The organism is Actinoplanes sp. NPDC051494, from assembly GCF_044454705.1.
Classification (GTDB): domain Bacteria; phylum Actinomycetota; class Actinomycetes; order Mycobacteriales; family Micromonosporaceae; genus Actinoplanes.
Genome location: NZ_JBITDZ010000001.1, coordinates 461374 through 518671, shown reverse-complemented (window position 1 = coordinate 518671; position 57298 = coordinate 461374). Strand labels below are relative to the sequence as shown.

General features: G+C 71.6%; 44 protein-coding genes, 3 tRNA genes, 2 pseudogenes and 1 riboswitch (2 of these 50 running past the window's edge). Of the genes and pseudogenes, 23 read left to right on the top strand and 26 right to left on the bottom strand.

Features of this window, described 5'->3' with window-relative positions:
- Positions 1-247, bottom strand: the beginning of a protein-coding gene (locus ACIA6A_RS02305) for a MerR family transcriptional regulator (RefSeq protein WP_396095569.1). 626 nt of this gene lie to the left of the window's left edge; only the first 247 of its 873 coding nucleotides appear in the window; it begins with the start codon at positions 245-247; the stop codon falls past the left edge of the window.
- Between the two features lie 77 nt (positions 248-324).
- On the opposite strand from ACIA6A_RS02305, the gene ACIA6A_RS02300 reads away from it, so the two are divergent.
- The 5 genes from ACIA6A_RS02300 to ACIA6A_RS02280 all read left to right on the top strand — a co-directional run bounded on the left by ACIA6A_RS02300 (position 325) and on the right by ACIA6A_RS02280 (position 8550).
- Positions 325-894 (top strand): ArsR/SmtB family transcription factor, encoded by a 570-nt coding sequence (locus ACIA6A_RS02300; RefSeq protein WP_396095568.1) that lies wholly within the window; start codon positions 325-327, stop codon positions 892-894.
- Complete coding sequence (locus tag ACIA6A_RS02295; protein WP_396095567.1) at positions 894-2129, top strand: MFS transporter; 1236 nt, start codon at positions 894-896, stop codon at positions 2127-2129. Before ACIA6A_RS02300 ends, ACIA6A_RS02295 begins: the two co-directional genes overlap by 1 nt.
- A gap of 9 nt (positions 2130-2138) precedes the next feature.
- Complete coding sequence (locus ACIA6A_RS02290) at positions 2139-3965, top strand: diguanylate cyclase domain-containing protein (RefSeq protein ID WP_396095566.1); 1827 nt, start codon at positions 2139-2141, stop codon at positions 3963-3965.
- Positions 3966-3982: 17 nt separating this feature from the next.
- Positions 3983-4942 carry a non-homologous end-joining DNA ligase gene (ligD, locus tag ACIA6A_RS02285; protein ID WP_396095565.1) on the top strand — a complete coding sequence of 320 codons (960 nt, stop codon included), beginning with the start codon at positions 3983-3985 and terminating at the stop codon, positions 4940-4942.
- A 110-nt stretch (positions 4943-5052) separates the two neighbouring features.
- On the top strand, positions 5053-8550 hold the full coding sequence (locus ACIA6A_RS02280; protein WP_396095564.1) for a S8 family peptidase: 3498 nt from the start codon (positions 5053-5055) through the stop codon (positions 8548-8550).
- Here the strand turns inward: ACIA6A_RS02280 and ACIA6A_RS02275 are convergent.
- Positions 8535-9533: a helix-turn-helix domain-containing protein gene (locus ACIA6A_RS02275; RefSeq protein ID WP_396095563.1), complete on the bottom strand. Its 999-nt coding sequence runs from the start codon at positions 9531-9533 to the stop codon at positions 8535-8537. The two genes, ACIA6A_RS02280 and ACIA6A_RS02275, sit on opposite strands and share 16 nt — an antisense overlap.
- A gap of 323 nt (positions 9534-9856) precedes the next feature.
- Here ACIA6A_RS02275 and ACIA6A_RS02270 point away from each other — a divergent pair, with 323 nt between their 5' ends.
- Entirely contained in the window at positions 9857-10681 is an 825-nt protein-coding gene (locus tag ACIA6A_RS02270) for a hypothetical protein (RefSeq protein WP_396095562.1), read from the top strand.
- A 15-nt stretch (positions 10682-10696) separates the two neighbouring features.
- Here ACIA6A_RS02270 and ACIA6A_RS02265 read toward each other — a convergent pair whose 3' ends face one another.
- Positions 10697-11254 carry a hypothetical protein gene (locus ACIA6A_RS02265; protein WP_396095560.1) on the bottom strand — a complete coding sequence of 186 codons (558 nt, stop codon included), beginning with the start codon at positions 11252-11254 and terminating at the stop codon, positions 10697-10699.
- Positions 11255-11368: 114 nt separating this feature from the next.
- On the opposite strand from ACIA6A_RS02265, the gene ACIA6A_RS02260 reads away from it, so the two are divergent.
- On the top strand, positions 11369-11854 hold the full coding sequence (locus ACIA6A_RS02260) for a hypothetical protein (protein ID WP_396095559.1): 486 nt from the start codon (positions 11369-11371) through the stop codon (positions 11852-11854).
- Positions 11855-11939: 85 nt separating this feature from the next.
- Here the strand turns inward: ACIA6A_RS02260 and ACIA6A_RS02255 are convergent, their stop codons facing one another.
- The 3 genes from ACIA6A_RS02255 to ACIA6A_RS02245 form a co-directional block, all read right to left on the bottom strand.
- Positions 11940-12632 (bottom strand): hypothetical protein, encoded by a 693-nt coding sequence (locus ACIA6A_RS02255; RefSeq protein ID WP_396095558.1) that lies wholly within the window; start codon positions 12630-12632, stop codon positions 11940-11942.
- 82 nt (positions 12633-12714) lie between these two features.
- The gene (locus ACIA6A_RS02250) at positions 12715-14352 is read right to left on the bottom strand and encodes a diguanylate cyclase (RefSeq protein WP_396095557.1); all 1638 of its coding nucleotides are present in this window, start codon (positions 14350-14352) and stop codon (positions 12715-12717) included.
- A 55-nt stretch (positions 14353-14407) separates the two neighbouring features.
- A complete protein-coding gene (locus tag ACIA6A_RS02245; protein WP_396095556.1) occupies positions 14408-15610 on the bottom strand; it encodes a glycoside hydrolase family 3 N-terminal domain-containing protein in 1203 nt (400 codons plus the stop codon).
- Between the two features lie 118 nt (positions 15611-15728).
- Here ACIA6A_RS02245 and ACIA6A_RS02240 point away from each other — a divergent pair, with 118 nt between their 5' ends.
- The 3 genes from ACIA6A_RS02240 (at position 15729) to ACIA6A_RS02230 (ending at position 21699) form a co-directional block, all read left to right on the top strand.
- On the top strand, positions 15729-17894 hold the full coding sequence (locus tag ACIA6A_RS02240; RefSeq protein WP_396095555.1) for an IPT/TIG domain-containing protein: 2166 nt from the start codon (positions 15729-15731) through the stop codon (positions 17892-17894).
- Between the two features lie 76 nt (positions 17895-17970).
- Positions 17971-20349: a hypothetical protein gene (locus tag ACIA6A_RS02235; RefSeq protein ID WP_396095554.1), complete on the top strand. Its 2379-nt coding sequence runs from the start codon at positions 17971-17973 to the stop codon at positions 20347-20349.
- Between the two features lie 294 nt (positions 20350-20643).
- Entirely contained in the window at positions 20644-21699 is a 1056-nt protein-coding gene (locus tag ACIA6A_RS02230; protein WP_396095553.1) for an ATP-binding protein, read from the top strand.
- A 48-nt stretch (positions 21700-21747) separates the two neighbouring features.
- Here ACIA6A_RS02230 and ACIA6A_RS02225 read toward each other — a convergent pair whose 3' ends face one another.
- The 3 genes from ACIA6A_RS02225 to ACIA6A_RS02215 form a co-directional block, all read right to left on the bottom strand.
- Positions 21748-23871: an MMPL family transporter gene (locus ACIA6A_RS02225; RefSeq protein WP_396095552.1), complete on the bottom strand. Its 2124-nt coding sequence runs from the start codon at positions 23869-23871 to the stop codon at positions 21748-21750.
- Positions 23872-23967: 96 nt separating this feature from the next.
- Positions 23968-24837 (bottom strand): hypothetical protein, encoded by an 870-nt coding sequence (locus tag ACIA6A_RS02220; protein WP_396095551.1) that lies wholly within the window; start codon positions 24835-24837, stop codon positions 23968-23970.
- An 11-nt stretch (positions 24838-24848) separates the two neighbouring features.
- Positions 24849-25343: a SigE family RNA polymerase sigma factor gene (locus tag ACIA6A_RS02215; RefSeq protein WP_396095550.1), complete on the bottom strand. Its 495-nt coding sequence runs from the start codon at positions 25341-25343 to the stop codon at positions 24849-24851.
- 147 nt (positions 25344-25490) lie between these two features.
- Here ACIA6A_RS02215 and ACIA6A_RS02210 point away from each other — a divergent pair, with 147 nt between their 5' ends.
- From ACIA6A_RS02210 to ACIA6A_RS02190, 5 genes are all read left to right on the top strand, one after another.
- The gene (locus ACIA6A_RS02210) at positions 25491-26966 is read left to right on the top strand and encodes a protein kinase (protein ID WP_396095549.1); all 1476 of its coding nucleotides are present in this window, start codon (positions 25491-25493) and stop codon (positions 26964-26966) included.
- Positions 26963-27739, top strand: a complete 777-nt coding sequence (locus ACIA6A_RS02205; RefSeq protein WP_396095548.1) for a hypothetical protein — start codon at positions 26963-26965, stop codon at positions 27737-27739. The genes ACIA6A_RS02210 and ACIA6A_RS02205 overlap by 4 nt, the downstream gene beginning before the upstream one ends.
- Positions 27730-28317 (top strand): class F sortase, encoded by a 588-nt coding sequence (locus ACIA6A_RS02200; RefSeq protein ID WP_396095547.1) that lies wholly within the window; start codon positions 27730-27732, stop codon positions 28315-28317. Before ACIA6A_RS02205 ends, ACIA6A_RS02200 begins: the two co-directional genes overlap by 10 nt.
- A gap of 69 nt (positions 28318-28386) precedes the next feature.
- The gene (locus tag ACIA6A_RS02195) at positions 28387-31173 is read left to right on the top strand and encodes an AAA family ATPase (RefSeq protein WP_396095546.1); all 2787 of its coding nucleotides are present in this window, start codon (positions 28387-28389) and stop codon (positions 31171-31173) included.
- A gap of 122 nt (positions 31174-31295) precedes the next feature.
- Complete coding sequence (locus ACIA6A_RS02190) at positions 31296-33032, top strand: heme peroxidase family protein (RefSeq protein WP_396095545.1); 1737 nt, start codon at positions 31296-31298, stop codon at positions 33030-33032.
- 869 nt (positions 33033-33901) lie between these two features.
- On the opposite strand, the gene ACIA6A_RS02185 is transcribed toward ACIA6A_RS02190, so the two are convergent.
- From ACIA6A_RS02185 to ACIA6A_RS02175, 3 genes are all read right to left on the bottom strand, one after another.
- Positions 33902-33976: transfer RNA gene (locus ACIA6A_RS02185), tRNA-Val, on the bottom strand.
- Positions 33977-33991: 15 nt separating this feature from the next.
- A tRNA-Cys gene (locus ACIA6A_RS02180) sits at positions 33992-34062 on the bottom strand.
- Between the two features lie 42 nt (positions 34063-34104).
- Positions 34105-34176, bottom strand: a tRNA-Gly gene (locus tag ACIA6A_RS02175).
- A gap of 228 nt (positions 34177-34404) precedes the next feature.
- Here ACIA6A_RS02175 and eis point away from each other — a divergent pair.
- The gene (eis, locus tag ACIA6A_RS02170) at positions 34405-35592 is read left to right on the top strand and encodes an enhanced intracellular survival protein Eis (protein WP_396095543.1); all 1188 of its coding nucleotides are present in this window, start codon (positions 34405-34407) and stop codon (positions 35590-35592) included.
- Between the two features lie 21 nt (positions 35593-35613).
- Here eis and ACIA6A_RS02165 read toward each other — a convergent pair whose 3' ends face one another.
- From ACIA6A_RS02165 to ACIA6A_RS02150, 4 genes are all read right to left on the bottom strand, one after another.
- Complete coding sequence (locus tag ACIA6A_RS02165; RefSeq protein WP_396095542.1) at positions 35614-36363, bottom strand: FAD:protein FMN transferase; 750 nt, start codon at positions 36361-36363, stop codon at positions 35614-35616.
- Positions 36364-36374: 11 nt separating this feature from the next.
- Complete coding sequence (locus ACIA6A_RS02160; protein ID WP_396095541.1) at positions 36375-36899, bottom strand: FMN-binding protein; 525 nt, start codon at positions 36897-36899, stop codon at positions 36375-36377.
- 18 nt (positions 36900-36917) lie between these two features.
- Positions 36918-38402, bottom strand: a complete 1485-nt coding sequence (locus tag ACIA6A_RS02155) for a ferric reductase-like transmembrane domain-containing protein (RefSeq protein ID WP_396095539.1) — start codon at positions 38400-38402, stop codon at positions 36918-36920.
- 97 nt (positions 38403-38499) lie between these two features.
- The gene (locus ACIA6A_RS02150; protein ID WP_396095538.1) at positions 38500-39492 is read right to left on the bottom strand and encodes a phosphatidylinositol-specific phospholipase C; all 993 of its coding nucleotides are present in this window, start codon (positions 39490-39492) and stop codon (positions 38500-38502) included.
- A gap of 69 nt (positions 39493-39561) precedes the next feature.
- Here ACIA6A_RS02150 and cbiE point away from each other — a divergent pair, with 69 nt between their 5' ends.
- The 3 genes from cbiE to ACIA6A_RS02135 are packed head-to-tail and all read left to right on the top strand — an operon-like array spanning position 39562 to position 42211.
- The gene (gene cbiE / locus ACIA6A_RS02145) at positions 39562-40770 is read left to right on the top strand and encodes a precorrin-6y C5,15-methyltransferase (decarboxylating) subunit CbiE (RefSeq protein WP_396095537.1); all 1209 of its coding nucleotides are present in this window, start codon (positions 39562-39564) and stop codon (positions 40768-40770) included.
- Complete coding sequence (cobM, locus tag ACIA6A_RS02140) at positions 40767-41510, top strand: precorrin-4 C(11)-methyltransferase (protein ID WP_396095535.1); 744 nt, start codon at positions 40767-40769, stop codon at positions 41508-41510. The genes cbiE and cobM overlap by 4 nt, the downstream gene beginning before the upstream one ends.
- Positions 41498-42211 carry a cobalt-precorrin-6A reductase gene (locus ACIA6A_RS02135; protein ID WP_396095533.1) on the top strand — a complete coding sequence of 238 codons (714 nt, stop codon included), beginning with the start codon at positions 41498-41500 and terminating at the stop codon, positions 42209-42211. Before cobM ends, ACIA6A_RS02135 begins: the two co-directional genes overlap by 13 nt.
- Here the strand turns inward: ACIA6A_RS02135 and ACIA6A_RS02130 are convergent.
- Together ACIA6A_RS02130 and ACIA6A_RS02125 are read right to left on the bottom strand one after the other, a co-directional pair.
- Complete coding sequence (locus tag ACIA6A_RS02130; protein ID WP_396095532.1) at positions 42195-42572, bottom strand: DUF6114 domain-containing protein; 378 nt, start codon at positions 42570-42572, stop codon at positions 42195-42197. The two genes, ACIA6A_RS02135 and ACIA6A_RS02130, sit on opposite strands and share 17 nt — an antisense overlap.
- Position 42573: 1 nt before the next feature.
- Positions 42574-43182 (bottom strand): DUF6230 family protein, encoded by a 609-nt coding sequence (locus tag ACIA6A_RS02125; RefSeq protein ID WP_396095531.1) that lies wholly within the window; start codon positions 43180-43182, stop codon positions 42574-42576.
- A gap of 196 nt (positions 43183-43378) precedes the next feature.
- Here ACIA6A_RS02125 and ACIA6A_RS02120 point away from each other — a divergent pair, with 196 nt between their 5' ends.
- Positions 43379-44035 (top strand): Tat pathway signal sequence domain protein, encoded by a 657-nt coding sequence (locus tag ACIA6A_RS02120; protein ID WP_396095530.1) that lies wholly within the window; start codon positions 43379-43381, stop codon positions 44033-44035.
- On the opposite strand, the gene ACIA6A_RS02115 is transcribed toward ACIA6A_RS02120, so the two are convergent.
- Genes ACIA6A_RS02115 through ACIA6A_RS02105 form a run of 3 tightly spaced genes read right to left on the bottom strand, consistent with a single transcriptional unit; the run spans position 44032 to position 47505 of the window.
- The gene (locus ACIA6A_RS02115) at positions 44032-45525 is read right to left on the bottom strand and encodes a precorrin-2 C(20)-methyltransferase (protein ID WP_396095529.1); all 1494 of its coding nucleotides are present in this window, start codon (positions 45523-45525) and stop codon (positions 44032-44034) included. The two genes, ACIA6A_RS02120 and ACIA6A_RS02115, sit on opposite strands and share 4 nt — an antisense overlap.
- A 2-nt stretch (positions 45526-45527) precedes the next feature.
- Positions 45528-46145 carry a precorrin-8X methylmutase gene (locus ACIA6A_RS02110; protein ID WP_396095528.1) on the bottom strand — a complete coding sequence of 206 codons (618 nt, stop codon included), beginning with the start codon at positions 46143-46145 and terminating at the stop codon, positions 45528-45530.
- A 1-nt stretch (position 46146) separates the two neighbouring features.
- Positions 46147-47505, bottom strand: coding sequence for a precorrin-3B synthase (locus tag ACIA6A_RS02105; protein ID WP_396095527.1), 1359 nt, complete (start codon positions 47503-47505; stop codon positions 46147-46149).
- Positions 47506-47598: 93 nt separating this feature from the next.
- A riboswitch (cobalamin riboswitch) is annotated at positions 47599-47729 on the top strand.
- Positions 47730-47757: 28 nt separating this feature from the next.
- Between ACIA6A_RS02105 and cobN the strand changes: the two genes are divergently transcribed.
- Positions 47758-51306 (top strand): cobaltochelatase subunit CobN, encoded by a 3549-nt coding sequence (cobN, locus tag ACIA6A_RS02100; RefSeq protein ID WP_396095526.1) that lies wholly within the window; start codon positions 47758-47760, stop codon positions 51304-51306.
- Between the two features lie 79 nt (positions 51307-51385).
- Here cobN and ACIA6A_RS02095 read toward each other — a convergent pair.
- Positions 51386-52492: pseudogene (locus ACIA6A_RS02095) on the bottom strand (FAD-dependent oxidoreductase); the annotation flags it as partial.
- 61 nt (positions 52493-52553) lie between these two features.
- Between ACIA6A_RS02095 and ACIA6A_RS02090 the strand changes: the two are divergent.
- Both ACIA6A_RS02090 and ACIA6A_RS02085 read left to right on the top strand, forming a co-directional pair.
- Positions 52554-53135 carry a helix-turn-helix domain-containing protein gene (locus ACIA6A_RS02090; protein ID WP_396095525.1) on the top strand — a complete coding sequence of 194 codons (582 nt, stop codon included), beginning with the start codon at positions 52554-52556 and terminating at the stop codon, positions 53133-53135.
- A gap of 428 nt (positions 53136-53563) precedes the next feature.
- Complete coding sequence (locus ACIA6A_RS02085) at positions 53564-54031, top strand: DUF1203 domain-containing protein (protein WP_396095524.1); 468 nt, start codon at positions 53564-53566, stop codon at positions 54029-54031.
- Here ACIA6A_RS02085 and ACIA6A_RS02080 read toward each other — a convergent pair.
- The 4 genes and pseudogenes from ACIA6A_RS02080 to dinB form a co-directional block, all read right to left on the bottom strand.
- A complete protein-coding gene (locus tag ACIA6A_RS02080) occupies positions 54012-54734 on the bottom strand; it encodes a nucleotidyltransferase domain-containing protein (protein ID WP_396095522.1) in 723 nt (240 codons plus the stop codon). The genes ACIA6A_RS02085 and ACIA6A_RS02080 overlap by 20 nt on opposite strands.
- A 19-nt stretch (positions 54735-54753) precedes the next feature.
- Complete coding sequence (locus tag ACIA6A_RS02075; RefSeq protein WP_396095521.1) at positions 54754-55164, bottom strand: NUDIX hydrolase; 411 nt, start codon at positions 55162-55164, stop codon at positions 54754-54756.
- The gene (gene cobF / locus ACIA6A_RS02070; protein ID WP_396095520.1) at positions 55161-55916 is read right to left on the bottom strand and encodes a precorrin-6A synthase (deacetylating); all 756 of its coding nucleotides are present in this window, start codon (positions 55914-55916) and stop codon (positions 55161-55163) included. The genes ACIA6A_RS02075 and cobF overlap by 4 nt, the downstream gene beginning before the upstream one ends.
- A gap of 846 nt (positions 55917-56762) precedes the next feature.
- Positions 56763-57298 (bottom strand): annotated as a pseudogene (gene dinB / locus ACIA6A_RS02065) (DNA polymerase IV); its annotated part runs 535 nt beyond the window's last position; the annotation flags it as partial.

The window sequence follows — 57298 nt, the reverse complement described above, 5'->3', positions numbered from 1 at the left end:
CGTGGGTGGCCGCGACCTCGGGCAGCGTCCTCTCCCGGTCCATGACCGCACGGATCGTGCGCAGATCGAGCCCCAGCTCACGCAGGGTCCGGACCAGTCGCAGGCGGGCGAGGGCCGCGGTGTCGTAGCGGCGGTCGCCCGCCGGGGTGCGGTCGGTCGGCGGCACGATGCCCTGGTCGGAGTAGTAGCGGACGGTCTTGACGGTCAGGCCGGCGCGGCGGGCGAGTTCCCCGATCGGGAAGAGCATGGCTCCACCCTGCACCCTCCCGCCGGGGGAGGGTCAAGCCTTGACCAAGAAGTCTTGGCCAACATATCTTGGCTAACATGGACCAGCGGAGAGAGATCACCGATCCACAGGCGCTGCGAGCGCTGGCGCACCCGATCCGGCTCAAGCTGCTGGAGCTGCTCACCGTCGACGGGCCGGCGACCGGGCGCAAGCTGGCCGACCGGGTCGGGGAGTCCACCGCGTCGGTCAGCTATCACGTCGCCCAGCTGGCCAAATGGGGTCTCGTCGAGCCGGCCGCGGAGCTGGCGCGCGGCCGGGAGCGGCCGTGGCGGGCCACCAGCCGGGGGCTCACCTGGTCGGTCACCGGGGACGGCTCGCCCGAGTTCGCCGCGGCGTCCCGGGCGTTGCGGGAGCAGTTCATCGCGAACCGGCTCGGCGTGCTGGAGGAATTCCAGCGCTACCAGCACGAGTTCGACGCCGCCTGGCAGGAGGCGTCGTGGGTCGGCGAGGACATCGGCTACCTCGATCCGGCCGAGCTCATCGAGGCGACCGAGCGCATCAAAGCGGTCATCAGTAGCTATACCGACCCGGAGCGGCCTCGCACGGCAGGCTCGCGCCGGGTCGCGTTCTTCGGGTACGCCGTCCCGACCCGGGAGGGCGAGGGCTGATGCTGCGGACCCCGGGCCTGGTCGCCCTGTTCACGGCGAAATTCCTGTCCACGTTCGGGTCGTGGCTCACGCTGCTGGCGCTGCCGTGGTTCGTCCTGGTCACCACCGGGTCGCCGGTGCGGATGGGGATGGTGCTGACCGCCGAGTTCCTGGGAGTGGTGGTCCTGGGACTGCCCAGCGGATCGGTGGTGGCCCGTCTGGGCGTGCGCCGCACGATGCTGGTCTGCGATGCCGCCCGCGTCCCGCTGATGGCGGTGATCCCGCTGTTGCACCTGGTCGGCGGCCTGAGCCTGCCGGTGCTGCTCGCGGTCTCGTTCGGGCTGGGTGCGTTCACCACGCCGTACGTCTCGTCCCAGCGGTTGATCCTGCCGGAGCTGCTCGGCCCGGTGCGTGGTGCCGACGAGAAGCTGCTCGCCCGGGCCAACGGGCTGATCGACGGCGCGACCAGGGGGGCCGCACTCGCCGGCCCGGCGCTCGGCGGGGTGCTCATCGCGCTGCTCGGCCCGGCCGAGGTCCTGTGGATCGACGCCGGCACGTATCTGATCTCGTTCGTGATCGTGCTGCTGTTCGTCCGGCCCCCGCACCGGGCGCCGCTGCCGGCCGGGCCGCGGGGCCGGGCCGTCGAGGGCGTCCGCCACCTGCTGCGCCACCGTGTGCTGCGGCTCTTCACCCTGGCGCTGGTGCTGATCGCCGGGTCGATCCCGGCGCTGTTCATCTGCCTGCCGGTCCTGGTCCTGCGGGATCTGGGCGGCGACCCGCGGATGCTGGGGCTGCTCACCGCCGCCAGCGGTGCGGGACTTGCCGCCGGTAGCGTGGTCACCCTGCTCAGCCGGATGCCGAACGGCGTCCTGGTCGCCGCCGCGGCGCTGCAGTGCACCCCGCTGTGGCTGCTGCTCGCCGACCGGCCGGTGCTGCTGGCCGCCGGGCTCTTCCTCAGCGGCGTGGCCACCCCACCGCTGGCCGCCACGTTCATCACCCGGTTCACGCTGCGGACCCCGCCGGACCGCCGGCCGCAGGTCATGGCCGCGGTCACCACGATCGAGAACCTGGCCGCGTTCGTGGGTTACACCGCGGCCGGCCCGGCCTTGCAGCTCGCCGGCCCGCGCCCGGTCTTCGCGGCGATCGCCGCCCTGGCCACCGCGGGCGCCGCCACCTACGTCCTGGCCCTGGCCAAGGACGCCTCAGCGACGGAGAAAGGTCAGGTTCCCGCCCCAGCACCCGATGTGTCGTGGTGAGGAGGCAGGATGCGGTTGCGCAACTGGATCGCCGTGGTCGTCAGCGTGTTGCTGCTGGTGGCGGTCGGCATCGTCGGTGTGCTCGTGAACCGGTCGGCGCTGCGTGCCGCCGACACCGTGCACCGGGCCGACACGCAGGCGCTCGCGGTCAACAACGCGACCCTGGCCGGTCAGCTGCAGCTGCTCTCCGCCAAGGACCTCGCGGCGTTCGCCGCGGCCTACCCCTTCAACCTCGGTGCCGGGCAGGCGGGGGACCGGGCCGCCCTCGACGAGTACGTGCGCAAGTCGTCCCTGTTCTCGTACGGCGCCGCCATCATGACTCCCACCGGCACCCTGCTGAACGCCACCGAGAACCCGCTCCCGGACCCGTCCGACGCCGCGTACACCGCGATGCGCGCGATGCTGGCCGAGGGCGACCCCGGGTTCTCGTCCGTGATGCGGGTCGAGCACGCTGACGGCACCTCGGTCGCGGTCCAGGCCGTGGCGGTGCCGATCGCGGTCGGGGGTGCCACCGCGGCGGTGCTCGTCGGCTTCAGCGAGCTGGCGAAGACGACGCTGCAGGCGTACACGGCGAAGTTGAAGAGCACGGCACACGTCACCCTGATCATGGACAGCGCCGGGGTGATCGGTTATAGCAGCGACGCGAGCCTGATCGGGACCACGGCCGCGCCCGCGATCGTCGCGTCGATCACCGCGCACCCGGACGGCCCCACGTTCGTCGAGTACGACGCCGGCGGGGAGCAGATCGCCAGCGTGGTGACCGGCGACATGATGCCGGGCGGGTGGTCGTACGCGCGTACCCAGTCGATGGCCTCGTTCGACGGCGCCGTGCACAGCCGCAGCCAGACCATCAACGTCGCCCTGCTCGCGATGCTGTTGATCGGTGCGGTCGGCATCTCGATCCTGGGCTACCGCACGCAGGTGCAGCGGCGCCGGGCGGACGAGAAGTTCCAGGCCCTGTTCCAGCACGCCCCGGACATGGTGGCGGTACTCGACGCCGGCGGCCGGGTGGCGTTCTCGAGCCCGAGCGCCGCGTCCGTGCTGCGGCTGCCGGTCGGGTCGATGCAGGGCACCAGCGTGTTCGAGCTGGTGCATCCGGAGGACCGGCCGGCGATGATGGCCGCGTTCGACGAGCTGTTGAGCGAGCGGGCCGGGGTGCTGCGGTTGCAGACCCGGGTGCTCAACGCGACCGGGGTGCCGGCGTGGTTCGAGTTCACCGCGTCCAACCAGATGCACAACCCGGCCCTGACCGGCATCGTCATCAACGCCCGGGACATCTCGGAGAGCCGGGCGTTCCAGGAGCGGCTCGCCCATGAGGCGCAGCACGACCCGCTGACCGGGCTGCCGAACCGGCGCCGGCTGCAGGACGCGCTCGGCACGTCGCTGCGGCGGGACTCGGTGGCGGTGCTCTTCGTCGACCTGGACGGCTTCAAGCCGGTCAACGACGCGTACGGGCACGAGGCCGGCGACGAGCTGCTGCGTCAGGTCGCCGAGCGGCTCAGCGCGTGCATCCGCCAGGAGGACGTGCTCGCCCGGGTCGGTGGCGACGAGTTCGTGGTGCTGATGCCCGGGATCATCGCGGGTTCGGACGCCGAGGCGATGAGCGCCCGGGTGCGCTCGGCGGTGCAGCGCCCGTTCCTGGTGCTGGGCCACGACGTGACGATCGGCGCGAGTGTCGGCGTGCACCTGGCCGACCCGTCGGACGACCCGGACCAGGCCCTGCGTGCGGCGGACCACGCGATGTACGCGGTCAAGCGCCGGGGCGGCGGCCACTACACGGCCACGCCGGAGCCACGGGAGCCCGCTCGCGCCGGACGGCACCGCGCGACGGACTGACCAGCTAGTTTGGAATCATGGCCACGAAGCCGCCCGCTGTCGAACTGCAGGTAGACCAGCACACCGTCCGGATCTCGAACCCGGACCGGGTCTACTTCCCGGAGCTCGGCCTGACCAAGCTGGACCTCGCCACCTACTACCAAAGCGTCGGCGACGGCATCGTGCGCGCGCTGCGGGAGCGGCCGTGCATGCTGCACCGGTTCCCGGACGGCCTGGCCGGCGACAAGGTACACCAGAAGCGGGTGCCGAACGGCGCGCCGCCGTGGCTGCAGACCGTCCGGGTGACGTTCCCCCGGTACAACCGGCATGCCGACGAGCTGTGCGTGACGGGGCTCGGCGAGGTGCTCTGGGCGGTGCAGATGTCGACCGTCGAGTTCCATCCGTGGAATTCCCGGCGGGCCGACGTCGAGAAGCCCGACGAGTGGCGCATCGACCTGGACCCGATGCCGGACTGCGACTTCGCGACCGTGCGGCGGGTCACCCACGTGGCCCACGCGGTGCTCGACGAGCTGGGCATCACCGGTTACCCGAAGACCTCCGGCGGGCACGGCCTGCACATCTACGTGCGGATCAAGCCCGAGCACGGCTTCGCCGACGTCCGCCGGGCGGCGCTGGCGTTCGCCCGTGAGGTCGAGCGGCGGGCCCCCGGGGACGTGACGACGACGTGGTGGCGCAAGGACCGTGATCCCCGCACCGTGTTCGTCGACTACAACCAGAACGCCAGGGACCACACCATCGCCAGTGCCTATTCGGTACGCGGCAACCAGCGTGGCACGGTGTCCACCCCGATCCGCTGGGACGAGGTCGACGACCTCGAACCGGACGACTTCACCCTGCTCACGGTGCCCGCGCGGGTGGCGGCTCTCGGTGAGCTGCACGCCGGGATCGATGACGTGGCGTTCGACCTGCGCCCGCTGCTCGACTGGGCCGACCGCGACGAGCGATCCGGCCTCGAAGGACCCGCCGACGCGGACTGACCTGCGTGTCCACATCACGCCATGTCTTCTGTGCGGCAGGTGAAGAAACATTGCCGTAAATATTGGGCCCTGATGATGCGTGCAGCACCTAAACGCATTAAGGAGCCCCCATGCTCGGTCGTCTGCTCGCCGGCGCCCTGATCGGAGCCGTGGCGATACCGGCCCCGGCCGCCGCGGCGCCATCCCCCGCCGCGGCGCCCACCCCCGTCGTGGACCAGAACCCGGGGAAGGTCCAGACCCTCACGCTGGTCACCGGCGACACCGTCCAGCTCACCCCGGCCGCCGCCGGGAAGTACGCCGCCACGGTCACCCCGGCCGCCGGCCGCACCGGGATCACGTTCCACACGTTCGAGTCGGACGGTGGCCTGCGGGTCGTTCCCTCGGATGCCATCGCGCTGATCGAGGCGGGGCGGGTCGACGCCGACCTGTTCGACGTCGAGCGGTTGGTCGCGGACGGTTACGGCGATGCCGAGTCGGCGACGCTGCCGCTGATCATCCGGGGTGGTGGCGCGACGATGCGTACCGCCGGCACGTCGTTGACCAGCATCGGCGCCACCGCGATCAAGCCCGCGAAGGACACTCTCGCGGCGTTCTGGCAGGGCCAGGCGACGAGCGGGACCGCCCGTACGGCCGACGCCGCCACGATCTACCTCGACGGCAAGGTCAAGCCGGCGCTGGACCGCAGCACCGCCCAGATCGGGGCGCCGGCCGCATGGGCGGCGGGCCTCGACGGGCGCGGCGTCAAGGTCGCGGTGCTCGACACCGGTGTCGACGCCACCCACCCCGACCTGGCCGGCCGGATCGCCGGGACGGGCAACTTCAGCACCAGCCCGGACGTCGTCGACCGGTTCGGGCACGGCACCCACGTCGCGGCCACCGTCGCCGGCACCGGTGCGGCGTCCGGTGGCACCCGCAAGGGCGTCGCGTACGGCGCGCAGCTGCTCATCGGCAAGGTCCTCGGCGACGACGGCACCGGCTGGGAGTCCGACATCATCGCCGGCATGCAGTGGGCCGTGGACGGCGGCGCCAAGGTCGTCAACATGAGCCTCGGCGGTGGCGCGACCGACGGTCTCGACCCGATGAGCCTCGCGGTGAACGAGATCAGCGAGTCCAGCGGCGCGCTGTTCGTGATCGCCGCCGGCAACGAGGGCCAGGACTCGAGCGTCGGCACCCCGGGCGCGGCCACCGACGCGCTCACCGTCGGCGCGGTCGACCGGAACAACAACCTCGCGTCGTTCTCCAGCCGCGGCCCGCGCCTCGGCGACCTCGGCCTCAAGCCGGAGATCACCGCGCCCGGCGTGGACATCGTGGCCGCCCGCGCGGCCGGCACCACCATGGGCGACCCGGTGGACGCGCTGTACACCGCCGCGTCCGGCACCTCGATGGCGACGCCGCACGTCGCCGGGGCAGCCGCGATCCTCGCCCAGCAGCACCCGGACTGGACCGGCCAGAAGATCAAGGAAGCGCTGGTCAGCACCGCGAAGACCACCCCCGGTCTGTCCGTGTACGCGCAGGGCGCCGGCCGCGCCGACCTCGCTCGCGCCACCACCCAGCAGGTCACCGGCACCCCGGTCGCCGACTTCGCCCGGCACAGCCAGGGTGAGACGCCGTCGGTGCAGTCGAAGACCGTCACGTACACCAACGCGGGCCCGGCGCCGGTGACGCTGACCCTGCAGAAGCCCGCCGGCGTGACGTTGAGCGCGACGAGCGTGACCGTCCCGGCCAAGGGCACCGCCACGGTCACCGCCTCCATCGACTTCGCGACGATGACGCCGGGTCAGATCAACGGCTGGATCACCGCGACCGCCACCGGCGTCACGGTCACCACCGCGGTCGGCGCCAACCTGGACGGCCCGGTGCACACGGTCACCGTGAAGGCGGTCGACCCGTCCGGCGCCGAGGCCATCGTGCCGGCGTTCACGCTGATGGGCGACGACAGCCGCTTCGACCAGCTCGGCTGGATCCCGCTGGGCGGCAACACGTTCGAGGTGCAGGAGGGCGTCTACATGCTGGACGCCATCGTGGAGCACGGCGCCCCGGTCGACGAGCAGGTCACGTACTTCACGATCCCCGAGCTGAAGGTGGACAAGGACATCTCGGTGCTGGTCGACGCGCGCAAGGGCACGCCGATCACGATCGAGACGCCGCGCCCGGCCGAGCAGCAGTCGATCCTGAGCTACTACACGCACCGGGTCACCGGTTCGGGTCGTGGCATCGCCCACGGCGTCATGCACTTCAGCGCGGTCCAGCAGGTCAACGTGGTGCCGACGAAGAAGGTCACCGCGGGCAGCTTCGAGTTCTCGTCCCGCTGGCAGCTCGTCGCGCCCGCCGCGCAGACGAAGGTGCCGGGGATCAACGAGCCGATCGACGCCAACCTGTTCGGCACCTCACCGGCACCGGCCGGCACCCGGACCTACCCGCTGGTGAAATGGGGCACCAGGGACGTACGCGGCAAGGCCGTCCTGATCCCGGCGACCGACGAGGACGAGATGGACCAGATCGCGGCGGCGGCGAAGGCCGGCGCGGCGGTGGCCCTGCTGCTGCGTCCCGCCGACCGTTCCGCGTGGACGGTGTACAACCCGGCCGCCGAGGAACGCCTCCCGCTGATCTCGCTCGCGGTCGCCAACGACGACGGCCGCAAGCTGCTGAAGAAGGCACCCTCGCTGCTGACGCTCACGCTCACCCCCACGAGCCCCTACCTGTACGACGTGCAGCAGGTCTCGACGGGCCGGATCCCCGAGCGGGTCGTGCACACGGTGACCACGGCCAACACCCGGCGGATCACCTCGACGTACGCCGGCAACGGTGGCGCCGGGTTCGTCGCCGAGCAGCGTTTCGGCTGGCGGCCCTGGCAGGAGTACGCCTGGAACGATACGTCCCGTACGGTCAAGACGCCGTCGGTCCGCGAGGAATGGGTCTCGGCCGGCGACTCGCTCTGGCAGCACCGGGTCCACCACCTCCTGCCGTGGAACTCGTTCGGTTCGCTGCAGGGCGGGTTCGCGGGCCCGGTGACGAGCTACCGCTCCGGTACCAGCTCGGAGACCTGGGCCGCGCCGGTGGTCCGGCCGGCCGACCTCGGCTCCACCCGCACCGGCGACATCCTGCACTTCCGGATCGCGGAGTTCGTCGACAGCGACGGGCACTGGGAGTGGGCGGAGGGGCCCGACAACCCCACGGCGACGCTGTGGCGTGGCGGTAAGCAGCTCCCCGAGCTGACCGCCGCCTACCAGGACGTGACGACCACTCCCGGCTCGGCGAACTACAAGCTGCGGGTCACCACGGCTCGTACCGGCGTGGAGTGGAAGTACGGCGTCCGTACCGAAACGGAATGGACCTTCACCTCCAAGGCCGACGGCGACCTGCCGCTGCTCGGGGTCGACTACGCCGTACAGCCGCTCGGTGTGAAGCTCGGCTTCTCGGCCAAGCTGAAGTCGCTCGGCGTCGACGTCTCCACCGACGACGGCAAGAAGTGGAAGCGGGCGGTGACCGTCGGCACGACCGCGCTGATCGCTCCCGGCCGCACCCCGGTGTCGCTGCGGGTCACCGCGACCGACACCGCCGGCAACACCGTCACCCAGACCGTGATCCGCGCCTACGGGCGGGGCTGACGGGTCAGATCCGCCGGGGCTGACGCCAGCCAGCCCCGGCGGGCCGCCTGGAACGCCAGACCCGTCCGGGTGTCCACCCCGGCCAGGTCCATCAGCCGGTCGAGCCGGCGCTGGACGGTCCGCTTGCTCACCCCGAGGTGGGTGGCGATCGACTTGTCCGGCATCCCGGAGACGAACAGCGACAACAGCAACACCTCGGACTGCTGCAGCTCAGCGCGCGACGCCTCGTGACCCAGGGGCGTCGCGCGTTCCCAGTAGCTCTCGAACAGCGCGACCAGCGCATCCAGCAGCTCACTGGACCGGATCAGCGCGGCGGTCGGTTCCCCGAAACCCCGCGACTCGTCCGGCACGAGCGGACAGATCGCCAGGGACCGGTCGGCGATCGCCAGCCGTACGGGCAGTGCCGGCAGCGTGCGGGCCTCCTCGCCGGCGGCCGTCGACTCGAGGATGCTGTCCAGCTCACCCGGACGCTCCAGCAGCTCCCGCTCGTAGATGGCGCGATAGCGTACGCCCCGCCCGAGCGCGGAGTTCTCCTCGGCGTTCTCCGGACCGGCCATCGCCAGCGGGTTCGCCCGGCAGAACCAGAGGATCTCCTCCTTGGCGGTGTCCTGCATCTGGCGCAGCCGCTGCCGCAGCACGTTCGCCCCGACCACGATCTCGACCAGGTGCTCCGAGCTGCGCCGCCGGGTGTGGTTGCGGTAGTCCTCGCTCAGCTCGGCCACCGTCTGCCGGGCGTGCTCCAGCGACTGCTGGCGGCTCAGCAGCACGTCACCGAGCGCCACGTCCGGCGGCAGCGGGTGATAGACCGGCCCCGGCCCGGCGAGCCCCTTGGCCCGCAGCACCTCCAGGACCGCGGCGGCCTCGCCCGGCGTCATCGCGTCGTGCGCGGCGGCCAGCTCGCCGGCACCGGCCCCACCCAGCCGGACGAGCAGCCGGTACGCATGCTGCTCCGTCGCCGTCAGCACGCCCAAGTCAGGCTCCATGAGGCCAACTCTACGAACATTCCGCACCGATGATCGCATTCTCATCCATCGATCGAGCTGCGACGTTCACTGTGCGCATTCGGTCCATCACCAGGGGAGGCGTAGATGCCGACATCAGTACGGATAACGGTCTCAGCCATCCCGGCCGTGCTCTTGACCACGTTCGCGACCACCGGCGTGGCGACCGACCCCGGCCGTACCACGAACGAGGTACCCCGATAGCGGCCGGACCCGGGAAACCCACAGCTCACAGCGGGTTTTCCGGGCTCGGTCGACCTCGGCTCCCGGTGGCCGGGGCCCGCATCCGGTGACAGCATGTGTCAATGCCTCAAGGCCCCCGAGAGACACCACCCTGGTTCACCCCGGACGGCTTGCCACCCACCCCGCCGCGCCGCCGCCCGTCCCTCTCCGACCGCGCCTTCCCCCGCGAACGCCGCCGCCGTCCGCACCGGCTCCCGCTCCGGGTCCAGCTGCCCGACCGGCCGCAGCAGCACCGCGTCTCCGCATGGGCGGCGGCCCGCTGCGACGAGATCGCCGGTGACGTGGCCCGCGGCGGCCTGTGGCGCTTCACCGAGGTCGTGGCCGACGTCCTCTATCCGGGCCTGGGCGTCGCCGTCGCGGCCGCCCAGCGGGCCACGAAATGGGGGCCCCAGCTCGTGGGCCTCACCGACGAACGCGGCTCCGACGTGAAGATCGGCCTGGTCGGCTCCGACCACCTCGGACTGTGGACGGTCTTCCGCACCCGCCTGGACCAGTCCGACCCCGGCCCCCGCCCGGCCTGGTGCACCGACGTCCCGGCCGGCCCGCTGGGCGCGGAAGGGGTCCGCCGCGAGGCCACCGTCATCTCCGGCATCGAGGACGTCAAACCGGCCGACGTCGCCGCGCTGCTGCTGATCCCACCACCACCCGGCGCCGACACCCGCATCCTGACCCGCATCGACGTCCCCACCCGCTCCGGCGTCCTGGCCGTCGACGCCGGCGACGGCACCTGGCAACGCCGCCTCTTCTTCACGGTCGTGCACCCCCCGACCCGGGGCGACGGCCACCACGACCGCTACCGCGTGGTCTGCCCCACCTGCACCGGCCGCCGCCTCGCCCAGTTCCGCGGCTTCGACGTCTGCTCCGACTGCGGCCGCCTCGACCTCTGACGGGCCGGCCGCGGCTCAGGCACGAGCGTCGGGGTAGGTCATCTGGAGGGGGCCGGGGTCGATGTGGAGCAGGTGCAGGATGTCGTGGTGCCGGCGATCGGCCATCCGCTGCTCGATGGACAGGGCCTTGGTCAGTGCGGCCTCGTCGACCTCGGCGGTGGCCAGTGGCAGGAAGGCCGCCGGGTCGGCTCCGTAGGCGCCGGTCGGGAGCGTGGCTCCGGCGGGGTATTCGCGGCCGAGGAAGTCGACCAGGATCTCGTTGTCGTCGTCGTCCTGGAGGGTGTCCGCGAAGGACTGGTCGCTCAGGTAATCGTGGGCCCAGCGACCGTCGCGGAAGATGCCGACGGCCAGGACCTCGGAGTCGAACACGTCAAAGGTCGCCGACACCGACCCGCGGCTCAGCAGCAGGGCGAGGTCCCGGGTCTCGGCGTACCCGTCCTCGTCCCGCGGCACCACCGCCCAGCGGTCCGGGCCGGCCGGGAGCACGGCGGCGTCCTGGCCCGACTCGGTGATCGCCGCGCGCACGTCGGTGAGCGTGCCGGCGGCGAGGATTGTCTGATAGCTGCGGCCCATGCCGGGATCGTACGGTTGGGGCCGGCCGGGAAAACGGGGAGTTACATAGTGGCGCCCAGTAGCGACAATGTAACTATGAACGCGCCCTTCGCCGGAGTCCTTGTCCTTCCTCCGATGTCCGTCACCGGTCTCGAGTCCGTGGTCACCGGGCACGACGGCGTTCCGCTCGCGATCCTGCGCCACCGCAAGCGGATCTCCCGGTCCCGTTTCGAGATCCTCGATCCGACGGGCGCCACGCTGCTCGCCACCGGCGCGCAGGCCACGGTGTTCGGCACGAAGTACGAGCTGATGGGCCCGCAGTCGCAGTTCCTGATGCAGGTGAAGTTCGGCTGGAGCGGCGCCTCCGGGCGGGGCACGGTGTCGCTTCCGGACGGTCGCACGCTGGGCACCAAGGGCAGTCTGACCGGCCGGGACTTCGCGATCTTCGACGAGGCCGGCAGTCCGGTCGGGGCGCTGCGCACCACCAGCAAGCTGTTCACCCTGAAGCGGGCCGGTCTGGAGTTCGAGCTGAGTCTGCCGATGGTCACCGTCGTGCAGGCGATCGGCCTGGCGGAATTCCTGCGTACGGCCGCCGAGAACGTCACCGCAGCGGCGGCCTGACCTGCGGTTATTGTCGTCGGTATGCGATTTTCGGCGGACCTTCAGGCGACCGGCGGCTGGGGGAAGAAGGCCGTGACCCAGCTGGCTAGTCGACGCGCTTGAGCGTGGTGGCGACCAGTTTCGGCCAGTCGGCGGAGAACTGCGGGTTGGCCGAGGCGTCCGAGGTGCCGAGGCGGTAGATCGCGTACTGGTCGATGAGCACGACGTTGGAGCGGCTGAGGGCGACCACGGCGACGTCCGCGGTGGCCGGGTGGGCCTTGTCGTACTGCCGGTTGCGCAGGGTGACGAAGCCGGTCCAGTTCTCCTGGTCCAGCGGCTTGGTCGAGGCGGTCTCGGTGTACGCCGGCTCCTCGCGGTCCCCGGTCTTGGCCGGGCGTTCCACGCTGGGCGGGCAGTCGGCGGCGAGGGCGAGCAGCGTCGCGAGCGCGGTGGCGGCCTGATCCGCGTCCGGGTACACGAGGGCGTGCTGGGTCAGGCTCTGCACCCCCTTGGTCCCCTCGTCGGACAGCGGCGCGGAGACCATCTCGGGGCTGCCCGGGGCCTGGGCGGGCTCGGTGTCGGCGCCGCAGAGGCTGACGAGCTGGCCGGCCTCGGCCGACGCGGCCGGCGCCTGCCAGGTGGGCCCGATGTCGGCCGCGGTGAGCAGCGCGGCGCGCATGGAGTTGAGGCTGATCGGCGTCGTGTCCGGATCCGGCGATTCGTCCGAGGAACAACCCGCGAACGCGGCGACGGCGACGACGGCGACAGCACTGCGAAGGACCCGGCCAACCACAAGCATCCGGCCATGATGGCAGACGCGCGGCCGTAACCGTATGTGAGCACCGCAGCGTGCGGTTGCCGTCACGGAAGGTGAGCGGTGCTCAGTCGCCGACGACCCGGTTGCGGCCGGCCCGTTTGGCCTCGTACAACCGGCGGTCGGCGACGATCATCGCGCCCGGCAGGTCGTCCACGGCCGGGACGGCCGCCAGGCCGAAACTGATGGTCACCGCGAGGCCGGGCTGCAGCGCCTCCCACGGGTACGCCGCCACCTGCGCCCGCAGCACCTCGCAGCGGCCGAGGGCGTCGTGCGGGTCCAGCCCGTCGAGCCCGATCAGGAATTCCTCACCGCCGAGGCGGGCCACCAGGTCGTTGTCGCGGACGTTGTCGCGCAGGATCGCCGCGATCTGCCGCAGCACCTCGTCGCCGAGGAAGTGACCGAACCGGTCGTTGACGTTCTTGAACAGGTCGACGTCGGCGATCGCCACGCACATCGGGCCGCCGGTGGCCGCCATCTCCGGCAGCCGCAGCTCGGCGTGGCGGCGGTTGGGCAGCCCGGTCAGCGAGTCCTCGGTCGCCTGGCGCTGCCAGCTCAGCGTCGACGCCTCGAGCTCGGCGCTGCGGACCCGGGCCAGTTCGGCCTCGAGCCGGGCGTTGTCCAGCTCGAACTGGTGCACCGCCATCCGGGCCCGGGTGGCGGCGACGTCGTTGTGCGCGGCCCGCTCCAGCGTGTGGAAGGCCCGGTAGTGCATGAGGGCCGACGCGAAGTTGCCGATCTGTTCGTACGCCTCGGACAGCTCCCGGTGGATCTCCATCACCATCGGCGTCTCGCCGGCCTCCAGCGCCCGTTCCAGGGCCTCCAGCAGGCCCTCGATGGCGGCGAAGCACTCGCCGCGCATCAGCCGCACGTGGGCCTGGTGCTGCAGCGCGGCCGATTCCAGCGACCGGTACCCGTGGATCACCGCGATGGCCCGGGAGTCGTCGATCATCCGGTCGGCGTCCTCGAAGTCGCCGTCCAGGGCCCGCAGCATGCCGTAGTTGTCCAGGCAGATCGACTCGCGGAACGGGTGCTGGGCGGCGCGGGCCAGCCGCAACGCCTCGTCGACGTGGGCCAGCGCGTTGTCCAGGGTCGCCTGGGCGCCCGCGTGGTCGCCCGCGGCCCGCAGCTCCGGCACCTGGTAGACGGCGTTGTCGCCGAGGTTGTTCAGGATGCAGAACCGGGCCTCGGCGTCCATCCCCTCGGCCATGGTCAGCGCCCGCGCCAGGTATTCGGTGCTCTGCCGGCGGTCGCCCATGCTGCCGTGCACCACGCCGGTGCGGTTGTGCACCCAGTAGAGCAGGTCCCGGTCGCCGAGCCGCTGGGCGATCTCCCGGCCCCGGGCCAGCACCCCGAGCGCCTCCTCGTGCAGGCCGAGCTCGTTGAGTGGCATCGCCTGCACGGTCAGGATCCCGCAGAGGCCGGCCTCGTCGTGCAGCTCCTCCAGCACCGCGACGGCTTCCTGGCACACGGTGACCGCGGCCTCCTGCTCGCCGAGGCGGATCAGCTGGTTGGCCATCGAGCGCAGCGCCTCGGCCCGCCCGGCGCCGTCCCCGCTGCTCCGGGCGAGTGCGGCGGCCTGCCGGGCGAGGTCGGACCCGGCCCGGTAGTCACCCCGGAGCCGGGCCTCCTCGGCCTGCGCCAGCAGTGCCGCCACCTGGACACCGGCCGGTGTCGGCGTCGAGGCGAGGCTGATGGCGGTCATGGTGGCACTATCGCCGGGTGGGCGCCCGATCCAAGTGAAAACCGCCACCGCGACCTCAGCGGCCGCAGCTGAGCAGGCCGGCCCGGTCCTTGGCGGTCAGGACGTTGCGGGCCGCGTCGGTGACCCGGGTGTCGAACGCCGGCGACCTGCGGGCCTCGGCGATCAGGCCGGCCGCCATCGGTTCGGCGTCCTGGGGGCGGATCGTCAGGGCCAGGTCGCCGCCGGCGGCCACGAAGCGCACCGCACGTTCGCCGACCGGCACGATGGCGGCCGCGTCGGCCGCGCCGAGGTCGTCCGAGACGACCATGCCCCGGAAGCCGAGCTTCCCGCGGAGCAGCCCGGTCACGATCGGCTCCGAGTACGCGGCGATCGTCTTGCGGTCCAGCTGCGGGTACCGGGCCGACGACATCATCACCGCCGCCGAGCCCGCCTCGATGCCCGCGGCGAACGGTTCCAGGTACGGATCGTCGGCGCTCGCCTGCCCGTCGACCACGTCACGGGACACGTCGGTGTTGGCGCGCACCCGGCCCAGCCCGGGGAAGTGCTTGAGCACGGTCAGCACGCCCGCGTCCTGCGACGCCGGCACGGCCGTGGTGATGGCCGCCGCGACCTTCGCCGGATCCGAGCCGTACTGCCGGCGGAACGCCCCGATCGGCGGGTTGGCGGCGCCCACCTCCACCGGCACGGTGTCCGCGACCGGAGCGAGGTTGAGGGTGATACCGATGGCGTCCAGACGGCGCGCGCTGTCGCGTACGGCATCGTGCAGTTCGGTCTGGGATCGTGCTCCGAGCTTCTGCGCCGACGGCAGAAGAGGGAAGTCCCTGCCCTTGAGCGTCTGCACGCTGCCGCCTTCCTGATCGAGCGAGACCAGTGGCGGGAGATCACCGTTGGCCCTGGTCAGGGTCGCGATGTCGGCGCGCAGGGCGGTGGCCGTGCGGGTGCTGCGCCCGGCGAGGAAGACCCCACCCAGATGCAGACGCTGGACGGTACGGGCGAGAGGTCGCGGCGCGTCGACCGGCGTACCGATCATCAGCAGCTGCCCGGCGCGCTCCTCCAGCGAGAGGCCCCCGAGGATCTGGCTGACGCAGTCCGCAGCCGGTGCGGAAGCCGAGGCCGAGGTGATCACCGGAGAAGGCGCGGCGGAAGAAGAAGGTGCCGACGCCGTCGGAGGGGTTTCGGTGCGGGTCGTGCAGGCGGCGAGCCCGCCGGCCAGGGTCACGGCGAGAGTCGCGGCCAGCGCGCGAGGTCGGTTCCACACCGCCGCCACGCTAGCCGGTCGAAGCTCAAGATCGCGCGGCGGCCGGTTTTTCGCTCAGCACCGCGATCAGGGCGCCGATGGGGGGTGCCTTGCACAGAATGTTAGGAAAGGACTACGGATGCGCCTGACGCCCCGAGCGCTGACCCGGAGCCGGCTGCTGCTGGCCGCGGTGGTCATGACAGTGCTGCCCGTCGCGCTTCCCGCGGCTGCCGTCCAGGCCGCCCCGCCGCGCACGAAGTCCTACCCGCACGCGGTCGGCGGGCTGCTGCCCAGCACCGGCCGGACCGTGGCCCGCAGCACCGGCGTCCGCGCGCTGGAGGTGCTGCCCGCCGGCGTCGACCTGCGCGAATACGCCCCGGCCGTCGGCGACCAGGGCCAGATCGGCGCCTGTGTGGCCTGGAGCATCGGTTACAGCATCATGGGCTACTGGTCGAACCGCACCCAGGGTGCCGGAGCGCCGTACGCCCCGCTCTACCTGTACATGCGCAACGTCGCCAAGGGTGGCGCCCCGACCGCGGGCCTGGTCGCCGACTGGGTGCTGGCGAACGCGCAGTCCGCCGGCATCGACACCCAGGACGACTACTGGCAGGGCACCACGAACTACAAGGACGCCCCGACCGCGGCGCAGATCGAGAACGCCAAGAACTACAAGGTCAGCGCGTTCTCCCGGCTGTTCAACGGCAACAACCAGGGCACCGGCGCGCAGACCGCGATCATGCAGGCGCTCGCCTCGGGCAGCCCGGTCGCCATGGGCATGCCGGTCTACCAGGACTTCATGTACCTGCGCTCGCACAACCTGTACACCACGACATCGGGCAACAACCTGGGCGGCCACATGGTCGCCGTCTACGGCTACGACTCGCAGGGCGTGTTCATCCGCAACTCGTGGGGCCCGAACTGGGGCAACGGCGGCGACGCCAAGATCTCGTGGGGCTTTGTCACCAAGCAGGCCACCAGCGCGTTCGCGGTCAACGGCATCACCACCCCGGCCCAGCCGGTGGCGCTGAAGCCGACCGTGGCGGCACTGTCCACCACCAAGGCGGCGCGCGGCACGTCGGTCACCATCACCGGATCCGGGCTGTCCAGCGTGACGTCGGTGCGGTTCGGCGACACGGAAGCGACGTTCCAGCCCACCATCGTGGGCGGGGTCACCAAGCTCGTCGCGGTCGCCCCGGCCCGGCCGGTCGGCGCGGTCGACATCACCGTCACGAACCCGACCGGCACCAGCGTGACCGGTACGGCCAGCAAGTTCACGTACGTCCCGCCGGCCCCGGGCCTCACCTCGCTGAGCCCGGCCGGCGTCACCACCCTCGGTGGACAGACGATCACGGTGACCGGCACCGACCTGACCGGCGTCTCCAGCGTCAAGATCGGCACCCTGACCGCGCCGGCCACGAAGGTCACCGCGACCTCGCTGACGTTCGTCGCCCCGGCCACCAAGGCCGGCACCTACCCGGTGACGGTCACCAACTCCTGGGGGACCAGCAACCCGGCCGGCACCCTCACGTACGCGCTCCCGCCGGCCCCGGTCGTCACGTCGGTCTCCCCGGCGACCGGCCTCACGTACAAGGCGACGCCGGTCGTGCTCACCGGCACCGACTTCGCCGGCGCCACCAAGGTGACACTCGACGGCAGGTCGCTGGGCTTCACCAAGGTCTCCGCGACGCAGCTGAGCCTGACCCTCCCGGCGCACGCCGCCGGAGCCGCGAACCTCCAGGTCACCACGCCGGGCGGGGTGGGCACGACGACCTCCTTCACGTACGTGGCGCCGCCCGCCCCGGTGGTCACCGCGATCGCCCCGGACAACGGGCTCACCTACGTCCGGACGCCCGTCGTGGTCACCGGCACGGGCTTCACGGACTCGACCAAGGTGCTGGTGGCCGGCGTCGTCACCCCGTACACGAAGGTGTCGGACACCCAGCTGAAGCTGACCCTCCCGGTCCGCGCCGCGGGCCCGGCCGACATCCAGGTCGTCACCCCCGGTGGCACCTCGGCGGCCGGAGCGCCCGCCCGGTTCACCTACGTCGCGCCGCCGGTCCCGGTCATCACGTCGCTGAGCGTGGCGAACGGCTCGGCCAAGGCCTCGACGCCGGTGACGATCACCGGCACCGGCCTCACCGGGGTGACGAAGGTGCTGCTCGGCACCACGACGCTGGGATTCACGAAGATCGGTGACAACCAGCTCAAGGTGACGATCCCGCCCCGGCCGGCCGGCACCAGCGCCGACCTCACCGTGGTCACCCCCGGCGGCACGAGCGCGGGGAGCGCGTTCACCTTCAGTTGACGCGGTGGAGTACGCCACAACCACTGCGGAACGACCGTCGGCCGCCGACTGCACTCGTAACCCTCTCGGAGATCTGATGCGCCTGCCTCTCACCGCCCGTACGCGGATGGCCCTCGTGGTCGCCGCCGTGGCGCTGCCGGCCGCCCTGGCAACACTGGCGGCACCCGCCAGTGCGGCCACCGCCGCCGCGACGGTCGACGTCCCCGCGTACACGTTGGCGTCGACCGTGAGCCCCGCCCCGCTGACCGCGTCCGCCTGTGCGGCCGACGCGACCTGCGTGGTGGCGCCCGCCGCCAAGGGGGGAACGGCGGACGACTCCACCGCACTGCAGCAGGCGATCACCACCGCGGCCACGAAGACCCGCCCGGCGGTCGTGGCGGCCGACGGCACGGTCACCACCGCGGCGATCACCGCGACCGTACGGGTGCCGGCGGGCACGTACCGGCTCACCAAGGGCCTGAACGTCCCGGTGAACGTCAACGTGCGCGGCGCCGGGATCAACGCCACCATGCTGGTCGTCGACCCGACCGTGAACTGGAAGAACTTCAGCTACGGCTTCCTGCTGCGGCGCAGCGACACCAAGGAGGCCGGCAGCTCGAACCTGATCTCCGACCTCGCGCTCAACGGCAACTGCCGCACCGGCGCGGGCGCGTTCGATCAGTCGACGCTCCCCGGCAAGCCTGGCCGGCCGTGTGACTTCCTCGCCACCACCGGGGCCGGCCCGAACACCGGCGGCGGTGTCTCGGTGGGTGACCGGTGGACCGTACGCCAGGTGCGCTTCACCAACTTCGAGTACTTCAAGGTCTGGGTGCACGGTTCGACCGGGGCGCGCATCGTCGACAACCGGTTCGACAACCGGGGCGGCGCCGAGTCCGACGGCGAGGACAACATCGGTGGCGGTGGCCGCAACGCGAACACCGTGATCGAGAACAACCAGTTCGACGCGACCGCCAACGGCAACAGCTTCGACTTCACCAACGCCATCGGTACGGTCGTGCGCACCAACGTGGTCTTCACGACGCCCGAGGTCGCGGCGGCCCGCGGGGTGCTGGAATACAGCAACATGTACTTCGAGGCCGTGATCGGCGCGACGGTGACCGGGAACACGCTGCGCGGCGCGCACATCGTGCTGAAGTCCAACGAGGGCTACGGGCACACCGGCCCCAACAAGGACATCACCAACCCGCGGGACACCCTGGTCGCGAACAACACGATCCTCGACTCCGCGACGGTCGGCATCGGCATCGGGTACTCCGACTACACCGACGCGGACGGCACCGCCGGCACCCCGGGCGGCTGGAACGACAGCAGCACCGACGCCGGCGACCACGTGGTCCGGCTCGGCGGCAACAACATCATCCGCGACAACGTCATCGAGCGGTCCCGGGAAACCGCGATCCTCGTCTACGGCAGCGCGGCCACCAAGAACGCCGGCGACGTCATCACCGGCAACCGGATCCTCAACGCCGGCTTCGGTGGCTCCACCGCGTACAACACGGGCGCGGGCCGCTTCGACACCGCCGGCATCGGCGTGGGCGTCGGCACCGGCGACGCCGTCTACGGCAACTCGATCACCGACAACCAGGACGAACCCACCACGTGGTACGGCGTCCAGGTCGGCGCCCGCAAGTCGCCCGGCCCGTCGCGCATCATCCTGACCGGCCCGAACGGCGAGACCAACACGACCTCCGGCATCATCGGCGCGGCCGTGCGCACCGGCGTCGCCGCCCCCGAGGCGCCGACCGCGCTCGAAGCCACCACCAGCAAGACCCTGACCTGGGAAGAGTCGTACGCCATGGCGGACAACCCGGTCGCCGGTTACCGTGTTTTCGCGGGCGGCGAACAGATCGCGGATCTCCCGGTCGGCAGCACCGCCATCCCCGCCAACCTGCTCGACGCCGACGCCTCGAGCCTGGAATCCGCGGCCGGAGTCTCGGCCTGGACCGCGGGCTCGGGAACCACGCTCGCCCGCTCCACCACGACCGGTGCGGTCGGCGGATCCTCGCTGGCCCTCACCGCCACCGCGGACGGCCAGATCAGTGCGTACGGCAAGAAGTCGCCGGTCACGGCCGGCACGACGTACACCTCGGTCTCGTCGTTCCAGGCCGGCACCGCCGGTCGCCGGGTCCGCGCGGGCCTGGCCTTCACCGACGCCAACGGCAAGGTCACCCGCCTCGCGTCGAGCAACAAGGCCACCGTGGACACCACCGACGGCTGGGTGACCGGCTCGTACTCCGCCGTCGCGCCGTCCGGCGCCGTTTCCGTGCAGGCTTTTCTGATGGTCGAAGGCGCATCCGCGGGAGAAACTCACTACCTCGACCGCATGGGGCTCGTCTCCGGGACCGCGACGGAACAGTTCACGTCGTCCTCGGTCCTCGCGGGCTCGTACCAGGTTGTCGCTTACCGTGTCGGCTCTTTCGATTTCTCTGCCGTCACCAGCGTCGCTGTCTCCTGATATTTTTTTATTTCTTTGTGCCCGCTGGGGCCCGCTCTTCAGTTCTTCCTTACATCACTAATACTGCCGAACGAAGGTCAAGCGAACCTCTGGACCGGCTCCGGTGACCCGCAAGGTCTCCGGAGCCGGTTTTTTGCTGCCTCCCGATCCTGAGCCTGCGTTCGACAGGCTGGGAGTTGTGCGTTTGGACGACTGGGCAGTGTGCGTTTGGACGACTAGAAGGTTGGCGTTTGGTAGAGTAGTGGACTGGCAGCCGACCCTTCCGTTCTGACGCGCCTGCCCGGGCCGGTACTGGTGGATGAATGGCAGCGGCTGCCAGAGGTCTGGGACCACGTCCGGCACGCCGTTGACGCCGGTTCCCCGCCGGGCCACTTCATCATCGCCGGCAGCTCGGCGCCCCGGGGAGCGGTGATCCACTCGGGCGCCGGCCGGATCGTCCCCATGCGGATGCGCCCGCTGAGCATGGCGGAGCGAGGCGTCGAGACGCCGACCGTGAGCCTGGCCGCCCTTCTGGCCGGCAACCGTGACATCGACGGCACCACCGGACTGCGCCTGACCGACTACGTCGAGGAGATCACCGCATCGGGCTTTCCTGCGATCCGGAGCCTGCCGCCTCGCGTCCGCAGGGCCGAGCTGGACGCGTACGTGGACAACGTCGTGCAGCGGGAGTTCCCGGAACAGGGCTACCCGGTCCGCCGCCCGGCCGTGCTGCGTGCCTGGCTCGCCGCCTACGCTGCCGCGACATCGACAACCACGACCTACTCGAAGATCCTCGATGCCGCTACCGCGGGGCTTGCCAACAGGCCGGCCAAGGACACCACTCTCGCTTACCGCGACGCACTGTCATCTCTGTGGCTGCTCGACGAGGTGCCACCGTGGATCCCCGGCCGGAATCACCTGGACCGGCTCGGCCAATCCGCCAAGCACCACCTCGCCGATCCGGCATTGGCGGCGCGACTGCTCGGGCTCGATGACGCGGCGCTGCTCCGTGCCGAGCAGGGCAGTACCAACTTGTCCGAGGGCACGATTCTCGGTGCCCTCTTCGAGCATCTCGTGGCGCTCAGCATCCATACCTATGCCGAGGCGGCCGAGGCCCGGACCAGTCACCTGCGAACCCGCAACAACGTTCATGAAGTGGACCTGATGGTCCAGCACGCGGACGGCAGAGTCGTGGGTGTCGAGGTCAAGCTGGCCGACCGCGTCGAGGACGCCGACGTCAAACACCTGCACTGGTTGCGTGACAGGATTGGTGATGACTTGATCGATGCCATCGTCGTCTATGCGGGGGAGCGCGCCTACCGCAGGCGCGACGATGTCGCCGTCGTCCCATTGGCGTTACTCGGCCCATGACGCGGGAGCCCACGCGACGCGTGGGCTCCCGGGGCGGTGGCCGGGTGGTCAGACCGGGACCGGTTCGCGGTCGGTGGGAGCGGGCTCGGCCGGGGCCGCCGGGCCCTCGATGGAGAGTTTGGGCGTGATCGCGGCCAGCCCTCGGGGGTAATACCAGTTGGCCCGGCCGAGCAGCGTCATCAGCGCGGGGATCAGCGCGAGGCGGACCACGAACGCGTCGACGAAGACCGCGATGGCCAGGCCGATGCCAATCATGGAGACGATGCGTTCGCCGCTGAAGCCGAACGAGGCGAAGACGCAGAGCATGATGGTCGCGGCCGCGGCCACCACCTTGGTGGTCTCGGTGAGGCCGACCCGGATCGCGCGGGCGTTGTCGCGGGTGTGGGCCCATTCCTCGTGCATGCGGCTGACCAGGAAGACCTGGTAGTCCATGGAGAGGCCGAACATGATGCCGACGATCAGGACCGGGATGAGGTACATGACCGGGGCCCCGGAACCGACCCGGAGCAGCTCGGTGGCCCAGCCGAACTGGAACAGGGCGGTGACCGCGCCCATGCCGACCAGGATGGTGGCGATGTTGCTGATCGCTCCGACCAGCGGCACGAGCAGGCTGCGGAACGCGACCGCGAGCAGCAGGAAGCCGAGCAGTGCGATCAGGCCGAGGTACAACGGGAGTTTGCTGAGCAGGGCCTCGGACAGGTCGATGCCCGTCGCGGTGGTGCCGCCGACATAGACCTCCAGGCCGGAGGCGGGGATGACCTTCTCGCGCAGGGTGTGCACCAGCTCGGTGGTCTCCTCGGCCTGGGCGCTGGTGGCGGGGGTGACGGTCACGACGGCGACCGGCTGACCGGCGGTGACCGGGGTGGCGACGACCCTGCTGACGTCCGGCACCGAGGACAGCTCCTCGACCAGGTCGTCGAAGGCGGCTTTGTCCGGGTTGCGGGCGACCAGCAGCAGTGACGCGTCGAAGCCGGCGCCGAAGCCTTCGGCCATCATCTCGTAGTAGGCCCGGGTCGGGGAGCCGTCCGGGTCACTGCTGGCGTCCGCGTCGCCGACCCGCAGGCTCAGTACCGGCAGGGCGAGCAGCACGATGACGAGACCGGCGGCTCCGGCGACACGCAGCGGGGCGCGCTGCACGAGCCGGGCCCAGCGGGCAGCCGGACCATTCGCCGCGGCGTCGTCACCGGCGGACCCAACGACGGCGGACCGGGGCAGCACCCTCCGGCCGAGGATCGCGAGCAGGGCCGGCAGCAGGGTCACCGCGGCCAGCACCGTCACCAGGACGGTGACCGCGGCGGCCTGGGCCATGCCGGTGAGGATGCCGAGGTCGACGACGTACATGCCGAGCAGGGCGACGATCACAGTGGCGCCGGCGAAGACGACCGCCCGGCCGGAGGTGTTCAGCGCCTGGCCGATGCCGTCCGGCACGGTGGAGCCGGCGAGCATGGCCTTGCGGTGCCGGTTGACGATGAACAGCGCGTAGTCGATGCCGACGCCGAGGCCGATCAGCGCACCCATGGTGAGGCTGGTCGCGGACAGGTTCACCACGTGGGCGCCCAGCACCACGATCAGCAGGGAGGTGCCGACGCCGACGACTCCGGTCAGGATCGGGAGCACCGCGCCCCAGGCCGAGCGGAACATCAGTGCCAGGATCACCAGCGCGGCGATCAGGCCGATCGCCTCCGGGCCGTGCGAGCCGCCGGGCTGTTCGGTGAAGGCCGGTCCGCCGGTGGTCACGGTCAGTGTGTCGCCGGCCAGCCGCTCCGCGACTGCCACGACCGGGTCGGTCTCGGCGTTCCTGTCCAGGACCACTGTCGCGTACGCCGTACCCGTCGCGTTGTTGATCTGTTGCGTCCCGGCGGCGCTGTAGGGGCTGACGACCGCCTCGACCCCCGGCATGGTCGCGATCTCGTCGAGGGCCGCCGTGACGGACGACCGCACCGCCGCGCCGCGGAGGTCGCCGGCGTGCCAGGCGATCGTGCCGGTGGTGGTGTCACCGGTCCGGCCCAGCAGGCTGTAGGCCGTCGCGGATTCGCTGTCCGGCAGTGTCGTGTCGTCGGTGAACGCGGTGCCGAGGCCGATCGCGAGGACGACCAGGGCGACGAGGGCGGTGATCCAGCCGCCGAGGACGGCGAACCGCCACCGGGTGCAGATACGGGCGAGAGTGGTCATGCGTCGAGCCTGGTCGAGCGGCCGTTCCCGGTCGTCAGCCCGGCGCGGTGATCGGCATACCGCGACCGCGGCAGTGCGGCCGCGGTATGCCCCCGGTCAGCTCAGGTGGAAGCGGTCCTCGACCGCCAGGCCCGCGAGCTCCTGCTTGGTGAACGGCAGTTCTTCGAGCGGCACGAGGCCGGCGTTCCGGCCGCCGGTGGCCCGCTTGCCCTGGGCGACGAAGACCACGGTGCCGTCCGCGTGGCGATAGGCCGCCCAATGGGTGAAGTCGCCCGTGCTGTCCTGGCTCGTCACCACCCCCACCTCGGCCGGACCGACGGTGACGACCTCGCACGAGCCGCCCATGCCCCAGAACTTCTGGGCGAGGTCGCACGGCTCGGTGGGCATCTTGTTGTTCTTCGTGTGGACCTCGGCCAGGATGCGGCCGGTGCGGTCGTTCTTGCGGACCGCCGCGCCGGCCATGTACCCCCACACCGAACCGGTGTTGTCCTCCTCGACCGCGGCCTGGTGGCTCTGCAACGGGATGTCGTCGCTGGTCGTGCCGGTCGGGGTGCTCCAGCCGTCCGGGACCACCGCGAGAACCCCGGTGAGCAGCTTCCTGCCCTGGTCGTAGCGCTCGCCGGAGCGGGCGGTGGCGTCCTCCTGCGGCTGGCCGTCGCCGTCGAGCGGCCAGGCCGGCTTGGTGTTCTCACCCGCGTCGATCGGGGTGGGGGCGGCGGTGGGGGTGGCGGTGACCGCGGCGGGTGCGGCCGCCGGGCTGCCGCCGTCCGCGCCCAGGTGCAGCACGGACGGCACCGCGACCGTGCCGACGGCCACCAGGGCCACCGCGGCGCCGGCGCCGGTCAGGGTCGCGCGGCGGCGCACGTCGCGGCGCGCGGTCCGCAGCGCCGACGCCGACTCCATCGGGGGCGGCGGCGTGAGCGTCATGGTCGACCGCATCGCTTCGCGCAGTTCGTTCTCGTTCATGGTGCCTCTCCTCATTCGGCGGTGACGGGGTGGGGCACCAGGGCCCGCAGGGCGTCCAGGCCACGGGAGGCCTGACTCTTGACCGTGCCGGCGGTGCAGCCGAGGGCCGCGGCGGTCTCCTCGACCGACATGTCCTCCCAGTAGCGCAGGACGAGCACCGCCCGCTGCCGGGCCGGCACCGCGGCCAGCGCCTCGATCAGCATCAGCCGGTCGTCGGACGAACCCGCCGGGGCGGTCCGTTCCAGCGGCGCCTCCTGGGTCCGTTCGCGGCGCCACCACCCGCGGCGCCCGTCGTCGATGAAGGTCCGGATCAACACCTGCCGGACGTACGGGTCGAGCGCCTCGTGCCGGGCGACCCGGTGCCAGTGGCGGTACAGCTTGGTGAACGCGGTCTGGACCAGGTCCTCGGCACGATGCCAGTCCCCGCAGAGCAGGTACGCCGTTCCCCGCATGGCCCCCGAGCGGGCCGCGAAGTACTCGGCGAACGCCTCGTCGCGATCGCTCATCCTCACCCCTATCCGTTCAGTCCCGCTAAACACGAGGGCGGACCGCATCAAGGTTGCACGGGATCGCCACCAAGCCGGACGTGAGGCGGCTTCGAATCACCCGTCACAGCAGACAACTCGGGTGGGGGCGGTGCGATCGTGGTCGGCGTGGCTTCCGGGACCGGACCGATGACCGTGGCCGGGCGCTACCGGCTGGTCGAGGTGATCGGCACCGGTGGGATGGGACGGGTCTGGCGGGCGTACGACGAGCTGCTCGACCGCGAGGTGGCGGTCAAGGAGCACGCCGGCGACGAGCGGCTCAGCATCGAACGCGAGGCCCGGGCGGCGGCCCGGCTGGACCACCCGGCGGTGGTCCGGGTCTTCGACGTGGTGCGCACCACCGGGCGGTCGTGGATCGTCATGGAGTACGTGCCGTCGCGGTCCCTGCACGACGTCGTGACCGGCGACGACGGGCTGCTGTCGCACCGGGAGGCGGCCCGGGTCGGCCTGGCGCTGCTCGACGCGCTGCAGACCGCGCACCGGGCCGGGGTGCTGCACCTGGACGTGAAACCTCGCAACGTGCTGATCACGCCGGGCGGCCGGGTCGTGCTGACCGATTTCGGTCTCGCGACGGTCGGCCGGTCCGGTCCGGGCGCTCAGCTGGTCGGCTCGCCCAACTACATCGCGCCGGAGCGCCTCGACGGGCACGCCGCCGACGCCCGCACCGACCTGTGGTCGCTGGGGGCGACGCTGTACACCGCCGTCGAGGGCCACCCGCCGTTCGGCCGTCCCAGCGTCACCGCATCCCTGGCCGCGGTGCGCACCGACGCACCCGACGAGCCGCGCCGGCCGGGACCGTTGCACCCGGTCATCGCCGGTCTGCTGGTCAAGGATCCGGCGGCCCGGGCCACCGCCGCGGACACGCGGACGGCCCTGCACCTGCTCGCGCACCGCACGGTCGGTGTCGCGCCGGTGCCGGCCCCGGCCCGGGTCCGGCCCTGGAAGAAGATCATCGGTGGTCTGGCCCTCGCGGCGGTCGCGGTGACCTTCGCCGTACGCGGTGTGCAGCGCACCGAGGCCTCCCCGGGACCGGCCCCCGCCCCGTCCGTCAGCACCGCCGCGGCGCAGGTGGTCACCTCCACGGCGAAGGCTCCGATCTCCCTGCCCGAGGGCTGGCTGTGGCAGGTCGACCCGGCCGGGTTCCGGCTGCCCGTCCCGCGCGGCTGGGTGCGCGTGGTGGACGGCCCGACCGTGCGGTTCAGCAACGGTGACGGGACGTCGTCCTTCGCCGTGCGGCGGGTGCGCGATGCCCCGGATGATCCGCTCGGGTACTGGCAGGCGGCGGAGCGGGCCGCGCTGCAGACGGGGGCCCTGCCCGCGTACCGGAAGGTCAGTATGGGTGTGCTCCTGGTGACGGGCGGCGGAGCCGACTGGGAATTCTCGTGGCAGCCGCCGGACGGCCCCCGCCTGCACTCGCACCGGCTGCTGCTGCCCGGTCACGAACTCGCCTGGACCACCCGCGACCAGGACTGGACCATCAGCCTCGGTGTGCAACGCACCTTCCTGGACGGTTTCCGCGATCCCTCCGCGACCGCCTCGCCGTGGGCCGTCCCCGCCCCGGCCTCCCCAAGGAGAACCCCGTGAGAAGAACCCTGTTCGCCCTGCCCGTCGCCGTGGCGCTGCTCGTCGCGGTCCCCACCGCCGCCTACGCCGACGAGAGCGTCCGGGTGCGTCTCGACCCGCTCAACAACTCCGGCGCGTCGGGCACCGCGACCCTGACCGCGACCGCCACCGGTGACCTGGCCGTCAGCATCCGGTCGAAGGGTCTGGTGCCGAGATCCCCGCACGCGCAGCACCTGCACGGCTCCACCGCGGGGATGGACTTCCACTGCCCGGACGCCTCCGCCGACCTGGACGGCAACGGCTTCGTCAGCACCGAGGAAGGCATGCCGGTGTACGGCGACATCTTCGTCTCGCTGACCACCCGTGGTGACACCGGCAAGGCCAGCGGGCTCGCGGTGGACCGGATGCCGGTCGCCGACGCGCGGGGCAACCTGTCCTACGACCGGACGATTCCGGCCGCCGACCTGCCCGCCGGAACCCTGGACCACCTCAAGGACCTGCACGTGGTCGAGCACGGCATCGACGCCGACGGCAACGGCAAGTACGACATGGCGGGTCTCGGCGAGTCCACCCTCGCGAAGTCGGCCGGGCTGAGCGGCATCCCCGAGGAGGCCACCGACCCGGCGACGTGCGGCATGGTCACCGGGGCCGCGGCCGGGTCCGTCCCGGTCGGCGGCGTCGCGACGGGCGACGGCAGCACCCGTCGGGATCCTTCCACGGTGTACAACCTCGGTGGGCTGGCGCTGCTGGGCGCGGCGGTCGTCTTCGCCACCCGGCGCCGGCTGTGGCTGTGATCCGGCTGCTGCTCCTGGCCGTCCTGCTGGTGGCCGGGTGCAGCCCTGGCCCGGTCGCGTCGCCGTCGCCGGCCGCATCCCCGGCCGCATCCCCGGCCGCACCGTCGCTTGCCGACGAGACCGGCCCGGCGATGAGCACCTCGACGCCGACCCGGGTGTCGATCCCGGCGCTGGGGGTCTCCGTGCCGCTCGTCGGTCTGGGCCTGCGGGGCGACGGCAGCATGGAGGTGCCCGGCGACGCGGAGACCGTGGGCTGGTACACCAAGGCACCGACGCCCGGCGCGCTCGGACCGGCGGTGCTGGCCGGGCACGTCGACTTCAAGAAACGGCCGGGTACGTTCGCCCACCTGGCCGACCTGCGTGCCGGCGACCGGATCGTCGTCGACCGCGCGGACGGCAGCACCGCGACCTTCGGCGTCACCGAGGTCGGGCGGTACCCGAAAGACGAGTTCCCGACGGACGCGGTCTACGGCCCGATCGACGTGGCCGGTCTGCGCCTGATCACCTGCGGCGGCGACTTCGACCGCGCCGCCGGGCACTACGAGGACAACGTCGTCGCGTTCGCCACGCTGCGCTGAGCCCCGCGGTGTCCGAGATCTGCCAGCGAAACCCCTGGTCGGAGCCGCGACGGCGAGCCAACGTAGGGCATGCCCTTTCATCTCAGCCCGGGTGCCCGGCCGGTCGTCGGCCGGGCCGCGCAGCTGCGCCGGCTCGACCGGATGGTGGCCGGGCTCCGGGCCGGCGCGGGTGGGGCGGTGGTGCTCACCGGCGATCCCGGGGCCGGCAAGTCCACGGTGCTGAGCCGGGTCCTGGCCCGGGCGCGGGACTGCACCGTGCTCGCCACCTGCGGGCTCGAGTCGGAGGCCACGCTGCCGTTCGCCGCGCTGGGCGACCTGCTGCGCCCGGTGCTGACCGGGCTGGCGGATCTGCCCGCGCCGCAGGCCGACGCGCTGGGCGCGGCGCTCGCCCTGAGCCGGCCGACCGGGCCGCCCGAGCCGTACGCGATCCGCATCGCCGCCCTGACGCTGTTGACCGCCGCCGCCGAGCGCGAACCCGTGCTGGTGGTCGTGGACGACGCCGGCTGGATCGACCAGCCGTCGATGGCGGCGCTGCTGTTCGCCGCCCGGCGCATCGAGCACGACCGGGTGGCGATGCTGTTCGCGGTCCGGGATCCGTTGCCGGCCGGGTTCGCGGCGGCCGGGATCACGTCGCTACGCCTGGACGGGCTCAGCACCGAGGCCGCGGGCGAGCTCATGGACTCGCTGCGGCCGGGCCGCGTCCCGCCGGAGGTGCGGGCTGTGCTGTGGGCCGCCACCGGCGGAAACCCGCTCGCGCTGACCGAGCTCTGCTCGTCCCTCAGCGACGATCAGCTGGCCGGGACGGTGGCGCTGCCCGACCCGTTGCCGCTCGGCGCCGCGCTGCGGGACGCGTTCGCGGCCCGGCTGGCCCCGCTGCCCACCCCGACCAGGACCGCGCTGCTCACGGTCGCGCTCGCCGCGACCCCCGACACGGGCGCGCTCGCCGGCGCGCTGACGGCGCTCGGCACCGGGATCGACGCACTGACCGCCGCGGAAGGCCTGGTGGTGCGGCACGGCGGCCAGATCAGGCTCACCCATCCGCTGTTGCGCCCGGCGGTCCGGCACGCGGCGTCCGCGGCCGAGCGGCGCCGGGTCTACGCGGCGCTGGCCGCGTCCACGGTGGATGCCGCGGACGCCCGGGCCTGGTATCTGGCGGCCGAGGTGACCGGAACGGACGAGACCGCCGCCGACGCACTGGAGGCGGCCGCCGACGGGATGCGCCGCCGCGGCGGGCACCCGGCCGCCGCGCGGGCGATGCACCGCGCGGCGGAACTGACCGGGGACCCGCGGGCCCGGGTGCGCCGGCTCGTGGCGGCCGCCGCCGACGCCCAGGTGTGCGGCCACCTGCCGGAAGCGTCGAGCTGGCTCGGGGAGGCGCTGGCCGGGGCCGGGGACCCGGTGCTGCGGGCCGACGTCGCGCTCGCGTACGGCTGGGTGCTGAGCCGGTGCGGCGCGCCGGGCACCGCCCAGCGGGTCCTCACCCGGGCCGCGCGGCAGGTCCGGGGGATCGACCCGCGCCGGTCGGCCGCGCTGTGGTGCGCCGCGGTGAATCCGGCCCTGACCGAGGGCCGGGTGCACGACGCCGTCGAGCACGCCACCCGGGCGGTCGACCTGCTGACCGGGGCGGGGGAGACCGCGCCGCTGCCGCCCGCCCGGGTCCTGCTCGCCGAGGCACTCGTGGTGCGGGGCCGGGTCGGCGAGGGGCGCCGGCTGCTCGACGCCGAGCGGGCGTTCCTGGCCGGGCTCGATCCGCTGGACGACGCCGAGGACCTCGCCATGGTCGGCCTGACCCGGTTGTGGCTGGACCAGCCGGGCGAGGCCCGCGTGACGCTGGCCCGGGTCACCGAGGCCACCCGGCGGGCCGGCGCGCTCGGCCCGCTGTCCCGGTCGCTCGTCTTCACCGGCATGCTGCGCTACGTCACCGGCGACTGGCTGCTCGGGTACGCCGAGGCCGACGAGGGCCTGCGGCTGGCCCGGGAGCTGCGCGACGCGTCCACGACCGGGCTGGCCCTGACCGTGGTCGGGCGGTACGAGGCCGTACGGGGCCGGTTCGCCGACGCCGACGCGCACCTGGCGGAAGCGGGCCGCATCGCCGGGCCCACCGGCGTACCAGGGCTCACCGTCTTTCATGGGTCTGCCCTTGGCCTGCGGCATCTCGCGGCCGGCGCGCCCGGTGAAGCGGTGCCGTGCCTGGAAGCCGTGCGCGAGTTCGCGGACCGGGCCGGGCCGCGGAACCCGGCGCTGACGTCCTGGCCGGCCGACCTCGTCGAGGCCTACCAGGCGGCCGGGCGGCCCGGCCGGGCCCGGGAGCAGCTCGACGCCCTGGACCGGCCCGGGCACCCGGACGCGCTGCCCGGGCCCTCGGCGGCGGTGGCGGGCCGCCGGGCCGCGCTCGCCGACGACCCGGCCGAGGCACAGACGTGGTTCGGCCGGGCGATGGCGTTGTACGCCGAGCATCCGCAACCGTTCGAGTGGGCCCGCACCGCGCTCGCCCACGGCGACCGGCTGTCCCGGCTCGGCCGCCGCGACGAGGCGGTCCCGCTGCTGCTGGAGGCCATGACGATGTTCCGGCGGCTCGGCGCGGAACCGTTCCGCGTCCGGACCGCCGCGGTGCTGGCCACCGCGGGCGGGCGCTACGGCCCGGACCCGGCCGCCCAGCTCGCCCTGCTCACCCCCCGCGAGCTGCAGGTGGCCCGGGCGGTGGCGGACGGGCTCAGCAACCCGGAGGCGGCGGCCGCGCTGTTCGTGTCCCGCAAGACGGTCGAGACCCACCTGTCCAGCGCCTACCGCAAGCTCGGCGTGCGATCCCGGACCCAGCTGGTCCGCTATCTGGCCGGGTCTCAGGGAGCTCCCTGACGGCCGATCGGCCGGAGGGTGTGTCACCAATCCAGCAACCGGGGGAGCTCCCGGACGCGCGTGGCCCACCCACCCGGCGACGCTGACTGCCGTTCACCCGCAGAGGAAACAGGGGGCCGCACATGACACGCAGCGGTGAGGTACGCCGGATCATCACCGGCATGAGGCACGGCGGTCACGCGATCGCCGACAGCGCGCCGGCGGCCGCCGCACTCAGCGACCTCGGCTGGACCCGGCAGAGCGAGGTGGTCCAGGACCCGGCACTCGCGAACGCCGACCCGAAGGAATACCACGTCGGCACGACCGACTTCGACTACCTGTTCAAGGACCTCGTCGACAAGCCGGAGCAGCACCTGCCGGCCGGCAGCGACACCGAGATCACCGACACCGTCAAGGCGCTGAACGCGCTCGGCATCGCGATGATCGACCAGGAGCCCCCGCCGGACGACCGGAGCTCACCGATCCCGCCCATCTACACGTACTGGGGTCAGTTCCTCGACCACGACCTGACCGCCGCCACGGACAACGACAAGGTGATCAGCATCCGGGACGAACCGCTCCCGCCGCTGGCCCCGGGTCAGGTCAGGGAACTGCTCAAGAACCTCCGCAACCCGGCGCTCAACCTCGACTCCGTCTACGGCGACGGGCCGTTCGCGCCGCCGGAACCCGAGGGTTCCACCAGGATCGTCGTGCCGTACCAGGTCGGCGACCGTGCCAAGCTGGAGCTGGGCGAGGTCACCGTGGTGGCCGCCGGCGTGCTGATCCCACCGGAGAGCGACCTGGCCCGCGACCTGCCGCGCAAGGACAAGGTCCCGCAGGTCGGCGACGGCCGCAACGACGAGAACCTGATCGTCGCGCAGCTGCACGTGGCGTTCCTGCGCTTCCACAACGCGGCCGTCGACTGGGTCCGCGCCAACGAGCCGCAGCGCACCGGCGTGGGCGACGTGTTCACCCGGGCCCGGGACCTCACCCGCTGGACCTACCAGTGGCTCTGCGTCCACGACTTCCTGCGCACGGTCACCAACCCGGAGACGGTCGACAGCATCCTCAGCAACGACGGCGACGACCTGCTCGGGCTCACCGGGCGGCCCAAACCGTACGTCCCGCTCGAGTTCGCGGTCGCCGCCTACCGTTTCGGGCACAGCATGGTCCGCGGTGCCTACGACTGGAACCGCAACTTCGGCCGGCCCGGCAACGGCCCGCTGCCCACCGCGGCGTTCCGGCTGCTGTTCCTGTTCACCGGCCGGGGCGGCCTCGCCGGGCAGCCCACCCTGTCCAGCAACTGGGTCGCCGAGTGGGACCGGTTCGTCGACAAGAACAGCCTGTTCCCCGACCGGTTCGCCCGGCGCATCGACACCCACGTGGCGCTGCCGCTGAGCGACATGGTCAACGAGACCGCCGGCCAGGACCCGGCCGAGACACCCCCGGTCCAGGAGCTGCTGCGCAACCTGGCCCGGCGCAACCTGCTGCGTGGCTACCGGCTCGGCCTGCCGACCGGCCAGGCCGCCGCGGCGTCGCTCGGCCTCGCGGCCCTGACCGCCGAGGAGGTGGTCGGCCGGATCGACCCGGACGACGGTCCGACCGAACTGCAGAAAGTGCTGCAGACCAACGACTTCGAGACCCGTACGCCACTGTGGTTCTACGTCCTGCGCGAGGCCGAGGTCAAAGCCCAGGGCAACACGCTCGGCCCGGTCGGCAGCCGCATCGTGGCCGAGACCATCATCGGGCAGATCCGCTACGACCAGCGCTCCTACCTCAACCAGACCAGCTGGTCCCCGATCAACGGGGTCCGCCGCCCGGACGGCGGCACGGTCGACTCCATCGCCGACTTCCTGCGCTTCGCCGGCGTCCTGTCCTGACCCGCCCCCAGGGTTTCTCGCTCGGCCTCGCGGCGATCGCCGCCACCGGGCTCGCCACTCCGGCCTCCGCCGCCGGCGCTACCGATGGCTCGGCCCCCGGAGCAAACATGACAAGTCCCCTGGGGATTGGTGGGCGATACTGGGATCGATCCAGTGACCTCTCCCGTGTCAGCGAGGTCAAGGTCGATCCGCTACGTCGACAAATGGCTGTACGGCCTGCTAGCGGCGGTGGAGAACCGCCGGGTTTCGGCATCTCAGAGCCGCCGGGTCCCTTCCCCGCGGCCAGAAGGGACAGCGGGGCTGGCGACCCCATAACGCACCCCGGGTCCCGCCCATTACCGTGCGGACGACCCCGCTGTCTTGATCAGTATGCCGGTACAAGACGATGGTTTGTCCGTTCGGTAAGTCAGGAGCCGGGCCCGATCGAGCGTCGGCGGTCGTGAAAGACGCGCAGTTCAAGCGTCGGCCGCACGCAGTCAGCGTGCGGTTACCTGACCGCTGTTCGAACATGCCCGGGGAAAGCCGGGCATGCGGAATTTGTCCGGGACGCCGCTTTCAGGCCGACGGCAGCTACATCTCTTCGAGGAACCGGCGAAGGTCACCGGGGCTCGGCTTGTGATGACCGCCCGTCAGGGCCGGACAGCGCCTGATTGTTCGGCGTCCATCACACAGTTTGCGACAGAGCCTGCAGTTCGCGACCGTAGCCAGGACGGCCGAACGGCGAAGTCGCGACACCACGCCCGCACCAGTTCTGCCCGCCGCTCGACTGGACCGCGGGGCGGCCATCTTTATCGCGACTTTGACACCCGGGGTGTAGACACTCAGCAACAACAGAAGGCTCCATCCCGGGTGGGATGGAGCCTTCTAGCTGGTGGGCGATACTGGGATCGAACCAGTGACCTCTTCCGTGTCAGGGAAGCGCGCTCCCGCTGCGCCAATCGCCCTCGTTCTTGTTGCCGAGGTGGAGACGGGATTTGAACCCGTGTACACGGCTTTGCAGGCCGTTGCCTCGCCTCTCGGCCACTCCACCGAGCCTGGCCTCGACACAAACTGCTGTGTCGTGACCTCTCCGAGCGGACGACGGGATTCGAACCCGCGACCCTCACCTTGGCAAGGTGATGCGCTACCACTGCGCCACGTCCGCTTGACTTGCTGTACTTCTCGCTTGCCCCGCCGGGCTTCCCCGGCGACGGATGAAACATTAGCTTGTCCCGCCTCCCCTTGCCAAACCGGGGTCCCCTGGCGCGTCGTGCCGGGGGGAAAGCGCAGGTCAGGACGAGATGACCGGTTTGTGAGAGTCCGCGGCCCCGGGTTATCCACAGGCTGGAAATTCGGCGAGCGGGATGTGGGGGTCCCCGGGTTGGATGGGGCCATGCAGATCCGACAGATTTCCGCCGAGGAGCGGGTCGACCACATCTTCCCGCTCTCGACCTATGCGTTCTCGCCGTCGCCGTGGGCCGACTCGGATCGGGTGACCTATCTCAGCCGGGTGGGCTACTTCGCCACCGCCACCGGGCTCATCGCCGAGGAGGGCGGGCGGACGGTCGCCGCGGCCACCGCGTTGCCGATGCGGCAGAACGTGCGTGGGGTGGTCCGGGACATGGCCGGGGTGGCCGGTGTCGTCTCGCATCCTTCCGCCCGGCGCAAGGGGTTCGTCCGGCAGCTGGTGACCCGGCTGATCGGGCAGATGCGCGACGAGGGGTGTGCGGTCAGCGCCCTCTATCCGTTCCGGCCCTCGTTCTATGCCCGGCTGGGCTATGTCGGGGTGCCGCGGGTCCGCACCGCCACGTTCGCTCCCGAGGGGCTCTCGCACCTTCTCAAGGCCGACCTGCCGGGGGAGGTCGAGCGGCTGTCCATGGCGGAGGGCTTCGACGAGGTCAACGCGCTGACGTTGCGGATGCTGGGGGAGCGGCACGGCTTCTCGGTCTACGACGAGACCCGCACGGCGGATTTCCGGGAACGGGAGACCCAGTGGGTGGCGCTCGCCCGGTCCGGTGGCGAGGTCGTGGGCGCGGTGCTCTATCGCATCGACAGTTACGGCGGCGATCTGATCGCCCAGGATCTGCTGACGACCGGTCCGCTGGGGCGGGCGCTGCTGTTGCAGTATTTTGCCCGGCACGTCGACCAGGTGGGCCGGGTGACCGTCAAGATCGGCACCGACGAGGTGCCCGAGCTCTGGGGTACGGACTTCGCGGTGCTCACCGAGAGCCGGGTCGACTTCCCGTCGCACGGTGCCCCGATGGTGCGGCTGCTGACGATGCAGGCGCTGAACGGCCTGCACGCCGGCGCCGACGTCGGGGTGACCGTGGAGGTGACCGACGACGACCTGCTGGCCGGCCGCTACCGGCTCACCGGCGACGCGGGCACGCTGACGGTCGAGGAGACCAAGGACGATCCCCAGGCCACACTGACCTGCGCGGGCATCTCAGCGCTCGTCTACGGCGTCCTGGACCCGGTCGAGGTGGTCCTGCGAGGCTTCGGCCGCTTCGACGGCGACGCGATCGAAGCGCTGGGCGCGCTGTTCCCGAAGCGGATGCCCTACCTGTTCGTCGACTTCTGAGAGCGCCGACCTGGCGGTTTCCTAGACGGCGGTGGGGAGGCCAGGGGAGGTGAAGGCCCGGCCGTCGTCGGTGACCACCGCTGATTCGTAGCCGTCGGTGGTCAGTTTGGCCAGCCAGGTGATGCCGGGCGGGCCCATGGCCAGGGCCGCGGTGGCGTAGGCGTCGGCGAGGGCCAGGTCGGGGCCGGTGACGGTGACCGAGCGCAGGCCGCGGGCCGGGCCGCCGGTGCGGGGGTTGGTGACGTGGTCACCGCGTTCGTAGGTGCCTGACGTTGCCACGGCTCCGTCGCTGACCGGGAGGACCCAGCTGAGCTTGTCCGCCTCCCAGGGATGCCGGATGCCCACCCGCCAGGGGGCGCCCGCCGCGGTCCGTCCCCGGGCCCGGATGTCGCCGCCCGCGCTGATGCAGTGGTTGACCGAGCCGGCCTCGGCCAGGCGGGCCGAGGCGACCTCGACCGACCAGCCCTTGACGTAACCGCTCGGGTCGAGGGGGCCGCCCGCGTAGGCGTCGAAGTAGCCGTCCGTGAACCGCCACAGGTCGGCGCAGGCGTTCAGGACCAGGCGCAGGTCCGGGGAGCAGTCGTCGAGGGCGATCTCCTGGCGGCGGAAGCGGCAGACCTCGCTGTCCTCGCGATACGTGCTGAACCGCCCGTCCACCTCGTGCAGCCACCCGCACACGTCGCCGATCAGCTGCTGGAGCCTCGGTTCGGGCAGGTCGTCGGCCAGGTCGATGCTGACGACCGTGCCCATCACGTGTTCGGCGTGGCGCATGGGGGCGGACTCTACGCGCCGGCCTTGTCGAGGGCGGCCTGCAGCGACTTCACGTACGACTCGCTGGTGAACGTGGCTCCGGAGACGGCGTCGACGTCGGCGCTCTGAGCCTTGAGGGTCGACTGCTTCAGGGCGGTCACGGCCGGCGGGTTGATCGTGGCGCTGTCGGCCGTCGTCGGGTAGGTCGCCGTCGCGCCGGTGATCTTGCCGCCGGAGACGCGGATGGTGACCTGGACGGTGCCATAGGGGTTCTTGACGGCCGTGCCCTTGAAGTCACCGTTCTTGAGGCCACTGCCACCGGCCTCACCCGACGACTCGGACGAGCCCTTCTTGGAGGACGACGCCGTGGGCGACGCCGTGGGGGACCCCGTCGAGTCCGCGGACGGGTCGTCCAGGCCGGCGTCGAGGCCGGAACCGGCGAGGTCCACGGCGGGCGGCGCGGCCACGGTGGCCGGGGCGGTCACGCTCAGCCGGACCCCGATGATCAGGGCCGCTCCGGTGAGCGTTCCTACGGCTGCTGCGGTGCTGCGTCGCATCACAAACTCCCAGACTCTTTAAAATTCGAACGGGTCGAGGTGCAACTGGCTGTCGGGCACGTCGAGTTCGTGCAGGGTCCGCACCGCGGCACCGACCAGGCCGGGCGGCCCGCACAGGTAGACGTCGCGCCGGTTGACGTCCGGCACCAGCCCGAGCAGGCCGTTCGGGGTGAACAGCCGGCGGGGGCCGGGGTCGTTACGGGAACCGACGATGTACCGGACCCAGGCGTCGCGGCGTTCGGCCAGGTCTTCCAGCTCCTCGCGGAACACCAGTTCGTCGGGGCGGCTGGCCCGGTAGATCACGATGGTGTCGGCCGGCATGTCCTCCAGCAGCGCCCGGATGGGCGCGATGCCACTGCCGCCGGCGATCAACAGGGCCCGGCGCCGCGTACGCCGCTGGGCGGTGAACGTGCCGAACGGACCTTCCGCCCAGATCCTCGTGCCGGGCATCATCTGCGACAGCAGAGCCGTGTGCCCGCCGACGGCGGTGACGGTGAGCCGCAGCCACTGCGCGTTGGGCGCCGCGGAGAGCGAGAACGGGTGCGACTGCCACCATCCGTTGCGGGTGAGGAAGCGCCAGCGCATGAACTGACCGGCCTTGGCGGGCAGTTTGTCGAGGTTGCGGCCCTCGATGTAGATCGAGAACGTGTTGCCGCCCTCGGCGACGACCTCGGCCACCGACAGCCGGTGCCGGGTGTTGAGCCAGAGCGGTTCGAGCAGCCGACCCCAGACCAGGGCGGCGATGACCAGCGCGCCGAGGCCGGGCCAGAAGACGTCGGCGAACCGGCCGGACAGGTTGGCGCCCATCACGACCTGGTGGCCGTACCCGAGCAGGAGCACGAGGTAGCCGGTCAGGTGGATCAGGTGCCAGAGCTCGTAGTTGAGCCGGTTTCGCAGGGAGCGGATCGAGATGAGGCTGATGAACACCAGCAGGCCGGTCGCGACCGTGGCACTGATCATGTCCGGGAACGTGGTGATCATCGTGATGCCCTGCTCGACGACGCCGGTCTCGGCGGTGAGCGCATAGCCGTACGTGATGAAGACCGCGTGCGCGCCGACCAGCAGCACCAGGGACGTGCCCAGCCACCGGTGCCAGCGCAGCAGGTCGCGGGCGCCGACCCATTCCTCGAGGAACGAGACCCGGCTCATCATCAGCAGCTGGATGAACAGGACGTACCCGCCGGCCAGGCCGGTGATCCGCCCGATCGCCATCATCAGCGTCGGGGTGTCGTTGATCGTGCCGGCGGGTGTCTCGAAGAGCCACAGGGAGAGGCTGGTCGCGAGGCCGGCGAAGAACAGCAGCACGGTGAAGAGCCGGTTGCCCGAGGTGGCCTCGGCGGGCGGGCGGTCGTCGGTGGTGATCGTCGGCCCGGTGCTCTGCCAGCCGGAGGTGGTGTTCGGGTCCTCGACGACGATGTCGCCACGGGGCACACCTTCGTTGAGCCCGGGCTCCTCCCAGAAGCCCCGGCTGGGACGCTGGTCCTCGAAGGTCTGGTATGCCATCGACCTCACCCGCTCGGCAATCGAATACGGCGCCTGTCACGCCGTCGAGGGGTACTACGCGGTGAGGTCGAGGAAGGCTCAATGCCGGGCCGAAAAACTAGTTGTAAGAAATGATCTTCGCGATCAGCCCGGAGCCGGGGAAGTCCAGCATGAGCGCGCCGGTCCGGGTCAGCCCGTGCCCCTCGCCGAGGTAGATGAGCAGGAACGGGTCGACGCCCTGCACGCCGAGCGCCCCGCCGGCCACCTGTTGCGGTTGCGCGAACAGACTCGATCCACTGCCGAAGTTCACGTAGATCTTGGACGCTTCCCCGGCGTTGGTGGCGTCGAGGAAACGGCGGACCTGATCCCTTTTAGTGGCGATAGCGCCAATATTGGGGACCGAGTAATTGTCCTGGATGTACGTGGATGATCCGTCCGTCCAGCTACCGAACTGCGCCAGCCCGTAACGCTCGATCGGGCCGCCGCGGGCACCGTGCAGGACGGCGAGCACGACCTTGCCCCGGACCGCGCCCAGCGTCGGTGTCGCCGCGGCGGATCCCCTGGTCACGGACGGTTGCCAGAACAATCCGGGCGCCGCTGCCGCGTACGTGTCGAAAATGTCCGGAAAGCTCTTCTGGCCCGAGACGTCGGTGCAGGATCCGAGCTCGCCGGTGCACTCCTGCTTGAGCCGCATGAGCACGGTCTCCGTGGGGTGGGCGGCCAGAAATGCGGACAGCACATTCGTGACATCGGTGAAATTCGCATTCTGGTACGAAGCCCCGTGGTGGATCGTGAACGTGTTGCCCCCGTTCACCCGGGCCCGGATGTCGATCATGCGGATCCCGGCGGTGAGCTGCCGCGCCAGGGTGGCCCCGCTGTCCCCGAAATCCTCCTGCGTCTGGGTGAGGCTGCCGCCGTGGATCGACATCGTCTCGTGGGTCCCCGGGATGGAGAGGGCCGACAGGCTGGTGCCGCTCGCTACCGACGCCATCCAGTCGGGGTGATTCGCGGCACTCAGCGTCCGGTAGGACGCGTCCGCGGCGAGGGCGGCGCCCGGCGTCACGGCCAGGGCGAGGACGAGGGTCCCGAGGAGGGCGGCAACGCGCTTCATGCAGTGAAAGATATCGATCTTCGGGGTATGGGGGAAGAACGCGGGACGACGGACAGCTAACGTCACGTGGTGACTGACAGACCCGCGGAGCTCACGGTGGTCGGCATCGGCGCCGACGGGTGGGCCGGATTGCCGGGTACGGCCACCGCCGCCCTCGCCACCGCCGACGTGATCCTGGGTGGTGCCCGGCAGCTGGCCCTGCTCCCCGCCGAGGTCACCGCCGAGCGGGTCGCCTGGCCGTCACCGCTGCTCCCCGCCCTGCCCGGCCTGCTCGCCGATCACCGGGGCCGCCGGGTCGCGGTCCTGGCCAGCGGGGACCCGATGTTCCACGGCATCGGCGCCACCCTCCTGCGGTATGCCGATGACGTCCGGGTCATCCCGCACCCCTCGTCGGTCTCGCTCGCGGCCGCCCGGCTCGGCTGGCCGCTGGCCGACGTGGACGTGCTCAGCCTGGTCACCGCCGGCGTCGAGGAGCTGCACCCGCTGGTGCACCCGGGCCGCCGCATCGTGGTGCTCAGCCGCGACGGCGGGACCCCGGCCCAGGTCACGGCGCTGCTGCGGGAGCGGGGCTTCGGCGACAGCACGGTCACCGTCCTCGAGAACCTCGGCGGCCCGGACGAGAAGATCACCGTCGGCACCGAAACCCCGGCCGGGCCGCTCAACGTGGTCGCGGTCGAGTGCGGCACCGGCGGGGTGGCGCGCTCCCGGGTCCCGGGTCTGCCGGACGACGCGTACGACAGCGACGGGCAACTGACCAAGCGGGAAGTACGGGCCGTCACCCTGGCGGTGCTCGGGCCGCGACCCGGGGAGCTGCTCTGGGACGTGGGTGCGGGTTCCGGCAGCATCGCGATCGAGTGGATGCGTACCCATCCGGGTTGCCGGGCCGTGGCGGTGGAGTCCGACGCCGTCCGGGCGGGGCGGATCGGGGCCAACGCGCGCGCTCTCGGCGTACCGAGGCTCGTGGTTGTCGAAGGACGCGCACCCGCGGCCCTGGCCGGTCTGCCCGCGCCCGACGTGGTCTTCATCGGCGGCGGCGTGACGCGCGACGGGGTGCTGGAAGCCGCATGGGCCGCGCTGCCGGACGGCGGCCGGCTGGTCGCGAACGCGGTCACGCTCGAATCGGAAGCCGTCCTCACCGCCTGGTATGCGAAGCACGGCGGCGACCTCATCCGGCTCGCCGTCAACCGGGCGGCACCGATCGGCGGTTTCACCGGCTGGCGGGCGATGATGCCGGTCACCATCTGGTCGACCATCAAGAACGAGACGATCACACAATGACAGTGCACTTCATCGGCGCGGGGCCCGGGGCCGCGGATCTCATCACGGTACGCGGTCAGCGGCTCATCGCCGCCGCACCCGTCTGCCTGTACGCGGGCAGTCTGGTGCCGCCGGAGCTGCTGGAATCCTGCCCGCCCGGCGCGAAGCTGGTCGACACCGCCAACCTCGACCTGGACGCGATCGTCGGCGAGATGGTCGCGGCCACCGCGGCCGGCCTGGACGTGGCCCGGCTGCACTCCGGCGACCCGTCGGTGTTCAGCGCGGTCGCCGAGCAGATGCGCCGGCTGGACGCGGCCGGCGTGGCCTACGACGTCACCCCGGGTGTGCCGGCGTTCGCGGCCGCCGCGGCGTCGCTGGCCCGGGAGTTCACCGTGCCCGAGGTGGCGCAGACGGTGATCCTGACCCGGACCGCCGAACGGGCCACCGCGATGCCGCCCGGCGAGGATTTGGCCACACTCGGGGCGAGCCGGGCGACGATGGTGCTGCACCTGGCCGTGCAACGGATCGACGCGGTGGTGGCCGAGCTGCTGCCGAACTACGGCGCGGACTGCCCGGTCGCGGTGGTCGCGCGAGCCAGCCGGGCGGACGAGCTGATCGTGCGGGGCACGCTCGCCGACATCGCCGATCGGGTACGCGACGCCGGCATCAGACGCACGGCGGTGATCGTGGTCGGTGCGGCGCTGACCGCCTCGCAGTTCCCCGACAGCCACCTGTACTCGACGACGCGATGCCGCCCCTGAGGATCCTGCTGCTCGGGGGCACGACGGAGGCCCGGGCGCTGGCTTCCCGCGTACCCGTCATCAGTTCTCTCGCCGGGCGCACGTCGCAGCCGCTGCTTCCGGACGGCGCGGTGCGGATCGGGGGTTTCGGCGGGGTCGACGGCCTGGTCCGGTATCTGCGCGAGGAGCGGATCGAGGCGGTCGTGGACGCCACCCACCCGTTCGCGGCTACCATGACCGAGCACGCCGTGGCGGCCACCGCGCGGACCGGGATCCCGCTGCTCGTGCTGCGCCGACCCGGCTGGAGCGAGCAGCCCGGCGACCGGTGGCACCGGGTCACGTCGCTCGACGAGGCCGCGATGGTCGTGCCGGCGCTGGGGGAGCGGGTCTTCCTGACGACCGGGCGGCAGAGCATCGCCACCTTCGCCGACCTGGACGCGTGCTGGTTCCTGTCGCGGTCGGTCGAGCCCCCGGCGCCGCCGATGCCGGCCCGGCTCGAGGTGATCCTGGACCGTGGCCCGTTCACCGTCGCGGGCGAGCGGGAGCTGCTGCGCCGGCACCGCGTCGAGGTCCTGGTCACCAAGGACAGCGGCGGGAGCACGGCCAAGCTGGACGCCGCCCGCGCCGAGGGCGTGCCGGTGGTGCTGGTGGACCGGCCGCCCCTGCCCGCCGGCGTCGCGACGGCCTCCACCGTCGACGAGGCGGTCAGCCGGCTTTCGTAGCTTTCGCCGGGCTCCCGGCTTTGTCCGGGCTGGCTTTGTCCGGGCTCCAGGCGAAGGCGAGAGCGGTGCCGACCAGGCCGAGGATCAGTCCCAGGATGAAGCCGCCGAGGTTCGAGGTCAGCCACGACGTCAGCGTCAGCACCCCGGCGATCACCGAGTAGAACACCCGCTGGGCCGGGTTGAAGAGCAGTAGCAGCCCGCACAGGAACAGGACCAGCGGCACCAGGTAGCCGGCCATGCCCTGCATGCCGACGTGGAGCATGACCGGCAACGGCGCCTTCACCGTCACCAGGATCTCCGCGCCGGCCAGGGTGACCAGCAATCCACCCCAGAACGGCCGGGTGTGCCGCCAGGCGGCCACCTCAGCACCCGGTGCCGGTGAACGTCATCCGCAGGTGCGGCAGATTGAACCGGGCCGCGGTGGTGGCGTAGTTGTTCTGCCGCAGGTTCGCGATCTCGATGGTGTCGGCCTGCTGCCCGAAGACACCCTCACCGCCCTTGATGCCCGGCACCTTGTCGTACGTGCTCGCGTCCCCGCCGATCTCGATGTTCCGGAAGTCGGCGTCGCCGGAGATCAGGTCGGAGTCGACGACCAGGGTGTCGGCCTTGACCGGGGTGTCGCCGTCACCCGCGGTGATCTTCAGGAACATGCCGCCGAGCGAAACACTCTGGCACAGCTTGGTGAGTTCGGCTTTCTTGATCGCGGAGACGATGACGACGACCTGACCGCCGGTATCACCCTCGTTCGGACTGTTCTCGATCATCGAATCGATCGTCGCGAACTGCTCGAACCCGTCGCCGTGCAGCTTGGTCGCGGTGACCACGAACGGCATTCCGGAGATCGAGAAATTTGCGGCCAGCACACCCTGCGCGGTCAGCGTGACCAGGGCGGCGGTGGTCGCGGTCAGGATGGCCAACGTGGCGCCGAAACGCTTCCAGCGCACCCCGCCCTTTTCCTCCGAGGTGGACATCGGGAACTCCCTCCCATTGCTGAGCGTCAATGTCAGCCAGGCGAAGTTACTGCTCGGTAGGGATCGGGTCAAGGGCTGACGGCTCCGCTGTGCAAGTGCTGCGATGTTACGGGCCGATGTCCTTGACGTTACGTCGGCAGCGGGTCTAGACCGGTCCCATTCGTTGTCCGCATGATTCGTCGCAAGGGAGAAAGCCATGCGCAAGATCCTGATCGTCGCCGCGTTGATCGCCGCCACGACCCTGTCCGGGACCCCCGCCCGGGCCGGTGCGGACGCCGCGGGAAACGTGCTGACCCTGGGCGGTCCGGACGGCGCGGCGGTGGCCGTGGGTGACGTGCTGACCGCGGCGGTCGCGACCGGGACGACGGCCGACTTCAACACCGCGTCCGGCGGCACGACCGGCATCAGGTGCGCCCAGTCGACGTTCACCGCGGTGGTGGTCGACAACCCGGCCGCCCCCGGCGTGGCGACCGAGTCCACGACGGCGCAGACGTTCGGGTCCTGCACCGCCAACATCCTCGGCGTGACCAGGGTCAACGCGGTGACCGTGAACAACGTCCCGTTCGCCACCACGGTCGAGAGCGGCACCGCGGCCGTTACGGTCAGCGGCACCGCCGCCGCGCCGATCCAGACCACCCTCGCGCTCGGGACGATCCTCGGCTCGATCAACTGCGTCTACCGCGCGGTGGGCAACACGATCACCGGTCTGTCGTCCAACACGGACAACTCGATCACCTTCACCGACCAGGCCTTCGCCAAGTTCAGCGGCCCGATCACGTGCCCGGCCAACGGCTTCTTCACCGCCACCTACGCCCCGGTCCTGGACGGCACCGAGGTCGTCGTCACCAACTAGCTCGGATAGGTACGCGGAGTGAAGACCTGCCCACCGGGAAGCACCCGCGTCTGGCTCGACCCGACGATCAGCAGGCAGCGCATGTCGACGGTCGCCGGGTCGAGCTCGCCCAGACTCGTCACCCGGATCTCCTCCTCCGGGCCGCCCACGTCACGTCCCACCACCACCGGGGTCCGCGGGTCACGGTGCTTCAGCAGCACCTGCTGCGCGCGGACGAGCTGCTCCTTGCGGCTCTGCGACGCCGGGTTGTAGATCGCGATCACCAGGTCCGCGCCGGCCGCGGCGGTCAGCCGGGCCTCGATCACGTCCCACGGCTTGAGCCGGTCGGACAGCGACATGACGCAGAAGTCGTGACCCAGCGGGGCACCCGCCCGGCTCGCCACGGCCTGCGCCGCGGTCAGCCCCGGCACCACCCGGACCGGGACGTCCTTCCACTGCGGATCCTCGCTGACCTCGAGCACCGCCGCGGCCATCGCGAACACCCCCGGGTCACCCGACGACACGACCGCCACCCGGCGACCGCGTTTCGCCAGGTCCAGGGCGAACGCCGCGCGCTCGGCCTCGACCTTGTTGTCGGAGGCGTGCCGGCGCTGGCGGGGATTCACCGGGACCCGGTTCACATACGTCGTGTAGCCGACCACGTCGTCGGCCTCGGCCAGTGCCGCCTGGGCCTCCGGCGTCAGCCACTCGCGGGCACCGGGACCCAGCCCCACCACGGTCACCGAACCACGCCGGTCCTCGGTCGCCGGCGGCTCCGGCTCGACGAAAGCGGTGACGGCCGGGCTCGGGAGCAGCGCCAGGGAGAAGTACGGAACCGTCGCCGGGTCGATGTCGGCGAGCTTGCCCGAGCGCTGCTTGTCGGTGGTGGCCCGCTCGACATACCAGGCGTCGTCCAGCCGGCCGGCCCGCTCCAGCGCCTCGCGGACCCCCTCGAACGTCCGGCCCAGCTTCATGATCGCGGCCGAGTCGGTGGTTGCCAGCCGGGCGGCCAGCTCGTCCGGCGGCAACGTGCCGGGCAGCACCGTCAACGTCTCGTCGCGCTCCATCAACGGCCGCCCCAGCACCGCCGACGCGGCGCTCACCGAGGTCACCCCGGGCACCACCTCGGTCACGTACCGGTCGGCGAGCCTCTTGTGCATGTGCATGTAGGAGCCGTAGAAGAACGGGTCACCCTCGGCCAGCACGACCACGTCCCGGCCCGCGTCCAGGTGCGCGGCCAGCCGCTCCGCGCTCGCCGCGTAGAACTCGTCGATCGCGCCCTGGTAGCCGCCCGGATGATCGGTCGTCTCCGTGGTCACCGGATAGATCAGCGGCTCCTCGATCTGCCCCTCGCGCAGGTAGCCGGCCGCGATCGCCCGGGCGTTCGACCGCCCGTGCCGCGCCGCGTGGAAGGCGATCACGTCAGCGCCGGCGATCAGCCGGGCGGCCTTGACCGTGACGAGCTCCGGATCACCGGGGCCGAGTCCGACGCCGTACAACCGACCCGCCACCGTCACTCCTGTTCCGAGGCGAGCGCGTTGACCGCCGCCGCCGTCATCGCACTCCCGCCGCGGCGTCCGCGCACGACGAGGAATTCCAGATCGGACGCGGCCAGCGCGTCCTTCGACTCGGCCGCGCCGATGAACCCCACCGGGATCCCCAGCACGGCGGCCGGCCGCGGCGCCCCGGCCGCGACCATCTCCAGCAGCCGGAACAGCGCGGTCGGCGCGTTGCCGATGGCGACCACGGCCCCGTCCAGCCGGTCGGCCCACAGATCCAGCGCGGCGGCACTGCGGGTGTTCCCGATCTCGGCGGCCAGCCCCGGCACGGAAGGGTCACGCAGCGTGCAGATGACCTCGTTGCCGGCGGGCAGCCGCTTGCGGGTCACCCCGGAAGCCACCATCTCGGCGTCACAGAGGACCGGGGCCCCGGCCAGCAGCGCCTTGCGGGCCGCCGTCACGACCCCCGGGCTCCACGCCAGGTCCTCGACCAGATCGACCATCCCGCAGGCATGGATCATCCGCACCGCGACCCGCGCCACGTCACCGGGCAACCGGGACAGGTCGGCCTCGGCCCGGATGGTCGCGAACGACCGCCGGTAGATCTCCGCCCCGTCACGCACGTACTCCATGTCAGCCTTCCCTCAACCCGGCCACCAGCACACCCACGTGCGCGGCGTCCGCTGTCCCATTACCGTGCGGCGACGAGACCCGGTAACCGGTCCCGGTCGCCTCGACCCGGACATGCGGCCCGGCCGGGCTCCCGCACCCCCGCACACACCCGATCCAGTGCACCGGCAGCCCCTCGCCGGCGGTCGTGGCACCGAACGCATCCTGCCGGACATCGGCCAGCGCCTTCGCGCACCCCGGCCGCCCGGCACAGGCCGTTACCCCGGCCCACCGCGAATCCGGCGCGACCTCGAACCCGGCCCCACTCAGCCGCTCCACCCACGCGGCGGCCCCGTCCGGAGCGAGATCCGGCACCACCACCCCGCGCCAGGGCGTGAAAACCAGATCAGAAGCAGATTCCAACGCCTTCATCTGTACGCCGTCAAGTCGGCCCAAGGGCACCAGAGCCCCCACCGCGACGCGCCGACCAGGTCCCCCGACGATCCCGACCGGCTCCCGGAGGCCGGGCCGGACCAGGCCGTGATCAGGCTCACCCAATGTCACCCCGAGCGCCCCGGCAACCAGCCCGGCCACCCGCGCCGCCCCGTCACGCAGCTCCCGAACCCGCCAGGCCCGCCGCCCACCCCGCACAGCCTCGCCCCGCACAGCCTCGCCCCGCGCCGCAGCGCCCTGCCCGGCAGGCGCGTTGTCCCGTGCGGCTGGGGTGTCCGCCCCGGCGAGGGCTGCGTCCTGCGCGGCGAGAGCAAGGAAGGCGTGGGCCGCCGCGAGCAGCGCCGGCACCGCTTGGTCGGCCCGCACCCGCAGCCCCATGTCGCGGCCGGCGAACAGAACGGCTATTTCTCCGCTGAGTGGCATCACCGCGACGTCAGCGGAATAGGCCACGTCGCCGGCGCCGCTGTCGACGGCGAACAGGAAGCGTCCCGGCAGGCCCGCCAGCACCGCGTCGGCGCACAGCGCGCTGTCCAGCTCGGTGACCAGGGACGGGTTCCCGATGAGCGGGGACGCGGCGATGTTGCGTACGAGCTCATGGGTCTGTGACGGCAGCAGGCCGGCAGCCGACAACCGGGCGGCGAGTTGCACCGCCGGGGCGCCGCGCAGCGCCCGCAGCTGGAGGTTGGCCCGGCTGGTCAGCTCGATGTGCCCGTCGCCCCACTCGGCGGCCAGCTCCCGCAGCGCCGTGAGCTGGTCGCCCGAAATGCGCCCACCGGGGATCCGGACACGTGCCAGCGGCCCGTCTGCGGCGTCGTGCAACCGCAGGGCTCCGGGACACGCGTCGACCTCGGTGACCCGCGCGCCCACGCCCGTGCGGACAGCGGGCATGACGGGGCCGGCCGGCGGGTGAACGGGATCGGGGGAGGGCACGGCCCGGATACTACGGACCGGGACCGACACTTTTCCGCCGTCGGTCGGCATCGTCACACCCGGGCTCCCACGTTGACTTGAGTGCGGCCCGGTCGGCAGAGTGAGGGTCCACGTGCGGCGACGCCGCGGAGGAAGCCGGTGTGAATCCGGCGCGGTCCCGCCACTGTCACCGGGTTCGACCTGAACCCGGGAGCCAGGAACTCCCGTCGCCGTGATCCTTCGACCCGGGGCGCGGATCCCGAGGGGAGAGCCGTGTTTCTGCTGCTGTCGACATCCGATACCGACCTGCTCAGCGCTCGTGCGAGCACCTCCGAGTGGCGCCTGGGCAATCCTGCCCGCATCGCCGTCGAGGAGCTGCCCGCGCTGACCGACGGGGTCGAGCTCATCGTGGTCCGGATCCTGGGCGGTCGCCGCGCCTGGGAGGAGGGCCTCGACGAGCTGCTCGGCGGCCCGATCCCGGTGGTCGTGCTCGGCGGTGAGCAGACGCCGGACGCCGACCTGATGAAGCTGTCGACCGTGCCCGCCGGGGTCGCCGGGGAAGCGCACGCCTACCTCGCCTACGGTGGGCCGGAGAACCTGGCCGCGCTGCACGACTTCCTCTCCGACACCATCCTGCTCACCGGCAACGGGTTCGCCGCGCCGGTCCCCGCGCCCGACTGGGGTGTGCTGGAGCGCGACGCGACGACCACCGAGGGCCCGACCGTCGCGGTCCTCTATTACCGCGCGCACCACATGGCCGGGAACACCGCGTTCATCGAGGCACTCTGCCGGGCCGTCGAGGCCAAGGGCGGGCGCCCGCTGCCCATTTTCACCGCTTCTCTGCGTACGGCGTCCGAGGACCTGCTGGCCGAGTTGCGCAAGGCCGACGCGTTGATCGTGACCGTCCTGGCCGCCGGTGGCACGAAGCCGGCGACCGTCGGTGCCGGTGGGGACGACGAGGCCTGGGATGTCGGCGTGCTCGCCGGGCTGGACGTGCCGATCCTGCAGGGACTGGCGCTGACCAGCAGCCGCGAGGCGTGGGAGGCCAGCGACGACGGGCTCTCCCCGCTGGACGCCGCGACCCAGGTGGCCATCCCCGAGTTCGACGGCCGGATCATCACGGTCCCGTTCAGCTTCAAGGAGATCGACCCGGACGGCCTCTCGGTGTATGTGGCCGATCCCGAGCGGGCCTCCCGGGTCGCCGGGATCGCCGTCGCGCACGCGCGGTTGCGGCACATCCCGCCGGCCGAGCGCCGGGTGGTGATCATGCTGTCGGCATACCCGACGAAGCACTCGCGGATCGGCAACGCGGTCGGCCTCGACACCCCCGCTTCCACCGTACGGTTGCTCGCTGCCCTTCAGGAGCAGGGTTACCGGATCGGGAGCTTCCCCGGGGTCGCCGAGCAGGACGGTGACGCGCTGATCCACGCGCTGATCGCCGCCGGTGGCCAGGACCCCGACTGGCTCACCGAGGAGCAGCTCGCGGGCAACCCGGTCCGGATCAACGGCGACAAGTACGCCGCCTGGTTCGCGACCCTGCCCGCGGATCTGCGCGACGGCATGGTGCAGCACTGGGGCCCGCCGCCCGGTGAGCTGTATGTCGACGGCGGCGACATCGTCCTCGCCGCGCTGCGCGACGAGAACACGGTCGTCATGGTGCAGCCGCCGCGCGGGTTCGGGGCGAACCCGGTCGCGATCTACCACGACCCGGACCTGCCGCCCAGCCACCACTACCTGGCCGCCTACCGGTGGCTCGCCGACGAGTTCGGCGCGCACGCGGTCGTGCACGTCGGCAAGCACGGCAACCTGGAATGGCTGCCCGGCAAGAACGTCGGCATGTCCGCCTCCGACGGCACCGACGCGGCCCTCGGCGACCTGCCGCTGATCTACCCGTTCCTGGTCAACGACCCGGGCGAGGGCACCCAGGCCAAGCGCCGGGCGCACGCGACGCTGGTCGACCACCTGATCCCGCCGATGGCCCGCGCCGAGTCCTACGGCGACATCGCCCGCCTCGAGCAGCTGCTCGACGAACACGCCAACATCGCCGCGCTCGACCCGGCCAAGCTGCCGGCCATCCGCGCGCAGATCTGGACCCTGATCCAGGCCGCGAAGATGGACCACGACCTGGGCCTCGACAACCGCCCCGGCGACGAGGAGTTCGACGAGTTCATCCTGCACGTCGACGGGTGGCTCTGCGAGATCAAGGATGTGCAGATCCGCGACGGGCTGCACATCCTCGGCGCCGCGCCGACCGGTGAGGCGCGGGTCAACCTCGTGCTCGCCATGCTGCGCGCCCGGCAGATGTGGGCCGGCAAGGTCGCCGCCCTGCCCGGCCTGCGCGAAGCCCTGGGTCTCGCGGAGGACGCCTCCACCGCGGAGACCGACGCCGTCGAGGCGCAGGCCAAGGCGCTGGTCACGGCGATGGAGGAAGCCGGCTGGCCCACCTCCCCGCCGGACATCTCCGACAATGATGACGTGAACGCGGTCCTGGCGTTCGCCGCCACCGAGATCGTGCCCCGCCTCGCGAGGACGACCGACGAGCTGACCAACGTGCTGCACGCGCTCGACGGCGGTTACGTCCCCGCCGGGCCCAGCGGCTCCCCGCTGCGCGGCCTGATCAACGTGCTGCCGACCGGCCGCAACTTCTACTCCGTCGACCCGAAGGCCATCCCGAGCGCGCTCGCCTGGGAAACCGGCCAGGCCATGGCGGAGTCCCTGCTCAAGCGCTACCGCGAGGACTACGGCGACTGGCCCAAGTCGGTCGGCCTCTCCGCGTGGGGCACCAGCGCCATGCGCACCGCCGGCGACGACATCGCCGAGATCCTCGCACTCATGGGCGTACGCCCGATCTGGGACCCCGCCTCGCGCCGGGTCACCGGCATCGAGCCGATCGCCCTCGACGAGCTCGCCCGGCCGCGCATCGACGTGACCGTACGCATCTCGGGCTTCTTCCGGGACGCGTTCCCGCACGTCGTCGCGATGATGGACGACGCCGTCGCCCTGGTCGCGGGCCTCGAGGACGAGACCCCGGAGCAGAACTTCGTCCGCGCCCACGCACTGGCCGACGCCGGCGACGGCAAGAGCTGGCGCCAGGCCACCACCCGTATCTTCGGCTCCCGGCCGGGCGCGTACGGCGCGGGCATCCTCCCGCTGATCGACAGCCGCAACTGGCGCGGCGACGCCGACCTCGCCGAGGTCTACGCGGTCTGGGGCGGCTTCGCGTACGGCCGCGGACTGGACGGCGTCGCGGCGCGCGGCGACATGGAGACGGCGTACAAGCGCATCGACATCGCGGCGAAGAACATCGACACCCGCGAGCACGACATCGCCGACTCCGACGACTACTTCCAGTACCACGGCGGCATGATCGCCACGGTGCGGGCGCTGACCGGGCGCGCGCCCGCCGCGTACATCGGTGATTCCACCAACCCGGACGCCACGAAGACCCGCAGCCTCACCGAGGAGACCGCGCGGATCTTCCGGGCCCGGGTGGTCAACCCCCGCTGGATCGCGGCCATGCGCCGGCACGGCTACAAGGGCGCGTTCGAGCTGGCCGCGACCGTCGACTACCTCTTCGGCTACGACGCGACCGCCGGCGTGGTCGCCGACTGGATGTACGAGCAGCTCGCCGCCAGTTACGTGCTGGACCCCGAGAACCAGAAGTTCATGGCGCAGTCCAACCCCTGGGCCATGCACAGCATCACCGAACGCCTGCTGGAAGCCGCGGACCGCAAACTGTGGGAATCCCCGGACCCGGCGACCCTGGCCGCACTCCAGCAGATCTACCTGGAGACCGAAGGCGACCTGGAAGGCGACGACTGAGAAGGCGTGCGGACTCCAGGGCCCGGCGCCGGGCCCTGGAGTCGTTCAGCCCTTGGGTCGCTCAGCCCTTGAACCGCTCGACCGCCAGCCGGGTGTCCTCGGCGACCAGGTCCGCGTTGATCTGAGCCCCGGCCATCGCCCCGGCCGCCGCGGCCGAACCGACCTGCGCGGCCAGGTCGGAGGCATTACCGGCCACCCAGACCCCAGGATTTTCGGTACGGCCGGTGGGCTCGGCCGGCAAGAACTCGCCCATGCCCATCGGGTGCTCCACGGGCTTGAGCCCCAGCCCCGCCAGGAAGTCCAACCGGGCCACCATCCGGGTGGCGACGGTCAGCACGTCCCGGGCCACCACGGTGCCATCGGCCAGCCGGACCCCGGTCAGCCGCCCGTCAGCGGTCTCGACTCCCGCAACCGCCCCCTCCACAACGGTGATGCCCAGCGCCGCGAACTGCTCCGCCTGCTCGTCCGGCAACGCCGGTTGCTGGTGGGCAAAATAGGTAACGTCGTCGCTGAGCTGCCGGAACAGCAGCGTCTGGTGGACGGACATGGGTCCGCTGGCCAGCACCCCGATAGCCCGGTCCCGAGCCTCCCACCCATGGCAGTACGGGCAGTGCAGCACATCGGTGCCCCAAAGCTCCCGCAGCCCCGGCACGTCCGGGAGCTCGTCAACCAGCCCGGAAGCCACCAGCACCCGCCGCGCCGTGACGCGAGACCCATCACCCAACGTGACGGTGAACCCGAGCGCAGCGCCACCCACCACGCTGGCGCCACCCACCGCAGTCGCGCTTTCCGCCGCGCCACCTGCCGCAGTCGCGCTTTCCGCCGCGCCACCTGCCGCAGTCGCGCTTTCCGCGGCGCCTACTGTGCTCGCGCTTTCCGCCGCGCCCACTGAGCTCGCGCTTTCCGCCGCGCCCGCGGTGCTCGCACTTTCCACCGCGGTCACCGTGCCCGTGCGGATCTGCCCGCCGTACATCTCGACCTCGGCCCGTCCCCGCGCGAGCAGCTCACCCGGCGGCGTACCCTCCCGGCCGAACAGCCCGTGCACCGCCGCGGCCGGGGCGTTGCGGGGTGCACCCGCGTCGACGACCAGCACCGATCGCCGGGACCGGCCCAGCATCAGCGCACCGTTCAGACCGGCGGCCCCGCCACCGACTACCACTACGTCGAAGTTCTCGCTCATGGTCATCACGATGCGCCGACCGATCGGCCATGGCAAGGTAGCTTGCTGATCTGGCAAACTCGATATCATGGACGAGCTGGATCAGGCCCTGGAAGCGGTCGGCCCCCGCCTGCGCACACTGCGCCGGCACAAAGAGACCACCCTGGCCGAGCTGTCAGCGGAGACCGGTATCTCGGTGAGCACGCTGTCCCGGCTCGAGTCCGGAGCCCGCAAGCCCACCCTCGAACTGCTGCTCCCCCTGGCCAAGGCATACGGCGTAACCCTGGATGAACTCGTCGGCGCCCCACCCACCGGCGACCCCCGCGTCCACATGCGCCCGATCAACCGCTACGGCATGATCCACCTACCCTTGACCCGCCGCCCCGGTGGCATCCAGGCGTTCAAAATGGTGATCCCACCCGGCCGCGGGGAACCGGACCCGCAGACCCACGAAGGCTACGACTGGCTCTACGTACTCAGCGGCCGGTTACGGTTGGTCCTCGGCGAGCACGACCTGGTCCTCGAGCCGGGCGAAGCCGCCGAGTTCGACACCCGCACCCCCCACTGGTTCGGCGCGGCCACCGACGAACCCGTCGAGATCCTCAGCCTCTTCGGCCGCCAGGGCGAACGCACCCACCTCCGCGCCCGCCCCAAATCAGCCACCGCTTGAGCCGGCGGCTTGGCCCGGCGGCTTGGCCCGGCGGCTTGGCCCGGCAGCTTGGGTCTGCGGCCGGGGTCGGGCTGCTTGGGTTGGCAGCTGAGGCCGGGCGGCTTGACCCGTCAGCGTGGGTCTGCGGCTGAGGTCGGGCGGCTTGACCCGCTGACGTGGGGCTGCTTGTTGGCAGCTGAGGCCGGGCGGCTCGGGTCTGCCGCTGAGGCCCGCTGCTGAGCCGCTACTTGAGGTCGGCATGTCATCTTGGGTCGATGGTTGAGGTATTCCGCTCGGGCCTCGCCGTTGATCCGCGGCCGAGGTCCATTGCTCGGGTCGTACCGCGCGCTCACCGAGACCCCGGCCCGCTGTTCCGGTTGCCTTCGAGGCCAGAGGACGAGGTCCGATTCCCGCCGGATTCCCGCCGCCGAGGCGAGCATCCTTGCCCTATGACCCCTACAGCGACCATCCTTTCCCTCCCCGGCATCGTCCTCGACAGGGTCCGCTCCGAGCGGCGCGACGTGTCGGGCAATCCGGTGGAGTTCTCCGAAGCCGAGGGCGGCGAGCCCCTACGATGCTGCCTGCGGAACGCTGAGGCCGGCGAGGGCATCATGTTGTTCGGCTTTGAGCCTGACCTCCCGGCGAGCCCCTACCGTGAGATCGGCGCTGTGTTCGCCCATGCGGAGCCCTGCGCGACAACGATCATCCCGAGCAGATACCCGGACGACTGGCGTGACAGGCCCCAGGTTCTGCGCGCTTATGACAGCGCGGGCCGGATCCACCCGGCCTCCCGCGTTCACGACGGCAGCGATCCCGAGGGCGTCATAGCCGCGATCTTTGCCGATCCCGAGGTGGTCCAGATCCACAGCCGCAACATTGTCTACGGCTGTTACATGTTCACTGTCCAGCGCGGCTGAGGGCCTGGCCGGCGAGCTTTACGGTACGTCGGGTGTCGCGCCAGGCGATCAGTGCTGTCCGGAGTCGTGGCGAGGTGATGGCTTCTCCGCGTCGTCGGGCGGTGAGCTGCTCGATGAGCCACGGTGGGGCGTCGGCCTGCTGGATCGCGGCGGTTTTGGTGAGGAGGTTGCCGTGAGTAAGCGCGTGTCTGCCCCGGGCCATGGAGGTGAGGCCCAGGTCCGCGATGACCGGGCTTCGCCAGATCCATGGGCGTCGCACCGCCCAGGCCCAGTATCCGGTCAGTTCCGCCCTGGCGGCCGCACGGATGTCGTCGTCGCTCATCGGTGGGAAGAGCGATCCGGGAGCTCGGCCGAATGCGGCGAAACCGTGCCGCACCAGTTCGGCCCGGGTCACGCCGGACAGGATGCGCTGGACCAATGGGCCGTGGGTCCAGGTCGGATGCTGCCTGCCGGGGTCCGCCAGCGTCGTGGCGTCGGCATCGACACACCCGAGATCCAGGCCGGCCGCGGCTCCCGTGTCGAGGTCGCGGTGCAGCAGCGCGAGGGTTGCCTGCCGATCGGCTCCCACCGGGCCGTCGACCAGCGCGACCAGGTCGAGGTCGCTGATCCCGGGCGTGTAGTCGCCGGTTGCGATGGATCCAGCGACGAGCAGGTCGGTGACCCAGCCCAGCTGGGCGAGGTGTTCCCGGAACTCGCCGACCACGTCGTTTACGGCTCGTAATCTATCGCAGGAGGTCTATGAGTCCATCGGGGTACAGCGTCGCCTCGCCGGAGCGGAAGCGGCTCTTGGGCTGCCACGTGACGGGGCTGCCGTCGTCCAGGACGGTGCCGACGGTATCCCGGGCGTACATGGCAGGGTCGGCCAGGGTTGCCGTGAAAATGAAGGCGATCTCGTGGCCTGGTCCGTCGGGGGTGGTGAAGATGTTCTCCAGGACGCCGAGGAGCTTCACGTCGGACAGATCCACAGCGAGCTCTTCGCGCATCTCGCGGTGCAGCGCCGCGACGGCGGTCTCGCCGAACTCGATGCCGCCGCCCAGCGGCCGGTAGAAAGGCCGGTCGAGGCCCTCGAAGACCAAAAGGTCGTCGCCACGCTGGGCGGCGGCGAGGGCGATCGGCCGGATGGCCCCGGTCACGGGTGGCGGCGAAGGAGGTAGGTGTCCATGATCCAGCCATGTCGGTCACGGGCCTCGGCGCGGACGCGGCGGATCTCGTCGGCGACCTCGGCCAGCGGGCCCGAGATCAGGAGTTCGTCGGAGGTGCCGATGTAGGCACCCCAGTAGATGTCGACGTCGGTGTTGTCGACCTCACCGAAGGTCTGGTGGGCGTCGAGCATGACGATGACGTCGTCGACCTGATCGGGCCACTGCTCGGCGAGCCTGCGGCCGGTGGTGACCTGGAACGGTTTGCCGACCCGGTTGACGCCGACGCGGTGCTTGGCGGCCAGGGCGGAGACGCTGCTGATACCCGGGATGACCTCGTAGTCGAAACGGGTGTCACCGCGGGCCAGGATCTCGTCAAGAATGGCGATCGTCGAGTCGTAGAGCGACGGATCGCCCCAGACCAGGAACGCGCCGGTCTCCTCGTCGAGCAGGTGTTCGCGGATCAGCGCCTCGGTCACCTCGGACCGCCGGTGCCGCCAGTCGGCAATCGTGCCCTCGTAGTCGGCCGGGGTGCGGTCGCGGTCCGGGTCACGGCCCTCGGCGATGCGGCGGCCGAGCTTGCCATACGACTTCAGGACGCGGCGCCGGAGCTCGATCATGCTCTCCTTCACCTCGCCCTTGTCGAGGAGGAAGAAGACGTCCGTCCGTCCGATCGCCTTGGCTGCTTGCAGGGTCAGATGGTCGGGGTCGCCGGCCCCGATCCCGATGACGTAGATCTTCCGCACGCCTGCAGTCTCGCAGGTGGCCGCGCCGCTCGATCCAGGAGGTCAGTCCGGCAGAAGGGGAACCGAGGGATGGAGGCGCCGCCCCAGAGCGGCCGCGCGAGTAACCGACGCCGAGCCGAACCGGTCGCGGACGCCATCCAACGCGGCATCCAGCCCATCATTCGTCCCAGACCCCGGCCGGCCCCGCGGCACGGCCCCCGGCCGGCCGTGCGGCATAGAGTTCCGGCGCCCGTGCGGCACGGAGTCCGGTTGGTCGTGCGGCACGGAGTCCGGCTGGTCGTGTGGGGCGGATCCCGGTTGGTCGTGCGGGGCGGAGTCCGGCTGGTCGTGCGGGGCGGGGTCCGGTTGGTCGTGCGGGGCGGAGTCCGGTTGGTCGTGTGGCATGGACCCCGGCTGGTCGTGCGGGGCGGAACCCCGCTGGCCGCGCGGGGCGGATCCCGGCCGGTCGTGCGGCATGGAGTTCTGGCGCTCGTGTGGCGCGGAGTTTGGCTGGCCGTTTGGCATGGAGGTTGGTTGGTGGTGCAGCGGGATGCCCGGTCGGGCGTGGGGCGTGGGGCGCGACTGGCCGTGAGGTGCGGCGTTTGGCCGGCCGTTTGGTCTGGCGGTTGGTCGGTCGTGCGGGATGGAGTTCGGCTGGGTGGTTGGTGTGGAGGCTGGGTGAGTGTTCGGGGGTGAGCTTGGGTGGCCGTTCGGTGCGTTGTCGGGCGCGGAGCCGGGCCGCGAGTCGGGTGCGGCGTTCGGCCGGAAGCCCGGGGTGGTGTTCGGGAGGGCGGCCGGGGTGGTGTTTGGGAGGGCGGCCGGGGTGGCGTCGGGGTGGGTGACCGGCTCGGCGGTGGGGTGGGTGGTCGGCGGGGTGGGGAAGGGGAGTTCCAGCTGGACGCCGCCGTTGCTGTCCAGGTTTCCTACTGAGATGCCGACCAGGGTCAGGCCTCGCTCCTCGATCAGGGGGCGGGCCGTGAGCAGGAGGCTGCGGGCGGTTGCCAGGATCGGGTCGGTGCTCATGGTGGCCTTGAGCAGGCTTCGGGAGCGGGTTGCCCGGGTGAAGTCGGCGAAGCGGAGGCGCAGTATCACCGTGCGGCCTGGCCGGCCGGCCTTGCGCATGCGGTGGGTTACCCGGTCGACGAGGGCGGCCAGGGTTGCTTCCACCTCCGGGAAGGGGTGGGGGCCCCGGCCCAGGGCGGACTGGGAGCCGACCGAGCCACGGCGGTGCCCTACGCGTACCCGGCGGGGGTCTTGATTGTGGGCCAGGGCGTGCAGGTGGCGGCCGGCGTTTGCGCCCAGCAGGGCTACCAGCGCCGCTTCGCCGAGGCGGGCGATGTGGCCGACCGTGTGGATGTGTCGTTCGCGGAGTTTGCCGGCGGTGACCGGGCCTACTCCCCAGA

Bases quoted from the DNA above. Each gene is read 5' to 3' on its own strand.
- ACIA6A_RS02300 (WP_396095568.1), top strand. From the start codon at position 325: ATGGACCAGCGGAGAGAGATCACCGATCCACAGGCGCTGCGAGCGCTG.
- ACIA6A_RS02295 (WP_396095567.1), top strand. From the start codon at position 894: ATGCTGCGGACCCCGGGCCTGGTCGCCCTGTTCACGGCGAAATTCCTG.
- ACIA6A_RS02290 (WP_396095566.1), top strand. From the start codon at position 2,139: ATGCGGTTGCGCAACTGGATCGCCGTGGTCGTCAGCGTGTTGCTGCTG.
- ligD (WP_396095565.1), top strand. From the start codon at position 3,983: ATGGCCACGAAGCCGCCCGCTGTCGAACTGCAGGTAGACCAGCACACC.
- ACIA6A_RS02280 (WP_396095564.1), top strand. From the start codon at position 5,053: ATGCTCGGTCGTCTGCTCGCCGGCGCCCTGATCGGAGCCGTGGCGATA.
- ACIA6A_RS02275 (WP_396095563.1), bottom strand. From the start codon at position 9,533: ATGGAGCCTGACTTGGGCGTGCTGACGGCGACGGAGCAGCATGCGTAC.
- ACIA6A_RS02270 (WP_396095562.1), top strand. From the start codon at position 9,857: ATGCCTCAAGGCCCCCGAGAGACACCACCCTGGTTCACCCCGGACGGC.
- ACIA6A_RS02265 (WP_396095560.1), bottom strand. From the start codon at position 11,254: ATGGGCCGCAGCTATCAGACAATCCTCGCCGCCGGCACGCTCACCGAC.
- ACIA6A_RS02260 (WP_396095559.1), top strand. From the start codon at position 11,369: ATGTCCGTCACCGGTCTCGAGTCCGTGGTCACCGGGCACGACGGCGTT.
- ACIA6A_RS02255 (WP_396095558.1), bottom strand. From the start codon at position 12,632: ATGCTTGTGGTTGGCCGGGTCCTTCGCAGTGCTGTCGCCGTCGTCGCC.
- ACIA6A_RS02250 (WP_396095557.1), bottom strand. From the start codon at position 14,352: ATGACCGCCATCAGCCTCGCCTCGACGCCGACACCGGCCGGTGTCCAG.
- ACIA6A_RS02240 (WP_396095555.1), top strand. From the start codon at position 15,729: ATGCGCCTGACGCCCCGAGCGCTGACCCGGAGCCGGCTGCTGCTGGCC.
- ACIA6A_RS02235 (WP_396095554.1), top strand. From the start codon at position 17,971: ATGCGCCTGCCTCTCACCGCCCGTACGCGGATGGCCCTCGTGGTCGCC.
- ACIA6A_RS02225 (WP_396095552.1), bottom strand. From the start codon at position 23,871: ATGACCACTCTCGCCCGTATCTGCACCCGGTGGCGGTTCGCCGTCCTC.
- ACIA6A_RS02220 (WP_396095551.1), bottom strand. From the start codon at position 24,837: ATGAACGAGAACGAACTGCGCGAAGCGATGCGGTCGACCATGACGCTC.
- ACIA6A_RS02215 (WP_396095550.1), bottom strand. From the start codon at position 25,343: ATGAGCGATCGCGACGAGGCGTTCGCCGAGTACTTCGCGGCCCGCTCG.
- ACIA6A_RS02195 (WP_396095546.1), top strand. From the start codon at position 28,387: ATGCCCTTTCATCTCAGCCCGGGTGCCCGGCCGGTCGTCGGCCGGGCC.
- ACIA6A_RS02190 (WP_396095545.1), top strand. From the start codon at position 31,296: ATGACACGCAGCGGTGAGGTACGCCGGATCATCACCGGCATGAGGCAC.
- eis (WP_396095543.1), top strand. From the start codon at position 34,405: ATGCAGATCCGACAGATTTCCGCCGAGGAGCGGGTCGACCACATCTTC.
- ACIA6A_RS02165 (WP_396095542.1), bottom strand. From the start codon at position 36,363: ATGCGCCACGCCGAACACGTGATGGGCACGGTCGTCAGCATCGACCTG.
- ACIA6A_RS02160 (WP_396095541.1), bottom strand. From the start codon at position 36,899: ATGCGACGCAGCACCGCAGCAGCCGTAGGAACGCTCACCGGAGCGGCC.
- ACIA6A_RS02155 (WP_396095539.1), bottom strand. From the start codon at position 38,402: ATGGCATACCAGACCTTCGAGGACCAGCGTCCCAGCCGGGGCTTCTGG.
- ACIA6A_RS02150 (WP_396095538.1), bottom strand. From the start codon at position 39,492: ATGAAGCGCGTTGCCGCCCTCCTCGGGACCCTCGTCCTCGCCCTGGCC.
- cobM (WP_396095535.1), top strand. From the start codon at position 40,767: ATGACAGTGCACTTCATCGGCGCGGGGCCCGGGGCCGCGGATCTCATC.
- ACIA6A_RS02135 (WP_396095533.1), top strand. From the start codon at position 41,498: ATGCCGCCCCTGAGGATCCTGCTGCTCGGGGGCACGACGGAGGCCCGG.
- ACIA6A_RS02125 (WP_396095531.1), bottom strand. From the start codon at position 43,182: ATGTCCACCTCGGAGGAAAAGGGCGGGGTGCGCTGGAAGCGTTTCGGC.
- ACIA6A_RS02120 (WP_396095530.1), top strand. From the start codon at position 43,379: ATGCGCAAGATCCTGATCGTCGCCGCGTTGATCGCCGCCACGACCCTG.
- ACIA6A_RS02110 (WP_396095528.1), bottom strand. From the start codon at position 46,145: ATGGAGTACGTGCGTGACGGGGCGGAGATCTACCGGCGGTCGTTCGCG.
- ACIA6A_RS02090 (WP_396095525.1), top strand. From the start codon at position 52,554: ATGGACGAGCTGGATCAGGCCCTGGAAGCGGTCGGCCCCCGCCTGCGC.
- ACIA6A_RS02085 (WP_396095524.1), top strand. From the start codon at position 53,564: ATGACCCCTACAGCGACCATCCTTTCCCTCCCCGGCATCGTCCTCGAC.